This is a genomic window from Aquirufa sp. (assembly GCF_964796385.1).
Genome location: NZ_CBAUBA010000002.1, coordinates 57,672 through 115,342 on the forward strand (window position 1 = coordinate 57,672; position 57,671 = coordinate 115,342).

Below are 57,671 nucleotides of genomic sequence, written 5' to 3' on the forward strand. Positions count from 1 at the left end.
GCCACCTCAGGCAAGTAACGGAGGGATTTAATATTTGAGCGGAGAATGGTTAAATCCCCCAAAGCTTCATTTTGAACCTGTATTTGATTCGTGGATAAATCACGCAACGCAGCGATTATGCTCCGATTATCATGTAGTTGAATTTCAACCCGGATGGAATTTCCTAATTCTGATTGCGTTTGAATTTGATTTTTAAGCACTTGCATCGAGCCTAGGTTCAATTCTAGTAACCGAATTACGTCTGTATCTTCCGACTCAAATTGCCCAACAAGCTCATTGGTGGGTAGCTGAATACGCACAAAGCGTTTTTGCGCGAGCAGGCTGCTCGGCAAAATCAGCATAAAAATAAAAACTAGGGTACGCATAGGCATCAAATTTAAATAAAGATGCAATTATTTTTTATAAGTGATGCGATAGATACTTCCACCTAAGTCGTCACTAACATATAAAGAACCATCGGGGCCTTGCGCCAAACCACACGGGCGGTGCTGAATCGGGCCTGTAGGTTTCACTAAATCCGTTCCTGCAAAATTATCTGCAAAGATTTCCCATTTGCCGCTTGGCTTTCCGTTTTTGAAGGGCACAAAGCCAACTAGATAGCCTTTTTTGAATTCAGCAGATTGACCATGGAAGGCAATGAACGCACCATTTTTATATTTGGCGGGGAATTGATTTCCGGTGTAGAATAACAAATCGTTTGGTCCCATGTGGGCTGGGAAAGTAACGGTTGGATCCAAGGCTGTTTCGCCACCCGTTTTCTTTCCGTCACCGCCGTATTCGGGGGTAACGATCTTTTTATTTTGTTTTTGGTCGTAGTAGATATAGGGCCAGCCGGCATCATCGCCCGCTTTTTTGAATTCGTACATGGCCTCAGCAGGTAATTCCTGCGACATTTGAGGCGTATAATATTGGGGATAAAAATCGTGGAATTGACCACGTCCGTGCGCCATGGCGAATAGCGAATTTGTTTGCGTGTTCCAGGTAATCCCTACGGCATTCTTTAATCCGGTTGCATAGCGAACGCCATCTTGGAATTTTTGATTTAGTTTATTGGCATCAAACTGCCAAATCCCTCCTGCTGAATCCAGAATCGCGCAGGGGCTCATGCCTTTGCCGGTTCCGGGCACGCGGCATGGATCGTTCCAGGAGCCGATGGTCACATAAATATGTTTTTTGTCTTTATCAAAAACGAAAGGTTTCGCGTTATCGCGTCCGTGATCAGGCAACCCATCCACGATCGATTCGTAGGCATTTACGTCGGCAATTTCACCTTGGGCATTCAGCGCATAGCGATGCACACCTTTGTTGGACGCCGCATAAAAATACTCCCCATCGATCCCAATCCCGGTTCCCGTATAATTGCCAAACCAATTCTGATCTTCATACACCCCGTCTTTATCTTTGTCTTTTAACAAAACGATGCCGTTCCCCTCTTTTAGTTTGGAGAGTTTGGCATACACATGTCCTTGTTTGGAAACGGTGATATGGCGCGTGGCGCCTAGATCTTTACCGATTTCCGAGATGGAAAATCCGATGGGTAATTTGATGTCTTGGGCAAAAAGAAGTGTGGGCGCTAAAAGTCCTAGGGTAAGCCATTGTTTCATAGGTCGATAGGTAAATTTCCGACAAGGTAAGAAATTTTGGAAAAAGAGCTAGGGGGTGGTGGGGTTAATTGTTTTATCAAGAAGCTGAAGAGCTAAAAAAGCAAATGAGGATACAATTAAGCGGGAATTAAGATTTGGATTTTCCTATTCGACGCACATTTGCGTAGATTAATAAGCTTATTCGACGCAAATCTGCGTAGAATAAAGGTTCGATTCGACGCACAATAAAGTATGCTAGTAAAAAAATAACTCAAATCATTGAATATCGACCACTTGCCGAATATCAAAAAACCCTCCTAATTCACATTAGGAGGGTTTTTAATTTAATCCAGTGGTCGCGTAGGGATTCGAACCCCAAACCTTCTCATCCGTAGTGAGATGCTCTATCCAGTTGAGCTACGCAACCATTCCCTTGTTTGGACTGCAAAGGTAGAATTTCTTTGGTAATTTGGAAAGTCTTCCCTCGAAAAAAATTAAAATAATCACTACTCGCCTTGGAATGAAGCACTTCACTTCGCCCAAATGGTCACATTCCCCCACCCAAATATTCCTCATAGGGAATACTTTAGCAAAAATATAGCTACTACCTGGGCCAGCACAGATTCCCTTCGTGCCATGTTCACATTATCAGTTTTTAGAGTTGGATATCAATTATTTGCTCCTAGGTTAGGCGATTATAACCTAACCCAACTCACATGAAAAATCAACATCACCAAGTGGCGAAAATCTTCTTTTTCGCAATCACCATTTCCGCCATGCTAAGCTCATGTACCAAGGATAAAACATTAGCTACCAAAACCAGCTATCCGGAAAACTCCTCCGTATTTAAATCCGTCACCAAAGAAGAATACCTGAATGCCACGCCACTCGAAAGGCGATTCATTGATCAAATCGACGGCGCCGTACATACATTGGATTTATTGAAAAAAAATAATCCCCAACAAGAATATGAGGCGATACTGACCATCGACAAAGATCCCAACAATAAATTCCATAACTCCATCCTCATTGGAATCGTCGAAAAGAAATCAAGTGGAATGCAGACAGACGCTGAACCAGACCCCGTACCCGATGGAAAATGCCACGTGTGCGGATTAAGCTCTGCCTACAGCTGCATCAAAGAGGTCGAGAAATTCATGGATGCCAAAAACAAAGATTCCATCTCCGCCACCATCAACCGAACGGCTGATAATTGCATAGATATCATCTATCATTAATAAACAAGGGTCAACGATAGCTAACGCTAGGGTTGACCCTTTAAATTCAACCAATTGGCAGCATTCAAAAAATCTAGTTGATTGAAATGAAATGCATCTAATTTGAACTTATAAGTATTATATTTGATTTCAATAGTTAAAACTAGTCCAATGAAGAGCAACAAGGTATTTAGAAAGGACTCAGATCAAACCAATCTATTAGTAAGAGTTGGGAAAATCAGTGGCCAGAATGCAGTCCGACGTTCTAAGGAGATGAATTTAGCTGTTACCTACATCGAAAAAGGGGTTGTTTATCAAGAACAACCCGATGGTTCAAAAATTCAAATTGATATTGTAGATTCAAAGCCAACAAAGATTTCCTTCAAAAAAGGAATGATTTTACGTGTCAAATAAAAAGCGCGTTCGGATCTTTGCCGGCCCAAATGGTTCAGGAAAAAGCAGCCTTTTTCGTGGATTTCAACAAGAAATTAAAGATAAAACCGGCTATTTTGTCAATGCAGACGAAATTGAGCTAAAATTAAATCAGTCATCTTCAATTGATTTAAACTTACTTGGACTTGCCGCTACCCAGGTCACACTAAATGAATTTATTAAATCGCCAATCTCTCAATCATTAATAGCTAAGGCAAAAAATGCAGGTCAAATTATTGACTTACTTATCAAAAATAATTGCCTAATTGATAATTCCATTGGTTCTCATAGTTACGAAGGTTCTTTCGTAGCTTCATTCATTCGCCATTTATTAGTTGAACAAAATAAATCGTTCAGTTTCGAAACGGTTATGAGTCACCCTTCAAAGGTTGATGAAATAATTGACATGAAAGAAAAAGGTTATGCACCTTATCTATACTTTGTTTGTATTGACAAACCTGAAGTAAATATCTTGAGGATATCCAACCGAGTTGTTCTAGGAGAACATGATGTACCAAAAGATAAGGTTATCGAGCGCTATACCAAAAGTTTGGAACTATTGCACCTCGTTTTGCCATTGTGCTTTCGTGCCTATTTGTTTGACAATTCAGGTAAAGAATATCAGCTAATAGCCGAATTATATCAAGGAGATTTAGAATTAAAAACAGATCATTTACCCCAATGGTTTATTCAATATGTCTTACCATATTATGAATAATACTACCGATAAATTCATAACAATTAGGTTAAACCAACGGGCTTAAAAACTCCTCCCGCAAGATTTCCCCCGGGTGAATGTTAGCTAATGTTTTCATGAACTAGTGGTTATTAAAAATTTACAATTCCCTCCGCAAGCGCGCCACGGCAATCCCCAACTGCTCCCGGTACTTTGCCACGGTACGGCGCTTCACAATAAAACCGCGCTCCGATAAGATCCCCTCCAAATCCTCATCCGAATACGGCGCATCATGCGGCTCTCCCGCAATAATCTCCCGCAAAATATTCTTGACCTCCCGGGTCGAGAAATCCTCCCCCGACTCGTGGGTGATGCCCTCCGAGAAGAAATACTTTAAAGGAAACATCCCAAAATCGGTCTGCACCGACTTCGCCGAGACCACCCGCGACACCGTCGAAATGTCCATCGCAATATCCGCCGCAATCTCCTTCATCTTCAACGGCCGTAAACGCGCATCATCCCCCGTCAAAAAGAAATCATACTGTTTCGTCACAATACTCTCCATCGTTTTCATCAAGGTTCCTTGACGCTGTTGGATTGCCTGTATGAACCAGGATGCGGCGTCCAACTTATGTTTGATGAACGTCACCGCCTCCTTAATATCTTTCTGCTGCTTATTCCCCTTCTCATAGGTTTGCAACATCTCCTGAAACGACTTGCTCACCCGCAATTCGGGAGCGTTTTTGCCATTTAATTTGATGTCCAATTTCCCATCCACCTGCGTCACAATAAAATCCGGCTGTAAAAATTGAGCCACCTCACCCGCCTCCGTGCCACCCGGCTTGGGATTCAAACGCGTAATAACTGCAATAGCTTGTTTCAAGGCCACTTCATCTACACCTAATTTTTGCTGCAAGGCAGCATAATGACGTTTGGAGAAATCATCGAAATAGGTGTCAATTAACTGAATCGCGAGCGCATGCGCGGCATCCTCTCCCACCGACTTCCGATGCAACTGCAAAGACAAACACTCCTTCAAATCCCGTGCCCCAATGCCCGCCGGATCTAATTGCTGGACCTTCATCAGCACCGCTTCCACCTCCGCATAATTCGTTTCAAACCCAATCGTAAATGCCAAATCATTAACAATACTCTCAATATTCCTCCGCAAATACCCATCATCCTCCAAAGACCCAATAACCTGCTCCGCTATCAACTGCTCCCGCTCACCCGACACCACAAAGCCAACCTGCATCAATAAAAACTCTTCCGCACTCGGCACCGTCGCCATCGGCCGCTCCCGGATCTCCTCATTCGGATCATAGGAATCCCCCGCCATCTTATATCCCGCATAATCATCTTGTAAATAATCCCCGATCTCCAATTCCTCACGCTCCAAATCCTCCACGGTCTCCCGTTCTCCCTCCTCCTCAAATCGCTCCGAATCTACGCCCTCCTCTAAGGCTGGATTTTGCTCCAATTCCTCCTCCACACGCGCTGCCAATTCCGCCGTCGGAATTTGCAATAACTTGATCAACTGGATCTGCTGCGGTGAAAGTTTCTGCTGCTGCGACAGCTTGATGGATAATCCCTGCATATAACGCTGTATTTAAAAACAAAAATAAATGAAATAATTCGGTAATTGTGCGTATTTTTGAGGCTCATTGTGACCAAATAAACGGCACTACGAGATTCTATCGCATGCAAATTAAAGAAATACTTTCATTATCCCCGAGTAATCAAACCATAACCGTCAAAGGTTGGGTACGTACCAAACGCGTTTCTTCCAACGTTGCCTTCGTCGCCCTAAACGACGGATCAACCATCCATAATATTCAAGGTGTAATTGCCGACGGGACCGTAGCCGAAGAAACCCTTCGCCTCGTAACCACCGGCGCCTGCATCGCCCTCACCGGAATCCTCATCCCCTCACAAGGACAAGGACAATCTGTTGAAATTCAAGTAACCGATATTCAGGTATACGGCACCGCCGACCCAGAGAAATATCCACTCCAACCGAAAAAACACTCACTCGAGTTCTTACGTGAGATTGCGCACCTAAGACCGCGTACCAACACGTTTTCGGCCATTTTACGCGTCCGACATGCCTTAGCATTCGCCGTACATTCGTATTTCAACGATAAAGGTTTCTTCTATTTACATACGCCCATCATTACGGGATCGGATGCAGAAGGCGCTGGCGAGATGTTCCGCGTGACGACTTTGCCTACCACCAATCCACCCATGACCGAAGAGGGCAAAGTAGATTTTAAAGAAGATTTCTTTGGTAAGGAGACGAATTTGACGGTTTCGGGACAGCTAGAAGGAGAGCTTGGAGCCATGGCCTTATCGAAGGTATATACGTTCGGTCCTACGTTCCGTGCGGAAAACTCGAACACGACGCGTCACCTAGCGGAGTTCTGGATGATCGAGCCGGAAGTGGCGTTTAATGAATTAGAAGATAACATGAATTTGGCGGAGGACTTCACCAAATACTGCATCAAATACGCGCTAGACCACTGCGCAGACGACATCGCCTTCCTCGAAAAACGTTTACTAGAAGAAGAAAAAACCAAGAAAAAAGAGGAGCAATCTGAACTTAGCCTAACCGAAAAGTTACGTTTTGTGACGGAAAATGATTTTGAACGCTTAACCTATACGGAGGCAATCAACATCCTCTTGCAATCCAAAACCCACAAGCAAGGTAAGTTTCAATATCCTGTTGAATGGGGCATCGACTTGCAGTCTGAGCACGAGCGCTGGTTAGTCGAAAAACACTTCAAAAAGCCTGTTATCCTAACGAATTACCCGAAAGACATCAAGGCATTCTACATGAAATTGGACGAAGACGGCAAGACCGTGCGTGCGATGGACGTATTATTCCCAGGTATCGGGGAGATTATCGGTGGATCACAGCGGGAAGATGATTACGCGAAATTAGTGCAACGCACGAAGGATGTGGGCATTGAGGAAGAATCGATTTGGTGGTATTTAGAAACACGCCAATTTGGCTCTGCGCCGCATGCGGGCTTCGGCTTAGGCTTCGAGCGTTTAGTTTTATTTGTAACTGGCATGTCGAACATTCGCGACGTGATTCCGTTCCCTCGTACGCCTAAATCAGCTGAATTTTAAGATGTTTAAACAAGCATTCAAAAGTATTGGGCATGCCTTCGATGGAATTGTAGATCTCATCAAGCAGGAAAATAATGCCAAAATCCACTTGATTTCAACGATTTTAGTCATTTTCGTGGGCATCAAACTCGACTTCATTGTCCTGGAATGGGTATGGATTAGCTTAGCGATTGCCGGGGTTTGGGTCATGGAATTGATCAATACGGCCTTAGAAAGATTAACAGATTTAGTGTCGCCGGGAGAAAATCCTTTGGCGAAAAAAATAAAAGATTACGCGGCAGGCGCCGTTTTGGTTATGGCTATTTGGGCTGTATTTATTTTCGCGCTGATTGCCGTTCCACACCTTTGGGTTTGGCTTACATTTTCCAGATAGTTTATGAAAGAATACGGATCAAGCGTACAGAAATTAGTGGATTACATCATGACGATCGAAGACCGTGAACAACGGACGAAATACGCGTTTATCATGGTGGAGCTGATGAAGCAAATTCACCCCAACATGAAGGATACGCAGCAAGATTACTCCAAGAAGCTGTGGGATGATTTGTATATCATGTCCAATTTCGCATTGGATGTACAAGGACCCTTCCCTCCTCCTTCGCCAGAATCAGTCGGCAAAGCGCCGCGTAAGGTAGCGTATAACCAGCACCATTTGAAGTTCAAACACTATGGCCGCAATGTGGAATTGTTAATTCTGCGCGCCATTGCTGAGGAAAAATTAGAAGACAAAAAGATTTTAGTGGCCTATATCGCACGTTTGATGAAAGGTTTCTATGTGACTTGGAATAAAGATTCAGTGGACGATTCGGTTATTTGGCAGAACATCAAAGACATGTCGGAAAACCTGTTAGGTACAATCGTAGACGAACTTTCGCAAGAAACCTTAGGTCATGCCAAAGTGGCAAATAATGCGCGCAATACTTATAACGCCCCGGAATATCCGAACAATAATAATAACAACAGGAACAATAACTTCCGAAAGAATAACAACTTCAGAAACAATAATAATAACCGAAATAATAACTTTCGTAAAAAATAAGTAAGCGCTATGGCATCATTTAAGGTAACCGGTGGCCGCCGGATGAAGGGGGAAATCACTCCGCAAGGAGCGAAGAACGAAGCATTGCAGATTTTGTGTGCCGTGGTATTAACAGCTGAGCCTGTCACTATCCACAACATTCCAAACATTCGCGACGTAAATCAATTAATTGATTTACTAGGCGATATGGGTGTGAGCATGCGTCGTTTGTCTGAATCTAGTATTGAATTCGATGCATCTCAAGTGAACATCGATTGTTTAGATTCCGAAAATTACAAGAAAAAAGCGGCTGGGTTACGTGGGTCAGTAATGCTATTGGGGCCAACCTTGGCTCGCTTCAAAAAAGGGCGTATTCCTTCCCCAGGTGGAGATAAAATTGGCCGGCGGCGTTTAGACACCCACTTTTTCGGCTTCATGAAATTAGGTGCCAAATTCAATTATAGCCCTGAAGATGGGGGTATTTACGAAGTAGATGCTTCCCAATTGCAAGGTGCGTACATGTTATTGGACGAAGCTTCGGTAACAGGAACCGCGAATATTTTGATGGCTGCCGTGTTAGCCAAAGGTAAAACAACGATCTACAACGCTGCTTGTGAGCCGTATTTACAGCAATTGAGCAAGATGTTGAACCGGATGGGTGCGAAAATCACTGGTATCGGTTCGAACATGTTGGTGATCGAAGGCGTAGACGTCCTTCACGGCACCGAGCACACGATGTTACCAGATATGATTGAGATCGGCTCGTTCATCGGCATGGCCGTGATGACGCAATCGGAAATCACGATCAAGAACTGCCAAATCCCAGAATTAGGTATCATTCCTGAGGTATTCAAGAAATTAGGTATCAAAATGGAATTCCGTGGCGATGATATTTTCATCCCATCACAGGAACATTACGAATTGGAAAACTTCATCGACGGATCGATGTTGACCATTTCCGATCATCCATGGCCAGGTTTCACGCCTGACTTGTTGTCCATCATTTTAGTGACAGCGATCCAAGCGAAAGGAACTGTCTTGATTCACCAAAAAATGTTTGAATCCCGTTTATTCTTCGTCGATCGTTTGATCGAGATGGGTGCGCAGATTATCCTGTGTGATCCACACCGCGCAACGGTCGTGGGCTTTGATCGCAAGCAAACCTTGAAAGGTATTCGCATGTCCTCTCCGGATATCCGTGCGGGCGTTTCGTTGTTAATTGCGGCGATGTCGGCAAACGGCACTTCCATCATTGACAACATCGAGCAGATTGACCGGGGTTACCAAAACATCGATACGCGCTTAAATGCGATCGGTGCGGAAATCGTCCGTATTTAACATGGCGTTTCAGGCGAAGATTAAGCAGACGATCAAATTGGCCACACCGATAGTCGTGGGCCAGCTCGGCGTTATGCTCATGGGTTTAGCCGATACGATTCAGGTAGGACGAATGTCGACCGGCGCTGCGGAAAGTCTTGGTGCTTCTGGCATGGCGGGTAGTATTTTTTTTACGATTGGGGTGGTTGGTTTAATCTGCATGCAGATTGTCGCGCCCATGATTTCCAAAGCGGAGGCGGAAGGTGATTTCACGGAATGTGGGAATTTATTACGCGCGAATATTCGGGTGGCTGTTTTCTTGGCGGTGATTACCATTTTGTTGATAGGCGTTGCCGGCATGAATTATGATTTGTTCCAACAGACGGCGGCCAATAAAGCCTTAACCCTTCCCTATTTAGCATTAATAGCCATTTCGGTCATTCCGATCTTTTTATTTTCGGCCTTAAAAAGCTTTACGGATGGTTTACAGAAAACCTCGGTGGCAATGTACATTACATTGGGAGCTCTGATTTTTAATGTCATCTTCAATCACATGTTCATTAATGGCCTCGGCCCAATTCCTGCGATGGGATTATTTGGGGCTGGGATCGCAACCTTGTTGGCCCGCATCTTAATGGTCGGTTCGCTAGCCATTTACGTATTCAAAATCGCTGATTTCAGCAAGTATCTGATGAAAAAGCACGTACCTGCTAAGGCCAATGTCCTAGAAAAAACGATCTTGAAAATCGGCATTCCATCCGGCATGCAGGGTTTCTTTGAGATTGCGACGTTTGGTATGGCGGTGGTGATGATGGGTTGGATTTCAGTCACGGCGCAGGCGGCACATATTGTGGCCATCAACATGGCCTCATTGACCTACATGATGGCCACCGGCATCGCGGCGGCGGGAGGAATTCTAGTGGGCGCGGACATCGGCGAGCGGAATCGTCCAGGCATTTTCACTTCGGGAAACGCGGCATTGGTACTATCCATTGTGTTTATGGGCGTATGCGCGTTGGTGTTTTTCTTTGGTAAAGATATTTTAGTACGTGGCTACACCCAAGAAGCTTCAGTAATCGCAATTGCGGTAACCCTTGTCGTTTGGGGCGCGATCTTTCAGTTATTTGATGGCATCCAAGCGGTTTCATTGGGTTTACTTCGTGGCCTTCAGGATGTCAACATCCCTACCGGAATCACCATTTTCTCCTATTGGGGAATCGGTATTCCACTCTCCTACTTCATCGGCATTTACCAAGGCGTAGGCGCCGTGGGCATCTGGATGGGCCTAACGGCTAGTTTGATTTGCTCCTCGGTCTTGCTTTCCTGGCGGTTTTATGCGCGAGCGAAAACGATCGATCTAGAGGCATTGACGGTGGATTAGACTGTAGAGGTAAGACGCTAGACGTTGGACCCTTGACGCTGGACGTCGGAAAATTCTAATCATAAAATTATAACCCCAGGTTTTAACCTGGGGAAACAAAAAAAGACGCGATTCCTAAGGTCTTTTTTACATATCGTCTAACGTCCAACGTCTAGAGTCTAGCTAGCGTCAGCTAGCTGTGAATCGACCTTTTCGCCGTTGCAGCCAAGCAAGCCTCTTTCAAAGCTTCCGTATACGTAGGATGCGCATGTGACATACGCGCTACATCTTCAGCCGAAGCGCGGTATTCCATAGCGACCACCGCTTCCGCGATGATGTCCGCCGCACGAGCGCCAATGATATGGACACCTAAAATTTCATCGGTTGTTGCATCCGCCAACACTTTCGCCAAACCATCCACATCTCCCGATGCAATCGATCGACCCAAAGCTTTGAATGGGAATGAACCTTCTTTGTAAGCGATACCTGCCGCTTTCAATTCTTGTTCCGTCTTGCCTACCGAAGCCACTTCTGGCCAAGTGTAAACAACGCCTGGAATTAAATTATAATTGATATGTGGCTTTTGGCCTGCAATAACTTCCGCTACTAAGGTTCCCTCTTCCTCTGCTTTGTGTGCAAGCATCGCTCCACGAACCACATCACCAATCGCATAGATACCCGGAACTGATGTTTGAAGCGTATGCTCATCTACCGCAATCCGACCACGCTCATCGGCCGTTAAACCCGCCGCAGCTAAGTTTAAACCATCCGTGTACGGTCGGCGACCGATACACACCAAGCAATAATCTCCTTTAATCTCGACTTCCTTACCCGACGCATCTTGTGCTTTCACCGTCACTTCTTTCCCCTTCACCGATGCACCCGTCACTTTGTGGGACAAGTAAAAATCAGCGCCTAATTTGGCAATCGACTTTTGCAATTCCTTGCCCATCGACTTGTCCATCGTGGCAATCATGCTATCCGCAAATTCCACAAAGGAAACTTTTGATCCTAAACGTGCGTAAACAGATCCTAATTCAGCGCCGATTACCCCTGCTCCGATCACGATTAAGTGCTTCGGAACTTCCTTCATTTTCAAGGCTTCGGTCGACGTGATAATACGCTCTTTGTCCACCGGAATGAACGGAAGGATCGTAGGCTTAGAACCTGTCGCTATCACAATATTCTTTCCAGCAATCACCTCCGAAGAACCATCTTCTTTGGTCACTTTAACCGTTTTTGCTGAATCAAATGATCCCAAACCATGGAAAGTCGTGATCTTATTTTTCTTCATCAAATACGCAATACCTGCATTCAAATTCGAAACCACACCCGCTTTGCGTTTGATCATTTGGTCCATATTGACCTTCGGTTTTGAAATATCAATTCCATGATCTTGGAAGGTATGCACCGCATTGTGGTAGTGCTCGGAGGAGTCCAACAATGCTTTCGAAGGAATACATCCTACGTTCAAACACGTTCCACCCATCACGGCATATTTCTCCACGATGGCCACTTTGAAACCCAATTGGGCCGAACGGATAGCCGAAACATATCCTCCAGGACCCGAACCAATTACGACAACATCAAATTCTTGCATAAGGCGATTGAAAGCGAATAGGCCCCGCAAGGCCTATTCTAGTCATTAAATATCTAATAATAAACGAGCTGGATCCTCTATTAGTTGCTTCAAGCGAACTAAGAAACTCACCGACTCCCGGCCATCGATGATGCGGTGATCATACGATAATGCTAAATACATAATTGGACGAACAACGATTTGACCGTCAACGACCACCGCGCGCTCTACGATATTGTGCATACCTAAAATCGCTACTTGTGGTGCATTGATGATTGGCGTGGAAAGCATCGAACCAAATACCCCACCATTCGTGATCGTAAATGTTCCGCCGCTCATTTCTTCCAAACTCAATTTATTCTCACGTGCTTTTCCGGCTAAACGAACCACTTCAGTTTCGATGCCCGCTAATGACAAGTTCTCTGCTGAACGAATCACCGGAACAACCAAACCTTTTGGTGCAGAAACCGCAATCGAAATATCGCAATAATCGTGGAACACGATTTCATCGCCATCGATCTTCGCATTTACCGAAGGGTATTCCTTCAAGGCCACGCAAACCGCTTTCGTAAAGAAAGACATAAAGCCTAAGCCCACGCCATGTTTCTCCTTGAATTTATCTTTGTATTTTCCACGTAAATCCATGATTGGCTTCATGTCCACCTCGTTGAAGGTTGTCAACATCGCCGTTTCATTTTTCACAGCCACCAAACGACGGGCCACTGTTTTACGCAATGAACTCATTTTCTCACGACGTGTTCCGCCTTGTGCTACGACTGGTGCAGAAGCCGATACCGGGGTAGCAGCAACTGGTTTCGAAGCTGCTACGGCATCTTCTTTGGTAATACGTCCACCCACACCTGAACCCGAAACCGATGCTGCCGCAATTCCTTTTTCATCTAATATTTTTGCTGCTGCTGGAGATGGATGACCTGCTGCATACGTTGCATCTGAAACAGCCGCTGCTGCTGGAGCCGCTGCCGCTGGAGCTGGTGCCGCCGCTGGTGCTGCTGCTACGGAACCACCTACGGTGATTTTGGCCAACAAGCCTCCAATCGGAACAACAGAACCTGGTTGGGCAATTACCTCTAAAATACCCGATGATTCAGCTGGTAATTCGAAGGTCGCTTTGTCCGACTCTAATTCACAAATTACTTCATCCAAGCTAACAACATCTCCTGTTTTCTTATTCCAAACCGAAACGGTTACTTCGGCAATCGACTCACCTACTGCGGGAACTTTAACTTCCAAAACGGTCGTAGGTCCTGCTGCCGGAGCCGGCGCTGCTGCTGGCGCTGGTACAGCTACTACTGCTGGAGCTGCGTCAGCTACGGTAACCGATGCTGTCGCACCGCCCGCCTCAATCGTGCAAATTACTGCACCGATCGGCAAAACATCGCCTTCTTTTGCCACAATGTGCAAAATACCTTCAGCCTCAGCTGGCAATTCAAACGTAGCTTTGTCCGACTCGAGTTCGCACAATACCTCATCCAATTTCACGTGATCGCCTTCTTTTTTGTTCCAAGTGGCAACCGTTACTTCCGTGATTGACTCGCCCACCGCGGGCACTTTCATTTCTATAGCCATAATATTCGATTATTCAAATGCTCTGTTTATCAATGCTGCCTGCTCCTCGCCATGCACCTTCAAGAATCCTGTCGCCGGTGAGGCCGATTTCTTACGTGCGACTAATTTGGCAAAACGTGCCCAACCAAACTCGCGGATCACATACGACCAATAGCCCATGTTTTCCGGTTCTTCTTGCACGTAGAAAATTTCAGCCGATTTATATTTTGCCAATTCCGCTTCCACTTGCTTCGTTGGGAATGGATGCAATTGCTCCAAACGGATAATCGCCACATCCTTACGCTTATCTTTTTCTTGACGATCCATCAAGTCAAAATATACTTTACCTGAGCAGATCAACACGCGTTTTACTTTCGCTTTATCTGCATAGTCATCCCCAATCACCTCTTGGAACGAACCTTTCGTAAAGGCTTCCAATTTCGAAACTACTTTCGGATGACGGAAAATTGACTTAGGCGACATCACCACGAGTGGCTTACGGAACTCCCAAGTTAATTGGCGGCGCAACGCATGGAAAATATTCGCCGGCGTTGTCAAATTCGCAATGACCATGTTATTCTCCGCGGCCAACTGCAAGAAACGCTCTGGACGGGCATTCGAGTGCTCCGGTCCTTGACCTTCATAGCCATGTGGCAACAACATAACCAACCCGTTTTGTGTCCCCCACTTTGATTCGTGTGAACATATAAATTGGTCAATCATCGTCTGCGCACCATTGGCGAAATCACCAAACTGCGCTTCCCAGATAACCAAGGCATTCGGATTCGCTAAGGCATAACCAAATTCATAGCCTAGAACGCCGTATTCCGACAATAATGAATTATAGATTTGTGCCTCCTCCTCTTGTTTATCTGAAATATGATTTAACGAACTGTAATTTTCATTGGTATTGGCATCGTGCAATACCGCATGGCGGTGCGAGAATGTACCACGTTGGACATCTTGTCCCGACAAACGTACCGCTTTGCCTTCGACTAATAAAGAACCATAGGCTAACAACTCAGCCGTAGCCCAGTTTAATTCGCCTTTTTCGAAGAATACCTTGCGGTCGGCAATTACTTTTTCAATTTGCTTCAAGGCAACAAAACCCTTTGGCAACGTCGTAATCGCTTTGGCTACTTGGTCTACTACTGCTTGAGAAATGGCCGTTTTAGGCGATTTTTCGAAGTCTTTTTCGGTTGAGTAGCGCAATGCCGACCACGCATTATCTAATTTCAAAGGAATGTATGGAGGGCGAACTTTTTGTTTGACCAAATCCAAGCGCGCTTGTAGTTCTGCCTTAAATGCAGCATCCATTTGCTCGGCTAATTTCGCCTCAATTTCACCCTGCTTGATTAATTTCTGAATGTAAATTTCGCGCGGATTTGGATGATTGGTGATATTGGCATACAACGTAGGCTGCGTGAAACGCGGCTCATCTGACTCATTATGACCATTCCGACGGTAACAAACCATATCCACAAATACATCCCGACCAAATTCCTGACGAAATTCTGCAGCGATACGCGACACGAAAACCACCGCTTCTGGATCATCTCCATTTACGTGAAATACCGGTGCATCGATAATCTTAGCGACATCCGTGCAATAAATCGAGGAACGCGCATCTTCAAAATCGGTGGTAAAACCTACTTGGTTATTAATCACAAAGTGGATTGTTCCACCGGTTGAATACCCTTTCAATTTCGCCATTTGCGTCACTTCGTACACGATACCTTGACCGGCAACCGCAGCATCTCCGTGAATCAAAATCGGCATTACTTTCGAATAATCGCCATTGTAATGGGCGTCAGCACTTGCCCGACAGAAACCTTCTACTAATGGATTTACCGCCTCAAGGTGGGATGGATTGGGTGCTAATTTCAATGAAATTTCGCTACCGTTTGGTGAAATATGCTTCGAAGAATAGCCTAAGTGATATTTTACGTCACCATCGCCATGAATTTCATTGGGCACATTTCCTTCGAAACCATCAAAAATTGATTCGTAGGATTTGTGCATGATGTTGGCCAACACGTTCAAACGACCGCGGTGCGCCATACCAATCATCGCTTCCTTCACGCCCAAATCCGCAGATTTGTTGATGATTGCATCCAAACCCGCAATGGTAGATTCACCACCTTCAAGTCCGAAGCGCTTTTGGCCTAAATATTTTGTACCAAGGAAATTCTCGAAAACGACTGCTTCGTTTAATTTCTCTAGGATATGTTTTTTCTTTTCAAGGGTTGGGTTGAAAGCCAAAGCTTCCTTTTCAATCTTATTGCGCAACCATTCCTTCGTATCCACCTCGCGGATGTATGAATATTCAAACCCGATGGTGCCTGCATAGATTTTATGTAAGGCGTCTTGAATTTGACGCAACGTAGATGGCCCGATTCCTAGGAAAGTACCTGCTTGGAAAACGGTATCTAAATCAGCATCTGACAGCGCATAATCGGTTAAAGCCAAACGAGGCTTGCGATCCACTCGCACGCGAACAGGATTTGTATTTGACAATAAATGTCCACGCGAGCGAAAAGCTTTGATTAATGAAATCACGGCCATTTCTTTGTGGACATGACCTGAATCTGCAGATGCAGCACCGAAAGGCGCACCTTCACCTAACCAGGTTTGTGAAAAATCGAATCCCTTGAAGAAATCTCTCCAAGAGTTGTCTACGGAATTAGGGTCTTGTTTGTAGTTTTCATACAGGTCGGCAATGACCTGTGTATCTGCATTCGCAACGTAGGAAAATGGATCCATAATGTAAAATTCTAGCCGGTGACTAGAAAAAGTTTCAAACGTTATTGATTTGGTTAAGCACGCGTGTTTATCTCTGAAAAAAATCCCCGCAATTTACTATACTCTTTTGTATTTATTTCTAAAAAATTGGGTTTTTTACCATATTAAGGCACGAATTTCTTTCGAAAAAACTCAATTATATCGTGATGAAAAAAAATCTTTATTTATTTCAATAATATCCTCTTAAAGTCAAAATAATTTCCTACTTCCTTAGGGCCTAAACTCGGCAATTTTTCCATTCCCGGTATCGATCTCATAGCGAAGAAAAATTTGATGAAATCCTGAGGCTACGCCTGAGGGAGTAGGTATGCTGACTGCCATTTGTTTTCCCAGGAGATCATACGCATAACCGACCCGAAAATTTCGTCCAAGTGCTACTTCTGCGCTGACTAATAGGGCTGCATCACCGAATTCGGATCCGGTTCCTTGATACCATAAGCCGGCGCCCACTTTCTCATGCCACCACACTGTTGCGTGCGCGTCTACTTTTGTTTCACCCGATGCGAATCGAATCACGGATCCGAATTTGGTGGTAAAAGAATCATCTAAATTCATGGTATAGGTAGCACGAACATAGGTGGGTGCCTCGCGGGTGGGTTTACTGACCCCTAAAATAAGTTGCTCGTGCGTATAAATTAATCCAAGTCCAAAGCTGCTTCGCAAAACAGCGGTACCGGTTTTATCTAAAATAGGATATTGATCTATCCCTACTTGTCCTCCGAAACGCAGAGTATTCCCCCTTCCCCAATCGAGAGCATACGATCCGACGGCCGATAAACCGAGGTTGGCCGCCAGTCTACCTTGTGGCAACAAATAGGATTGGTCGGTATTATAAGCCAAAAACCCAATCCCGCCTTTTCCTTGTGCGATGGGCATGTCGAAGCTAAAATATTGTTGGGATGATCCCCCGAAATTTTGTTGGAACAGTGGTTTTTTGCGATAAATACCGGTTATTGACGCCACACCCCGTAGGCCGGCTTCCGCAGGATTAATCCCCATGGGAATAAATGGATACACCATTCGCAGGGATTCTTGTTGGCCTAACGCCACCTGCACCATCAATACGAGGAAAATAATTTTTTTCATAAAATCTGACAATATGACATTTCCAATTGGCTTGGAATATCATTTGATAACTAGCAGTTCAAATTTATGATTTTTAATCTCAATTAAACATGAAAGAAACAGGTAACATCTCCATTCACACCGAGAATATTTTTCCAATCATCAAAAAATTTCTCTATTCGGACCACGAGATTTTCCTTCGTGAGTTGGTTTCCAACGCAGTAGACGCCACCCAAAAAATCAAACGCTTGAGTTCTATTGGTGAATTCAATGGTGATTTGGGTGAGTTAAAAGTTAAGGTAAGCTTCGACAAAGACAAGAAGACAATCACGATTTCAGATAATGGAATCGGTATGACGGCCGAAGAAATTAAAAAATACATCAATCAAATTGCGTTCTCTGGCGCCACAGAATTTGTGGAGAAATACAAGGACCAGGGCGATGACAAAGGAATCATCGGTCATTTTGGCTTAGGCTTTTATTCCGCATTTATGGTTTCAAAAGAAGTTGAAATCATATCAAAATCGTATCAAGATGGCGCCGAGGCGGCACGTTGGATTTGCGACGGTTCCACTGAATATTCCATCGCATCTGCGAAAAAGAAGACGCGCGGAACGGACATCATCTTGCACATTGCGGAAGATTCAGAGGAGTTTTTAGAGGAGTACCGATTGAAATCAATTTTAGATAAGTATGGTAAGTTTTTACCCATGCCGATTGAGTTTCAAGAGAAAATCATCAACAACCCAAGTCCGATTTGGACCAAATCCCCTGCTGATTTAACGGATGAAGATTACTTGCAATTCTATGACGAATTGTACCCAATGCAAGAAAAACCGTTGTTTTGGATTCACTTGAACGTTGATTATCCATTTAATTTAACGGGTATTTTGTATTTCCCGAAAGTGAAGAATGAGATGCAATTGCAGCGTGAGAAGATTCAGTTGTACAGTCGGCAAGTATTCATCACCGACGAAGTCAAAGACATCGTTCCTGAATTCTTAATGTTGTTGCACGGGGTCATCGATTCACCCGATATTCCTTTGAACGTATCGCGTTCATTCTTGCAGGCGGATTCGAATGTAAAGAAAATCAACTCGTACATCACAAAGAAAGTAGCCGATAAATTGGCCGAATTATTCAAGTCGGATCGTGCGGCGTTTGAGGAGAAATTTACCAACATTGGCCTATTCATCAAATACGGTATGATTTCCGACGAGAAATTCATGGAGAAAGCCAAAGATTTCTGTTTGGTGCAAGATATCGCTGGCAAGTATTTCACGCTAGATGAATATGCGGAGGAAGTTCAGGCGGCACAGACCGACAAAGACGGCAATAAAGTGTATTTATATACGACGGATGTTCAGCAACAAGATGCTTTTATTCAGTCCGCCACTCAAAAAGGCTATTCAATAATCCGTTTAGATTCGTTGATTGACAGCCATTTTATTCAAGGGATGGAAGCCAAATTGGAAAAAACACAGTGGAAACGTGTGGATGCGGATCGCATTGAAAAGTTGATCGACACTGGTATCAATCTGGAAGCAATTCTGAGTGATGCGCAAAAAGAATCCGTAAAAAAGGTTTTCGAAGAAACCTTAAATGACAAACAAAAAGTCGTGGCGGTGGAAGCGATGTCTCCAGACGAATTGCCCGCAATTGTAACGCAAAATGAATTCATGCGCCGCATGAGTGAAATGTCGAAGAATGGCGGTGGCGGTATGAGCATGTTTGGTGCGATGCCTACGACCTATAACATCACGGTCAATGCGAATCACCCCTTGATCAGCAAATTAGCTGAGCTTACTTCGGAGGAAGAGCAAAAAGCGTTAGCGAAGCAAATCTCGGATTTGGCGCTCTTGTCGCAGAATTTGTTGACAGGTGCTGATTTGACGGCGTTTATTAAACGAACCATTGCGAAGCAATAAATTAGACGCTGGACGTTAGACGTTAGACGCTAGACGTTGGACGTTGGGAATTAGACGCTGGACATTAGACGCTGGACGTCAGACATTGGACGTTAGAAAAATTGTCAGGTCTAATGTCCGACGTCTAATGTCTGAAGTCTAATAAAAAATCCCTGGCCGAAAGACCAGGGATTTTTTATTTACATACCCTTACGAACAATTAATTTCTTGGTGGCGACGGATCGACCATCGATCGTCAATTGGTACATATACATACCGTTATTAAAATCACGCATCGGAATTCGTGCGGAACGCTGATCACGTTCTAAGGTAATTTCTTTTATTTCTTGACCTAAAATGTTGTAGAAGGTAAGCTTAACATCTTGGACACCCGCGTTGATCTGAAAATCAATTTCCGCATAATCAACGGCCGGATTGGGATATAAATGAGAAACTTGAACACGATCATTGACAAATAAATAATTCTCACCTGACTTTGCTGCTTGCGCCTGTGCAGGCTTAGCTGCGATCAAAAGACCTAGCACCAATAACCCTAAAAGTAAAAAGCGTTTGTTCATCGTAGAATTTCTAAAACGAAAATAGGGATACTTTATTGCAATGCAAAAAAGGAAAAGGCTAAACAGGCCATTTACAGGATAAAAGGACAAATTTTAAGGTTTTTTAACAGTACGCACCCGGTCTAGGAGTATCGGCAAGGTGATAATTTCCTTTTCGCGCCAATTAAACCCATCTAAATATTCGAGTTCCTCTTTCCACTCTTTAGGAGGCGCAAATTTGGCTTCAGGCTTGGTAATAAAGGCAATACGCTTCACTTTATTATCATCGAAAAAAATGTTCATCCGGCTGCATTCAACGCGATTTAGTCCCGTAGTGACTTGTTTGTCGTCCATCACATAATAAACACTTTCTCCATTTCCATCCACTTGCACGCGCTTTAATTTAGAATCATCTGCAAAATGAACCCAGACTTTTCGGCCTTTAATTTGATTATAATGAGCAACAGAGTCTTTGGTAATAATAAATGAATGACCTCTTAAGCGCATCTCGCGCAGCTTTTGATTCATCATAAATAATGACATGGAATCCGCTTGCATCTGCGAGCCATTGGCCCAAAGAATCGGCTTTTGGTAAAAATGAATGGTCGAATCCTTCACATCATATCCGAGCGAATCACATTTACCCGAAAGGTCCGATTTATAAATCAGCACATTTTTATACGCAAATAGTTTCCGGATCGAATCTTTCTCAATACTGACGGACACCAAGGTATCCGCCGTCAAAAACAAGGTGTCATTCTCCAAAATATTCTTCATTAGCGCGTGGCCAAACACACGGGTCACACCCGACTTCCCCGCATAACGCCCATGATCCCCCGTCAAAATCACCTTTTCTTTTTGGCTCAAAAACTCCACATTTCCGCGTGCCACCCCAATCTGCGTGGGACTATCATAGAAAAGTGTATCAGCCGATAAAATATATTCGGCAGTACGCGCGGTAGACCGACCGGTAAAATTGGAGACTTTAGTTTGCATATTATAAAAGCCCGCGGTCGTCGTAACTGTATCTTTTTTGGTAATTATCTCTGTAGGACAAATAAAATAAGCCTCTTTGGACGCCGTATTATAGCGCAAAGAATCAGCCCGAACAAGCCCGCCTTCTTTGTCAACGACACGGACCTTTTCCTTAAATAAAAAGTTTTTCGTCACCGTATTGTAGAAGCCTTCGCGGCTTGTCAACGTAGATTTCTTGTCAATAATCTTCGCCCCCGTATGGTAAATGGCCATGCGCGAATTCATGTCATAATCCAGTTTGTTGGTCGTTAAAATTATGGTATGATCATCCAACTTCACGCGCCCAGTCATAAAGGCTTGTCGGCTATCGCCATTATAAATCGCCGTATCGCCAAGTATCGTCACCGTATCCGCTTGCACAATTTTAACGTGTCCATACGCCTCAACATTATTGGTTGTGCTATTTAAAACCGCTTGATCACAACTTAATAAGGTCGTTCCTTGACGCAATTGCACATGTCCAATCAACGTTTTGCGCATGATTAATTCTTGTTGGACCCCATTCAAACTATCCGCCCGAATGACTTCCAATTGACTTTGCGCCTGCAGGATTGCAGGGAACATCAACAAGAAAAGCAGGAATATTCGGTATCTTTGCCGCATAGTAAAGTTTGAACGCGCAATTTACCAATTTTATGCTGGAAGATTTCATCCAATTTATCCAAAAAGAGAATTTATTTAAACCGGAAGATAAAATCCTTGTGGCCGTAAGTGGCGGGATTGATTCGGTGGTTTTGGCTAAATTATTTGCCCAAGCCAAATTTAATTTTGGCATTGCTCACGTGAATTTCAGCTTGCGTGGCGAGGAGTCGATTGCGGATGAGGTGTTCGTCAAAAAGTTTGCCAAAACCCTGAAAGTCTCCTATCATTCCATCGTTTTTGATACAAAAGCCTTCGCAGAAAAAGAAAAGATTTCGACCCAAATGGCCGCGCGCTTATTGCGTTACAATTGGTTCGAAGAAATTAGACATCAAGAAGGATACGCATACATCGCTACGGCGCACCACCTGATGGATAGCGCGGAAACGGTACTCATAAACCTGACACGCGGCAGTGGATTAGCTGGTTTTCACGGCATACCTCTTAAAAATGGGCACGTGATTCGTCCTTTGGCCTTTGCTACACAAGAGCAAATTTTTGATTTGGTAGTTGCGAATCGGATGGCTTGGCGGGAAGATTCATCCAACGAATCCACGAAGTACCAACGCAATTTCATTCGCCACGAAATTGTTCCCAAGTTTCAGGAAATGAATCCATCATTCGATCGGACCTTGGCCCAAACGAGTGCGCGCATTCGAGCTGTCGAAGATTGGATTTCAGATGAATTTGACGCCTGGAAATCTACTAATTGTACCACAGATACTTCAAGTAATCAGTTCGTCAAATTAGCCGAATTAACGTCCAAGGAGAAAGTCATGCAACAACGCTGGTTGCAGGAATTACATTTTCATCCGGATCAAATCGAACAAATTATTCAGCACCCTGCCGACAAAGTAGGCAAGATTTTCGAATCACCTTTGTTTACCTTGAACATAGATCGGGCGCAATGGGTGATCAGTCCGAAAGATCAATCCGAGTTTAAGCCGATTCTTATTCAAGAAGAGGACGAAGATATTCAAGTAGGGAATAAAATGCTGCACATTTATGTGGAAGAAAAAACACCTGATTTCAAAGTGCCTACCGATCCGAATATTGCGTGTTTAGACGCAGATAGCCTTACTTTTCCGTTGGAGATTCGCAAAGCACAGGAAGGCGATTGGTTCTGCCCACTGGGTATGAATAGCAAAAAATTGATTTCAGATTTTTTAACGGACAAAAAGGTACCGGTGAATTTGAAAAAGACGACAAACTTATTGCTTAGTAAAGGTTCAGTTGCCTGGATAGTTGGGCAGCGAATTGACAACCGATTTAAAGTAAGTGAAAAGACCGAAACGGTCATAATTTTCGAAATCAAATAACTTATAACCACCTACCTTTGGCAAACCTTGGAGGATTGCCAAAGGTAAGGGGGAAAAAGATCTTTTGGGAGTAAAAAACTGATATTCTATCGAATCAGTTTCCGATACATTTCCGTGCGAATCGGATCCAATAAACTCAAATAAGCAAAGGCCTGCTGCCGTTCAGAAGGCGACGCCTCATCCATAATAGAAAAAATCTCATCCGATTTGGAATCGAAAAACACGCGGATGGACGCAGCACCCGGCCGAACTTGATTGATCTGACGAATCTGCGTCAGCAACTCCAATATCCCTTTCCGCGCATCATCGGGCTTATCCTTAAACGCATCTAAATGAATGCGATGGTACGTATAATAAACCTCACGCAACCCTTGCATTTGTTGGTTCAGCAAACCTTCCGCAATCGCAACCCGCGATCGTATGTCATTCATAGTTCCCCAGCCAGAACCTGAATTTTGGGCGAGGTTAGTTAAATTCGTCAACTTCTGAACAAAAAAATCACCGCCACGTAAACCCATCGAATCGTAATGATACGCTAGGGATAGGTTCGCGTAATAGGCCAACATCGAACTAAAATTATCCATATAACTATTATCGTTATAGGTGATTGGCGTTCCAGTCAGGTATTTGAAATTAAAATTCTTGTCGATGACATTTAAAATCACCGTCTCATACGAAGTGCCAAAAACAGGCCGCAAAACTTGCAAACGCGCATTGGCCTCAAAGTCTCCTTGTGAGCTGGCTTTCGTCAACAATAAATTAAGATTCACCTTAACTTTTTCCTCAGGAGAAAAAACGTCATTAGACCAACGTCTACTCGATAAAAATTCTTGGATGGTACGCTGCAACTCCGCATAAATCTGGGACGTGCCGCGTTGCTGGTCGAGCTGAATTTGCTCCGTGTTAATTGTCACAGAAACTTCAAGTTCTTGGGCACTTAGCACCCAAGAACCAAAGCATAAAATACTTACTAGAAAAGCGCGGAAAGATTTCATATTGAAATCAAACGAAGAAAAATTAGTTTCCGTCTGTAGATTCCTCGCGTGATCTGTAATCAATCTTGTCAGCCAAAAACTCATCAATCGCTAAAGCGCTTGGTTTAGGCATACGCTCATAATATTTTGAAATTTCGATCTGCTCACGGTTCTCAAAAATCTCTTCCAAGTTATCAACCGAAGAAGCAAACTCCGACAATTTGCCAGACAATTCCTCTTTCATTTTGCTTGAAATTTGACGCGCACGCTGGCCAATAATCGAAATTGACTCATACGTATTCCCCGTCTTAATAGCAATTTTATCTACATCACGCGTAATGATGGATGGATTTGTTTGGATCTTAGACATCTCGTTAATTTTAAATTAAGGTTGCAAAAATAAAGTATTTTTTCGAATAAAACTATTGTGGACTCGTCGTCACTTTCGACGTATTCGACTGCTTTTTCTCTTGCAAAGCTTTCTGCTCCGCCTCCAAAGCTGTCAAACGAGCCACTTCCTTCAAACTAGTCGTGTACATCTTTTCAGATAACTTCAAATAAGCACTACTAGGATATTTGTCAATTAATTCTAAATAGAATTTAATTGCATCTCCATAACGTTCCCGCTGCCTCGACTCAATCGTACTCTCCGCCAAATCAAATTGCGAAATGACCTTTAAATACGCGATTTCTTCACTGTAATCTGAATCCGGAAAATCACGTTGGAAATTCGTAATCTCAATCACCGAAGACTTCAACGACAAAATATTAAACGGCGATGTCTTATAGTACAATTTCGCCTTCTCATACGCTTTGCGCTCCAGCTTCTTACGCAAATCCTTAATCATCTGCGTACACTCATCCTTATACTTGGTCTCCGGATAATTATTTAAATAACCCTGCAACTCATTAATGGCTGCCAAAGTCCCCGTTTGGTCCAAATTGAAATTCGGAGAGTCTTTGTAGAGGGAAAATGCCGACATATATATCGCCTCCTCCGCAAATTCGCTACGAGAAAAAACTTCGGCAAATTTCTTAAAATGAGAATTTGCAACCGCGTAATTACTCAAATTAAAGTCACAATAAGCTTGATAAAATGTAGCCAATTCCTGCGTCGAATCCCCTTTTAATACAGGTAGAATCTCATCAAATAAAATTCCAGCCTTATCAAATTCCTTCTTCTTATAGTACTCCATCGCAGCCTTATACTTCACAGGAACACTGGCACTTTTTCTGAATTTCTCAAACTTACCGCATGAACTCAACCCGATCACTGCGATTAAAACAACCAATAAATAATTTTTTAACTTCATAAGCGCGCAAATATAAGGATTAATTACGACTAAATTGTAAATGATACAACGTCGAATATAAGCCTCCCTGATTCAATAACTCTTCATGATTTCCCCGTTCTTTAATTTCCCCTTTATCCATCACCAATATCTGATTCGAATTCCGAATCGTCGACAATCGATGTGCAATAACCACCGCTGTGCGCCCCTTCATCAAGGTCGCAATGGCTCGTTGGATCATCACCTCCGACTCCGAATCAACGGATGACGTCGCTTCATCCAACACAATAATCTTCGGATTGCGTACCATCGCTCGCACAAACGAAATCAATTGACGCTGCCCCACACTTAACGTTGCCCCACGCTCCATTACCTCATAGGCATAGCCACCAGGTAAACTCATGATAAAATCATGTACACCCACTGCCTTAGCCGCCTCTTCCATCTTTTCCTGCGTTATCCGCACATCACCCAAATGAATATTATAAGCAATCGATGAACTAAATAAAAATACATCCTGCAACACAACCGCAATATTCTCCCGCAAACTTTCAATCTCATAATCCGGTAAAGCAACCCCATCAATCTCAATGACGCCCTGTTGGCAATCATACATACGGGCCAACAACCCTATTATGGACGATTTTCCAGCGCCAGTAGCGCCCACAATCGCAATGGTTTTTCCAGCCGGAACAGTAAAATCAACGTGCTTAACAACCCATTCAGGCTCTTGGTACGCAAAACTTACCTCGGTAAATTTAATTTCACCACGTACTTCATCAGCCAATACAGACCCATTATTTTGGATGTAATCCGTCGAGTCCAACAAAGTCAAAATCCGCTCCGTTGACACAATCCCCATCTGAAGCGTATTAAACCGATCCGCTAGCATCCGAATCGGACGGAAAAATAAATTTATGAACATCACAAACGCCGTAAGCGTCCCTAAAGTTATCTCCTCACGTAAAATATACGTTGACGCCATCCAAACCACAAACCCTGAACCCACCGCCGAAATCACATCCGCCACGGGAAAATAAACCGAATAAGCCAAAATCCCCTTAATATTTGCATCGCGATGCGCTTGATTAATCACATTGAATTTAGCCAGCTCTCGCTTCTCCGCATGAAACAACTGCACAACCATCATCCCAGAAATATGCTCCTGTACAAAGGAATTCAAATTAGCAACCGCTAAACGAACCTCATTAAATGACTTTTTGATATACTCCTTAAAGACATACGTCGAGAAAAACATGAAGGGCAAGGTGGCTAAAATCACGCATGTCAACCGCCAATCTGTGTAAAACATGACCCCAATAATCAAAAATAATTGAAGCAAATCTCCAGCAATCGAAGCTAAACCCTCTGAAAACACATCGTTCAAAGTTTCTATGTCCGATACCGTACGAGTTACCAAACGACCAATCGGAGTGGCGTCAAAAAAAGCTAAACGCAAATGGACAATTTTAGCGTATAACTGAACACGGATATCACGAATGACCGTTTGGCCTAAAAAGCCCGCTAAATAACTCGTTGAAAATTGAAGGGAAGTTTGTACCAATAACACAAGAATCATCAGCATAAATTGCTGCAACAACTCCGCCATGTGCCCCAAACTCACATAGTTGTCTAATGTGAATCGAATCATCAACGGAATCACAGGCGAAACACAAGCTGTCCCTAAAATCAATAATACCAAAAACCAAAAACGTAATTTATACGGCTGGATAAAGCCATAGATCCTGCGAATGATATGCCAGTCAATAATCTTGCCAATCTCCTTTTCGTTCATTTAGTTTCAGTTGGCATCGCTGCACACGTCCCACAGCCTTTGGCACATTGACCAGCCGACTTACCCCAAAACTGTTGATAAACTAGTCGGCCTAAATACACCAAAGCTCCCAAAAAAATCAGCGCAATAATTACGGTTTCCATTTTGATTGTAGTATGCGTAAAAATTCATCAAAAATGGGCCCAGCCCCAATAATCTCCCCACTAAAAATCACCTCATCCCCACCCGAAAAATTCGTCACAGATCCACCCGCCTCTTCGATAATAATTTTTCCTGCCGCCACATCCCATGGTTTTAGATTTGCCTCAAAAAAGCCCTCAAAACGACCACATGCGGTGTACGCCAAGTCGATTGCCGCAGCACCCATCCGACGTAAACCATGACTTTTTTGCATAAGTTCCTTTAGCAAAGTTAAATATTGATCCTGATAAGAAAAATCATAATACGGAAAACCTGTTGCTAACAAGCTCCGACTTACCTGATTTTGATCTGAAACATGAATAGGTCGATCATTCAAAAAAGCCCCAATCCCCTTCGCAGCGTAAAATAATTCATCCCGATTAGGCTCATAAATCAACCCCAATATCGGCTGTTTCTGATAAATCAAACCCACCGAAACCGCATAAATAGGCAGTCGATGCAAGAAATTTGTCGTACCATCTAACGGATCAATCACCCAATAGTAGCCATCACCCACCTCACTATAATCTGAGGCCGACTCCTCTGCCACAAATCCAGCTTCCGGAAAAACCCTTCCCAAGCCCTCTTTTAGCCGTTTTTCAGCCGTCTGGTCCACATAGGAAACCAAATCGTTCGTTCCCTTATATTGAATATCCTCCTGCCCGATGTCATTCACCACCGACTGAATCCAGCGCCCCGTTTCCAAGACTACCGGCTTCGATAAGTTTAGCAAGTTGGCCAGATCCAACATATCTACTTAGGTTGCAAGGCCAACCAATCCGCAAGGATTTGTTGGGTTTCTTTTAGGTATGCATCTTTGGCATGTTTATCTGCCGCGTTCTCCTTCTTGTCTTTGTCGGCAGTCGACTCCTCCGCTCCACCCAGCGCATCCATCACCGCCTGAGACTCATCCGGTTTTTTCTTTTGCTCATCCAATTCCTTCTTCCGCTTTTCCATATTCAATGAAATGGAATTGGTCTCTTTGATTTTTTTCCAACGCTCAAAATCGGCCCGCAACTTGATCAAGTCCGGCTTCGTTTTTAACCGTGTCGCATATGCCGCTTGCATTTTACCTAATACAGTAGGCACAACATTGTTCGTAGGCTGATAGCTCGTTGATGCAATCATATCCCAAGGCAATGCACTTGGCTGGGAACTTTCGCCAAACTCCTCCGCAGAGAAAGCTGATGGTAACGCAAAATCCGGACTCACTCCTTTATGCTGCGTCGAACTACCATTTACACGGTAAAACTTCTCCAACGTTATTTTCAGTTGGCCCGCAGGCTCCTTCCCATCCCCTAAATAATTATCTAAGTCCACCACGGATTGAACCGTACCTTTTCCATAAGACTGTTCTCCCACAATAATTCCACGTTTGTAATCTTGTATGGCAGCGGCAAAAATCTCGGAGGCAGAAGCTGAAAAGCGATTAATCATGATAACTAATGGACCGGCATACACTTGTTCGATATCGCGATCTACTTCTTGCGAAATCTTACCGTCGGCCTGCTTGCGCTGAACAACTGGCCCTTTGGTAATAAATAAACCCGTCAAATCGACGGCTTCAATTAAGGAGCCACCCCCATTATTTCGCAAATCAATCACTACGCCGTCGACGCCCGATTGCTTAAAAGCCGTTAAAAACTTACGGACATCCGAGGTAGTTGAATTAAAATCAGCCTCACGCTTACGCGCTCCCTCGAAATCCCGGTAGAACATGGGAATGGTAATCAAACCAACCTTCACATTTTTATCTCCCTGTTTGAAATTCAATACCTCTTGTTTCGCTTTTTGCTCTTCAATTTTGATTTTCTCACGCACGATGCGTACCTCCGAAGTTGGGGAACCCGTTACTCCATTCGCTGCTAAAATTTTCAACCGCACAACGGTACCCTTGGTGCCACGAATTAACTTGACGGCATCGTCGGTAAACCAACCGATTACATCGACAAACGCGCCTTCATCACCTTGAGCTACACCTACAATGCGGTCTTTGGGATTGATTAATTTACTACGGAACGCTGGACCACCAGGTATTAAATCCTGAATCGTTACATAATCACCTTCTAGACGAAGTGTGGCTCCGATTCCCTCAAAACTTTGGGACATGTCCTTGTTAAATTCTTGCGCCGCTTTCGGAATCATATACGACGTGTGTGGGTCGATACTTTCCGTGTAGGCGTTCATAAATACTTGAAAAACATCTTCCGACCGGGTACGAGCCATGTATTTGGCAGAACGCGCATACCGCTCTTTCAATTCCCGGATGGCAGTTGTGTCTGCTTTGCCCCCAATTTTCCAGTCTAGCAATTGACGCTTTAAGTCTTTGCGCCAATAATTATTTAGCTCCTCAGCCGTTTCTGCCCATTGCGCTTTTTCACGATCAGGCTGATAAGTCTCATCCGAGGTAAATTCAACCGGTTGCTTCATTAGTTGGTCGATGTAAGCATAGCGCTCTAACATGCGCTTTTGATACCGATTGTACATCTGAAAAGCAGATGTCAAATCCCCCATATTCAATTGCTCATCGATTGTGAGCCTATATTTCTCCATTTCCGCGACATCAGCTGCTAAAAAGAAGACTTTATTAGGATCTAGGTTTTTGATATAGGCATCAAAAATCTTGGATGATAAGGAATCATTCACAGGAATCTTCCGATAATGGTAATTGCTTAAAATACCAAACACTAAACGCTCTACCTTCTTTTGCGTTTCCGTTGGCTGTAAATCACCTTGCTCATACGTTGCCTTTACCTGGGTATCCTGCGTTTTCCCGTGTAGGAAAACAACTACCAATAAAGACAAAGGAATTAAAATCGGAAGTATCCTTTTCATGTTATTCTTTTTCGATCGCTAATAGTTCCACATCAAAAATAAGGGCTGCATAAGGCTTGATCGTTTGACCACCTCCTCGAATGCCGTAAGCTAATTCTTGAGGAATGTATAATTTAAATTTAGACCCAACGGGCATTAATTGCAGCGCTTCAACCCAGCCAGGAATCACGCCTGACACAGGGAAAGAAATCGGTTCGCCGCGATTCACTGAAGAATCAAAAATTTCTCCATTGATTAATGTTCCATGATAATGTACTTTCACCTTATCAGCTGCAGAGGGCTTGGGACCATCCCCCATTTTAAGAACTTTATATTGTAAACCAGAAGCCGTCGTGATCACAGAATCTTTCAATTTATTCGCTGCCAAGAACTTCTCTCCTTCAACACGATTGGGCTCATATTGTTTTGCTTGCTCAGCCGCTTGGGCTTGTTGGTTCTTCATCATGAAATTATTCATGACACTCTGACATTCTTGCTCGCTGATTAATAGTTTCCCACCTGATGTCACAGAAGCAAAGCCTTTGGCAACCATTTCTGGATTCAACGTTACTTTTTGAGATTTAAAATTTTGAGCTACTAAAACACCTACGGCATAGGAAACCGAATCAATAGCGGAGTTAAATGGCTTAACCGGAACTTTCGTTACGGAAACGGTCAATTTAGGTTTGGTTTTAAGTGGAGCCTTAGGCTTGGTTTGTGCAAACGAAGAAAAAGTAAGTAAAGAGGCGGCTGTTAGGTATGCCAATGGTTTTAAAAAGTTCATAAAAATCTGATTTGATTCAAAAATAAAGTTCCTAAGATACACGAAAATTGCGGCTCGCTCAATAAAATTAACGGCATTTAACAGGCGTCATTTTTGCGCTAAAAAAACAATCTAAAAAAAGTCTTATAAATAGGCTGATTTTTTACCAAAGTTATGGGAATATTGAAATTTCCTAGCTAATTTTGCACTCGAAATTTTATAATAAAAAACATAAAACTTTAGTATGTCATCAGTAAGACCAGATGAGGTTTCGGCAATTTTAAGAGAGCAGTTATCTCAGGCGAAAACTCAAACAGAATTAGAAGAAATAGGCACTGTACTCCAAGTGGGTGATGGTGTGGCTCGTATTTATGGCCTTTCCAATGTACAAGCGGGTGAATTGATCGTTTTTGAAAACGGTTTAAAAGCTTTAGCCTTGAACTTAGAGGAGGACAATGTAGGAGCTGTACTTTTGGGCGATTCTAGCCAGATTAAAGAAGGTGATACGGTAAAGCGTACTAACTTAATTGCGTCTGTACAAGTAGGAGACGGAATTTTAGGTCGCGTTGTGAATACATTAGGTGAGCCTATCGATGGAAATGGTCCTATCACTGGAAAGTTATATGAGATGCCATTGGAGCGTAAAGCACCGGGTGTAATCTTCCGTCAACCGGTAACAGAACCATTACAATCAGGTATCAAGGCAATCGATGCGATGATTCCAGTAGGTCGTGGCCAGCGTGAGTTGGTAATCGGTGACCGTCAGACTGGTAAAACAGCTGTTTGTATCGATACGATCATCAATCAAAGAGAATTTTACGACAAAGGTGAGCCGGTATTTTGTATCTATGTAGCCATTGGTCAAAAAGCATCCACTGTTAAGCAAATCGAGCAAACGCTTCGTAAAGCTGGCGCGATGGATTATACAGTTATCGTTTCTGCATCTGCGGGTGATCCTGCACCGATGCAATTTTACGCACCATTTACAGGAGCTGCGATCGGAGAATTCTTCCGGGATACCGGTCGGCCTGCCTTAGTCGTTTACGATGATTTATCGAAGCAAGCGGTAGCGTACCGTGAAGTGTCTTTATTACTACGTCGTCCACCAGGACGTGAGGCATATCCAGGAGACGTTTTCTACTTACACTCCCGTTTATTGGAGCGTGCGGCGAAAATCAACAACTCGGATGAGATTGCGCGTAGCATGAATGATTTGCCTGATTCCATCAAAGGAATTGTTAAAGGTGGCGGTAGCTTAACGGCTCTTCCAATTATTGAAACACAGGCAGGTGACGTTTCGGCATATATTCCAACCAACGTAATTTCGATTACGGATGGCCAAATCTTCTTAGAAACTAACTTGTTTAATGCGGGTATTCGTCCAGCGATTAACGTAGGTATCTCGGTATCTCGTGTAGGTGGTAACGCGCAAATCAAGTCGATGAAGAAAGTAGCTGGTACATTGAAATTAGATCAAGCACAATTCCGTGAATTAGAAGCATTCTCGAAGTTTGGCTCCGATTTAGATGCATCTACAAAGTTAACGATTGACCGTGGTCGTCGTAACTTAGAAATGTTAAAGCAACCTCAATTTGCACCACAGCGTGTAGAAGAGCAGGTAGCTATGATTTATTTAGCAACTACAGGTAACTTGGATAACGTTCCGGTAGAAAAAGTTCGCGAATTCGAACAAGATTTCATTCAAGTATTGCGTGCGACGGAAAAAGCTACTTTAGAGGCTTTAGGTCAAGGAAAATACGATGATACCCTAACTGCTACATTGAAGCGTGTGGGTAATGAAGTTGCAGCTAAGTACAAAGCATAAAATTTAGACTACTATGGCTTCCTTAAAAGAAGTAAGAAATAGAATTGTATCTGTCAATTCAACGCAGCAAATCACGAAAGCCATGAAAATGGTTTCGGCAGCTAAGTTGCGTCGTGCACAGGATGCCATTCAACAAATGCGCCCTTACGCAAGTAAATTAGCTGAAATGATTTCCACAGTATCGGCTCGGACAGATGCTGGTGCGGAAAATCCATTCACAGAAGTACGCGAGGTAAAACGAGTTATGATTATCGTAGTAACTTCCGACCGTGGTCTTTGTGGTGCTTTCAATGCCAACGTAGGTAAAGCAGCCATGGCTTTGGTGCAGGAGAAATATGCGAGTTTACATGCAGCGGGCCAAGTAGAAGTTTTATCCCTAGGTAAAAAAGGGGGTGAATATCTATCAAGACGTGGATATAAAGTCAATGATGCCCATGCGGATATCTTTTCTCGTTTGAATTTCTCAAACGTGCGGGAAATCGGTGAATTCATGTTGAATGCGTTTATGGAAAAGCAATTCGATGTGGTTGAAATACTTTTCAATTACTCGAAAAACGTAGCAACGCAAATCATTCAAACGGAGCAATTACTACCCTTGGTCGCGGCTGAAACGGGCGCAAAATCAAGTGCCGTTGATTATATCTTTGAACCTTCGGAGGAGCAAATCATTTCGGAATTAATTCCAAAGTCAATTAAATTGTCTATTTTCAGAGCTTTATTAGAGTCCAATTCATCTGAACATGGCGCTCGAATGACTGCCATGGACAAGGCAACTGAAAACGCGGGTGAATTAATCAAAGCGTTAAAATTAGAATATAACCGCTCACGTCAAGCTGCGATTACCAAGGAAATCCTTGAGATCGTAGGTGGAGCCGAAGCACTTTCAGCCTAAATTATGAAGCAAATATTCGTTTTTATTTTCGTTTTAATCTCGTTGCAAACATTTGCACAGGGCATTAAAATGCCAGCACCAAGTCCTGGCCAAACCATCAAACAAGATTTTTCGCAGTCCTTCATCGAAGTAGCCTATTCGCGTCCGATTATTAAAGGACGTACGATCTTTGGCGACATTGTTCCATTTGGAAAATTATGGAGAGCAGGGGCGAATAACCCAACCAAAGTGACTTTTGGCGAAGATGTGAAGGTTGCTGGAAAAGATTTGAAAGCGGGTTCATACCAATTAATGATCATTCCTTCAGCTAAAAGCTGGGAAATCATTTTCAATAAAGGAACAAATGGTGTTTTCAATTACCATCCAGAGGAAGATATTTTAAAAGTGTCAGTGCCTACAGTGATGTTACCATCAAGCTTAGAATCATTTACGATTCAGTTTGGTCAGGTGATTGCCAACAAATGTGAGATTCAGATCCTTTGGGAAAAAACAAGTGTATCGATTCCAGTAGAAACGGAGATTGATGCTAAAATTGCAGCCTCGATTGACAAAGCGATGAGTGTGGATACTAAACCATATTTTGAGTCGGCATCATACTATTTCGAAACGGGTCGTGACTTAAAAAAAGCATTGGAGTGGGCAACGAAAGCGTCGGAAGCAAATCCATCAGCTTATTGGGTGATGCATTTAAAAGCGAAGATTCAAGCGAAGATGGGAGATAAAGTTGGCGCGAAAGCGACTGCATTGAAATCCATCGAATTAGCAAAAGCTGGAAAAAATGAAGATTACGTGAGCTTAAATCAAAAATTAATTGATGGCTTATAATTGGAACTAAACAGAGCAAGAAAGCCTTTCTTAATCGGAAAGGCTTTTTTTAGCTTAAAATTATGAAGGAAGAAAACGGGTATAGTACGGGAGAGGAAAAAGAAACGGCAGTACTTGTGGCTGTAACTACGCAGAAACAAAATGCGGTACAAACATCGGAGTATTTAACGGAGTTGGCCTTTTTAGCCTCAACATCAGGTGTATTGACCTTAGCAAGTTTCACACAAAACTTAGCTAAACCTGATAACCGCACCTACGTGGGCAAGGGGAAATTAGAAGAGATTATTGCTTATCTAATCGCGAAAGATGTGGATATGCTTATTTTTGATGATGATTTAAGCCCCTCACAAGTCCGGAATATCGAATATGAAATCTCACTCTTGGGTAGAGAGATGAAGGTATTAGATCGTAGTTTATTAATTCTCAATATTTTTGCCCAGCGTGCTAAAACAATTCAGGCCAAAACCCAGGTTGAACTAGCCCAATATCAATACATGTTGCCCCGATTAACGCGCATGTGGTCTCACCTTTCAAAGCAGCGCGGTGGCGTGGGAATGCGTGGTCCAGGAGAAAAAGAATTGGAGACGGATCGTCGGATTGCCAATGACCGCATATCCTTTTTAAAAGATAAATTAGAAAACATCGATAAACAGTCTTCGACGCAGCGCAAGAACCGGGACCGCATGGTTCGTATTTCGCTCGTGGGATATACCAACGTGGGTAAATCGACACTCATGCAGAAATTAGCAAAAGTGGATGTTTTCGCTGAGAATAAATTATTTGCAACGGTGGACTCTACGGTTCGTAAGGTAGTTTGGGATAACATTCCATTTTTATTAACAGATACGGTAGGCTTCATTCGTAAACTCCCTACCCTATTGATTGAATCCTTTAAATCTACGTTGGACGAGGTTCGAGAGGCGGATATCTTACTCCATGTCGTTGACATTTCACACCCAAATTTTGAAGAACAAATAGAAGTAGTACAAGGAATTTTGAATGAGATGGGCGCGGGTGATAAGCCAACTATCCTCGTGTTCAACAAAATTGACCTATATAACGTCGAAGATGTTTTCTTTGAGGGGGCAGCGGTCGATGAAGATGGCAATCCGGAATTAACAAAAATGGAGCGGGTGACGCGCTTCTTGAAGCAATCGCATTGGCAGACGAATACGCCCAAAACCGTATTTATTTCCGCAGAACAACGCTCAAATTTGGGTGAATTACGCGGTATGGTGATGGAAATTATTAAGGAAAAACATTTTCAGATATTCCCTAACTGGTTGGATACCAATCACTTGATGGGGTATAATGATGGGGTTGTACCCGGGGAAGAGTAGAGAGTAGAGAGTAGAGAGTAGTGAGTAGAGAGTAGAGTATTGGCGCTGTAGTTCAACGGATAGAATAGGCGTTTCCTAAACGCTAGATGCGGGTTCGATTCCCGCCGGGGCCACAAAATTAGACGCTGGACGCTGGACATTAGACCATTTCCTAAACGCTTGATACGGCCGGGGTCGCGCCCGACTCGATTCCCGCCGGGGCCACAAAATTAGACGCTGGACGCTGGACATTGGACGTTGGACATTAGACGTTGGACATAAGACCTTAAAAATCTATAACAGACTTTGAAAATATACTTATATCTAACGTCTAACGTCCAATGTCCAGCGTCTAAAGTCTATCCTTGTGGAACAAAAAGACCGCTTGAGCGGTTTTACATCTGAAAGAACATTTTTTGAACTACCAATACCGCATTTTCGAGTCGACTTCCGCCCTTCCAACAGACTGGGATCAAGTAGCCGCACAAAGTATATTTTTACAATCAACTTACCTGCGCATTTTAGAAAATTCGATACCCACTAATATTACCTGTCAATTCATCGGTATTTATCAAGCAAACGAATTAATCGCAACAGCCATGTTGCAGCATCTCGATCTTGGAAAATTAGACGGCTTCGGCAATCGAGATCATGGCGCTTTAACCCTTCTCCGAAACTTTCTATTTAAACGCTATTCATCGAAACTTGCGATTATTGGGAATAATATGTTGACAGGCCAACACGCCATTTCGTTTAGTCCAAGCGCCAACAAACCCGAAATCCTCGCAGGCTTAAAAACCTTCGTAACTGAACTAACTCCAACGCCCCACTTGAACATATTCAAGGATTTTGAGTCCACAGATTGTGCGCATTTTGACCAGGCACCCTTCCAAAAAAGCCTTCAATTCAGCTCCCAACCTAATATGTTCATCGACCTTCGCCCCGAGTGGACGAAAGAAACTGATTACGTACAAGCGCTAACCAAAAAATACCGAGATCAATACAAACGAGCGCGTAAAAAGGCCAATGGTATTGAAAAGCGCCAATTAACATTAGAAGAAATTAAACAGCTCGAAAACGAAATTTATACGCTGTACCGTCACGTCGCCGACCACGCGCCTTTCAACACCTTTTTCCTAGCGAAAAACCACTTCTACTCGCTGAAAAAAGAATTGGGTGCCGACTTCCGATTTTTTGCCTATTTTGAGAACGGAGAATTAATCGGGTTTAATACACTCATCCATCACGACGAAATTCTAGAAACATATTTCCTCGGTTACGACGAAAAAATCCAAAAGGAAAAAATGCTCTACCTGAATATGCTCTATGATATGGTTGGATGCAGTATTCATAATGGATTTAAACGCATCAACTTCGGACGAACTGCGATGGAAATCAAAAGTTCCATAGGCGCTAAACCCGAACAATTATTCGGATGGATGCAACATAAAAATACCTTAGTCAATCGAAACCTAGGATTCTTTTTCAACTTACTTGAACCCGAAGCCCAATGGATTGAACGAAATCCATTTAAATCTTGACAGTTCCTTAATCTACTATAGCATCGAATTAATTACCTTTCGTGAAATATCTTATTTCATGAAAAAACTGATTCTACTTTTTGCTTGCTTTTCAAGTCTATATACATCAAAAGCCCAACAAATCCTCGAAGTTCCCGGCCTACATGAATTTGCAAAAATTGACACCAACGCATATTCAGTCCTTCCTAGCGGACGCTATGTGACACCAGCTGGAAAAACCTTACGAATCACAGATGACCCCTTTGGCTTATCCATCAGCCCAGACAAAAAATGGGCAGTAACCATTCATAATGCCGCATTTACGCGCATAGATTTAGGAAATCAAACATCAAAAAGATTCCCGGAATTTGGCACATCGGATAAAAATTCCCCCTACGGAAAAAGCTCTTTTTTAGGAATTGTGTTTGCCTCAAATAGCCAAAGTTTTTACCTCAGTGGAGGAGATGCAGGTAACGTATACCACGTAGATATTCAATCCGGAAATGTGCTAAGAACCATTTCACTCGATGGGAAAATTGGCGAAAAAACATTTAATGATAGTTTCGCATCCGATATGGCCATCATGCCAGAAAAAAATGAACTCCTCGTTTTGGATCAAGCAAATTACCGCATGGTGCGCTTGGATTTAACATCCGGAAATATCAAATCGAGCACGCCCACAGGCCGTCTGCCCTTTGGTATTAGCCTTAGTCCTGATCATCAATATGCATTCGTGGCGAATGTGGGCATGTATGCTTATCCGCTAGTCAACGGAACGACACCTGAGAATATTCAATCTCAATATATTCCCCACCACCCTTATGGAAATGACACGAAAGAATCGCGCGAGGGCACCACGGTAGCAGGTAAATCCGTACCCGGAGTGGGAGATCCACGCGTTAACGAAGCCATGAGTGTGTACCAGATTGATCTGCGAACTAACCAAACAATCGAAATCTACAAACCCGGTTTTCAAATCGGTGAAATGGTTGAAGAAATGGAAGTTGTCGGTGGATCAAGTCCTAATTCCATCGCCGTTGGCTCGCAATATATCTTCGTAAGCAATGCGACCAATGACAACATCGCCGTCATTGACTACAAAACAAAAAAGATTAAAGCGCATATTCCGATTCAATTCTCCCCATTATTAGATAAACGCAGAGGCTATTTACCTTTTGGTTTAACACTTAGTAAAGACGAAAAGAAACTATATGTTACGCTGTTAGGTCTAAATGCCGTCGCGGTCATCGATGTGCCTTCTCAAAAAACAAGCGGATTTATTCCAACCGGTTGGGGCCCTACGCGCGTAAAATTAGCAGCCGACGAAAAATTACTTTACGTCACCACGTGTCGAGGATACGGTGCCGGACCCAATGGTGGCGTCGGCTACAAAGCTCCGAAACAAGGAACATACATTGGGGATGTCCAATTAGGCACATTCCAAACGATTTCCATGCCGTCAAAAACAGAATTAGCTCAATTTACCACCCAAGTTAAAAACAATACCTTTGTCATTAAAGATGGTTCTAAGCGAGGAAACAGCACCTTCTCCATTACGAAACCAGGTCAAACACCCATTAAACACATCGTCTACATCACCAAAGAAAACCGTACGTATGACGAATTTTTTGGTCAATTTAAAGGTGCTAATGGCGATTCAACCATTGCACGCTACGGATTAAATCGGACGGTCTACGAGAAAAACAAAACCTTTAGAAACGTTGACGTAACGCCTAATCACCACCAAATTGCGAAAGCATTTTCGATGAGCGATAATTTCTACTGCGATAGCGACGCATCCATCCATGGACACCACTGGATGATGGGCGTGATTCCCAATGAATGGGTAGAAACCAACTCTAGCGTGAGCAAGACCGCTAAATTATTCTCCGAAGCGCCGGGTCGCCGATTTCCAGGATCTACCGGAAGTATGGATCCTGAAGACTATGCGGAAATTGGGGGAATTTGGGAGGCACTCGAACGCCAAAACATATCGTTTTACAATTTTGGGGAGGCAAACGAAACAGGACACGTACGCGAAGATTGGTTTGATACCCTAACCGGTGCTGGGCACATCGTGATGGTTCCCATGCAAAAAGCCCTATTTAAAAATACCAGCCATAACTATGCAGGATTTAACATGAGCATTCCTGATCAATTCCGCGTGCACCAATTTGAAACTGAATTCACCGAAAAATGGCTCAGCGGTAAAGAAAAAATGCCCTCATTGATTACGATACAATTACCGAATGATCATGGTGGAGATTTGGATTCTACTGCAGGATTTCCATACAAGGCCTCATTTATGGCCGATAATGACCTAGCATTAGGTCGTATGATGCAATTTCTCTCACACACACCTTATTGGAAAAATATGCTTGTCATCGTGACCGAAGACGATCCACAAGGTGGTGTGGATCACATCGACGCACACCGAAGTATTTTGATGATGGCTGGCCCGTATGTGAAACGCGATTATGTATCTCACCGACACGCTAATTTTGGGTCAATATTGCGTGTCATCTATACCTTACTCGGAATTCCGGCAGTCAACCACTACGACCAAACAGCCAGTGTTTTAGATGATTTCTTTACGGAAACACCCAACTTCGCGCCTTACCAATTTAGCTTCCCGGACAAACGGATTTTTGATGCAGACAAAACCATGATTCGCTATAACCGAACGATTGATTGGAGAAAAATAAAGAAGACAGTTGAAATGGATGACGAGGCTGACCAGCGGAAAAACCATTAATTACCACTGATAGCCGATTTGTACATGTAAGCTGCGTCCCATGCCATCAATCCCTGAACCATGCATGCGGTATAAGACATGGCCTAGATTTTCTCCCTGCATGGCAACGCGCAAGTGAGCATTTAGCTGATAAGCTAGGTGTAAACTTACGATGCCCCAACCGGGTGTTCCTTTCGGATTCATTCGATTATCGGCGCGATCACCGGCACTTAAACGGTCCTGGCGCGCTGCTCCCTGCCAGAGCATGCTGGTTTGTGCTTTCTTTACCTGGTATGTCACGGAAACATGGCCAAATAATGGTGGAATGCGCCGCATCGGTTCATTTTGACTTACATTTTGCCCATAAACATAAGATACTTGATTTGCCATTGACCAGCGCTCCCCCAATTGAAGCTGTTGGCCCCACTCGAATCCCCACATGTATGCCCCTACCGTATTTTCCTTCTGATACACCGGGTAATTCTGAATGATATCTTTTGTTTTTATACGCGTAATTAAATTGGTCAAATCGGAGTGAAACAATACAAGCTCCGACTTCCACACAGGCGTATGCACACGAATTCCCACATTCTTATTCCAGGAAATTTCTGGTTTCAAATCGTAGGCTGGTAATTCATACCGAAAATCCACAATCCCTAAACTGCCCAAATCATCTAAATTAGGAGCGCGAAATCCAGAGGCAACGGATGCGAACATGGTCATATTCCGACCCACCGCATAGGACAATCCCGCATCATACACCAAAGCACCCATGGAAATTTTCGATTGACCTACCGTCGAATCCGGCAAATCAGCCATTATGTGCTGGTAACGTAAACCCATGTGCACCTGCACATCTTTAAGTGACCATTCATGTAAACTGAAGGCCGATAAGGTTGAATAGCGCGAATTGTTGGGATATAAACCGCGTAAATTAATCCGCTGGGCGCCTTTTTGATCCACGCGTGTACTTTGTACGCCATCCATATACGACTCGAGTCCGGTAGAACTCGTCCAAGTAGATGAAAGCCTGCTTTTCACCTGGCCAATCAAAGCCAAGGTTTGCACTGCATCATTTTCCGTACGCAAAGTGGCACTCCCAATTTTTTGAAGGGAGCGCTTTTCAACACTCTCCTGTACCGAGGCCGTAAATTCGACTTGATCCAACAGCGCATTGGTCCCCTGATATGTTAAGCGACTAAATACCCGACGATAAATTTGGGCAGTCATTTCGTTCAACGCAAAATTTTCCAAACGCACTTTATGAAACACAGGAACGTTCGCTTGACTATTTTGTTGGACCAAATTCTCCCAAATAATCCGTTGGCCTAATTTCTGCCGCGCATGAACCAATATATTTTGCTCCTCAAAGCCGGTTGGCCTTTGAAATCCCCCTCCACCCCGCGTAATATCTCCGAATTTTTTAGCCGCGGCCAAGACTGAAATACTGAATTTAGTAGCTTCATAACTTAATTTCCCTAAGGCACTGGTCTCCATTCCTTGGCTGATGGCCCGGGTTAATACGTGTCCTGCCCAGCGGGATTCTTGACTAAACTGAGGCTTGCTAGTGGACAAATGAACAACACCACTCAGTGCATCAGAGCCATATTGGACAGCACCTGAACCACGCATTACCTCCACCTGATCTAAGGAAAATGGATCAATTGTATTTAAATATTGATTAGGGCCGAAACGAAAGGTTGAATTATTGAATCGAATGCCGTCCAACACCAACAAAGTTTGATTTCCAGTTAAACCGCGAACAAACGCTGAACCACCACCATGATTTGTCCGTTGTAAAAAAACACCTGGAACGGTTCGAAATAATTCAGGGGTATTTGGCAACTGACTACTTAGGACTTTTGCCTGAAAAATTGGGAAAGCCACCCGATTTCGCTCGATGGGTTGTCGGCTTGCGCTCACCACCACATTAACTAACGTGTCCGAAAGGCTCGCAAAAGCCAATCGGACACCTAATAAACTGACTAATAAAAACTGCATGTTAATCGATATCTGTACCAGAAACAGCTAAAATGGCTGCTCTGCGCGGTGCTGGCATCACCGAATTTTCGCCTTTAACAGCCTTCCAAATCACTTCACTAAATTCCAAATCGGGAACGGAATCCTCTTTACTAAAATCAAATCGAGCACTTTTTTGCGCACTTGGAGTATCCAATGCGTTTAACTCAAACAAATTTGTTCGAGGTAATTCATGCATAAAAGGAGTCAAATTCGATTCTGAAGTAAAACAACGATACATCGGGGTTGCCGCAGCGTCATATTGGCTCATTGGAGGCAAGCCCAAAATCAGTTCCATGGTTCGTAGCATCGAAGAAGTAGAATAAGGCGTATGGTCGACAAATCCACGTTTCACAAAGCCACCGGCTATGTAAGCAGTCGTACGGTGTGCATCCACGTGGTCTGGACCATTTTGCGCATCATCTTCTACAATAAATACAGCTGTCTCTTTCCAAATAGGGGACTTAGATAAATGCTCAACGAACAAACCAATCGCGTAATCATTATCGGCAACGTAAGCAAAGGGAGTCTTTTTCCCTAATTTTTGACCCTCTGTATGGTCATTAGGAAATTGCATCGAATTGAAACGAGGTACTTGATTCAAGGCAAGCAAGCGATCAAAATCTCTCTTCCAAGCATGAAAACGCGTAGTGTCCATCACATCTTGATTAAACGATGCATAGTCTGGACAAAAATGATCCGCAATGGCTGGAATATTTGGTTTGAAATCGGTCGCAAATTCTCCATATGTACGGTATGAAATCCCTGCTCTTTTAGCGTAATCCCAAATAAATCCATTCTTCGGATTCGCAATCGCGCGGTGACCTTCCCCGTCATAATTTCCGCCACGTCCACCATAAGAAGTTGGCCATGTCTTTTCCAAATAATCCGTCGCATGTGCCGAAGTAGACCAATTATGTCCATCCGAACTTACTTCACCATCTACATAAAAATTATCTAATAAGACAAAATCCTTTACCAGTTTGTGCTGATTAGGCGTATATTTTTCACCAAACAATAATAACGTCGTATCTCCATTACCTCCAACTACATCGGATAAAACTTGGTCGTATGTACGGTTTTCTTTTAATATATAGTACACATATTTAATCGGTGAAGGGTCCCCTACTTTCATTGGGATTGGATTCCCTTTCTCTCCTGCCGCATGCATCTCGCTTTCCTTCGTGTAAGGCGTATTTTGATAGACGGCAGCTGAAAGTATGGCTAATTGTTGGGCATTGGGTTCCTGAAAAATGGACATCGTCCCTTTCATTAATCCACCAATGTAACCTGTACGAACCTTTTTATTATTATCTGACTTTTGGTAAGTAACTGTTTGTTTTTTCTCAACGGGATTTGGACCATCTGGATTAGCAAAAGAAGAAAAACCTTTTCCGTTGGCAACAAACAATTTACCCTTTACAACCTGTAAGGATGTTGGGTACCAACCTACCGGAATAAAACCTAAAGATTTGGATTGACCTGGTTTTTCAACTTCAAAAACTGCTAAGCAATTATTGTCTGCATTGGCTATATACAGGCGCTCTTCATTTGCCGACAAAGCCAAGCCATTTGTAGAACTACCCGCTAGGGCGTTAGGAACCAAAGCCGCATTCAGTACTTCTATTTCTTTTGCCGTGCGCGTATCGATAACTGAAACTGAATTATCATTCGCATTGGCAACATATAGTGTTTGGCCATTTTTTGTCAAGACCATTTCATTGGGGTGATCACCAACTGCGATAGCAGGTAGGAATTTATTCGTTGAAATTTGAAATGGAAGAACTTGACGAGCTCCCCAAATCGAGATATATAACATGTCTTTTTTCTTGTTAAACAAACAAGTAAATGCCTCCGCGGGTAATTTATGAACGGATAGTATCGTTTTTGTTTTGGCTTGAATTACATATAAGGAATTGTTTTCCTTTGTAACTACATAAAGAATATCCGTTGCATCATCGTATTCGATACCTGATGGCGAAATCACCGCTTTCTTTTCTGTTGTTAAAGCAATTTTATCCTTTTCAACCAGCTTGCCTACTTCAATTTCAAATACCAAAATGACATTGTCATTCCCACCCGAAACAAAAATGGTTTTGTTATTCGCCGCTACCTTCAAACCATACCAAGATTTAGGCAATTCCTTTGAATCTAAAATTTGATTCGAAGCGACATCGATCAATTGTAAACTTTGAACGCTTTGGCCGTTGTTGGTCACCAACAAATACTTTTGATTAGGCGAAACAGCCACGTGCAAAGGTAAATCCCCTAAAGGAATCGATTCTCCGTGAGGAGATAACTTCCATCCGTTTGGAAGTGTGACACGCTTTGACGTTAATTGAGACTGTAAATCGGATTGTGCATGTAATTGTAACGTCAATAAAACAGCACAAAAAATTAGTAGATAGCGCATATGTTTTTTTTCTTGAAATTAATCCAAATGTGTGAGCAAAGTAAGGCTCAACAGTTGATTTAACAATTTGTTATTACCGCTTTTCGATCACAAATTCATCCCCCACTACTCCGTCCGATTGAATCCATTTTAAATTAAATGTTCGCTTGTCAACATCCAAGATAACGGATCCACCGATTTTATTGTTGGTGTACACCGACGACTTCATGGGAAAACCCGGACGCTGACCGCCCACTTTTCCACCCGAACCATTGACGACATAAATTACTCCTTGGCCCTTTGGTCCTACATTATAATGATTAGGTGAGGTAGACTCAGCCACCACGTGCGTTGCCGCATCAAATGTCTCATTTATGCCAAAATGCCCGCGCATTGGGTAACTACGTTCGTAGACGTGACTATGTCCGGCAATGACTAGGTCAACTTTATACTGCTCGAAAAGTGGATTTACGTTTTCGCGTAAATGCTTCATGTTCAATTCAGTATCCGAATCATGCGAGCCTTTGGAATAAGGAGGTTTATGAAAATAGACAACCACCCAAGGTAATTTATTAGCCGCTAAATCGGCCTTTAACCAATCGTATTGCAAACCTTTACCATCCATTAATTGCAATCCATTCACATCGCGCATTTCCGTGTCTAAGGCAACTAAATGTACTTGCCCGTAATTAACAGAATAATAAGATTCCGATTGCGAAGGAACTCCGCCTGCTTGGCCTGCTACGGGCATATTGAATATCTTAAAATAAGGAGGCAAACTAGGATCGTGTTTACCCGCATAATCGTGATTTCCAGGAGAAGGATAGATGGGAAGATTTTGCAAAAATGCTGTTTGATAAACATCAAATACATATTTTTGATATTCTTCATCCTTTCCATTCGAGTACGCATTATCCCCCAACCAAATCCATGCATCGGGGCGATTTCCTTGCGTATACGATTCAATCGATTTCATGACAGCCTTCTGGCTTGCTGAGCCATCGCCAAAATCACCCAAAGCCCAAATCCGTACGGACTCTTTCGACCCAAATGCAGGAGCGGTAACGACATAGCGATTGGAATCAAAAGATTGAGAATCAATTTGATAGGCGTACTTCGTCGCTGGTTTTAATTTGGTTAAAGCGAGCACGTGATCGACTACATGGGCTGTATCCTGAGCAACTAAAACTTTTCCTTTTGCCTGATAAAATACTCGGCTAGGAGCTGGAATATCAGTCCGCCAATGTACTAAAACAGAGTTGGGTGTGACAGACTGCAAATATGGTCCACGAACAATTTGTGCTTTTTGGCCAAGGCAAATAGTCGCTTGAAGTAAGAATAAAAAGACGATTTTTTTCATAAGAGGTCAAAAAAAAGGCGCCAAAAAATATTGGCGCCTTAAAGATAAAAAAAATTAGTAACCTGCGTTTTGTTTTAAATAACCTGTTAAGTTAGACGCTCCATCAATCGCCGTTTGCGGGATTGGGAAAACACGCCTATTCTTATTTTTATCTGTTTTCTCTGTCCAGCTGTCCTCATACTTTTCGAAACGAATTAAATCTATACGGCGTTGTAATTCCCTTAGTATCTTAAAGTGCCATTTCGGCTAATAAAAAAACTTTGTGCATGAAGTTGGATTTAATTAACCATCGTAAAACACTCCACATTCGGATGCAACCATAAGAATGACGCTGGACAATCCGTGGTAATTTGCTTCGTCATAATCTGTTTAAAAGCAGCTTCCTTCCCGTTTCCGGTCACCAAGAAAATAATCTTTTTCGATTGCAAGATTTCCTCCATACCTACACATAAACCAAATGCCGGTTCAGCACCTTGTGAAAGCGCAGGGTCATGTTGGATCGTCGATTCTGCCAAGGAAGCCTTATGAAATTTGGCATTTAAAAATGCCGCTGGCTCATTAAAAGCGATATGCCCATTTTTACCTAAACCCAAAATACAAATATCAAAAGGACCTTCTTGCGCTATAACTCCTTGCATCCGAAGGCATTCTGAATCCGTATCCGACATATTCGTATCAAATCCGAAATACCTAGTTTCAGGTATGGCCAAAGGTCCTAATAAATGCTTATGTAAATACGATTCGCATGAATCCGGATGCTCCGAAGGAATAATTCCCCACTCATCCATTTTCATGACGCGCATTTGTGTAAAATCCGCTGCATGTTTCGCCATTTCCGCATACATGCCTGTGGGCGATCCACCGGTGGCAGCACAAAAAAATAAAGATGGATTTTCGCGCACAGAACTTAAAATACTCGCGCTGGCCAGTTGGCTTAATTCCGTATAATCAATAGCAGTCGTAATTTTCATAGCAATTATCAGTTTTTGTCTCTTTTACGGGATAAAATTCGCTAATTTCGAGCAAGCAACCTAGTTCTAAAAAACACATTAATGAATTTATCCTCCCCAGCCGCATGGACTCATGTAGTCTATGTAGGCATTTTTTGGCTAGTAGCCATTTCTTCCCCCCTTCACGCGCAAAATTGGTCCATTCGCTTAGGTACTAATGTGTCAACGTATCAATTTACGAATTCGGTTGGTGGCTCTTTGGAATCTTTGCGGCCGTCATCTGGTCGGCATCTAGAAATCAGCTATCAAAAAATTCTACTTGATACGTCCAAATTACTCCTTAAAACCAATCGGTCCGCTGTTTATTTTACCAATCACAGCACCCAAGCCAAATTGATTAGTATGCTTCGTGTAGGGGTCCAACTTTCCGCTGATCAATTCAACACCTCAGGTAATGTTAATAGTAGTCAAATTGCCTATCAAACGGATTTTATTGGCGTCGGTCTGCATGGAGGTATGCAAATTCCGTTCAGTAAAAAAACATCGCTAGAAGTACAGGGTAAGCTACAGGGCCAACTACTTATAGATGGGGTACAAACTATTGATACCCAATTTTTGGATTTACAAAATGATTCCCAATTTAATGGCTTACAGACATTGGCGGGATACGTTGTCCAACTAAACCATCGCATAAATTCGTATACTGGAATTCTACTTGGATTTCAATCCATGAAAAGTATCGGGGTTTCTGCCGTAAACAACACCACCTTAGCATTCCAGCCTAATACGTTTTTTGTAGGAATTCGCTTATTTACTAACTAACCTAACCCATGAAAAATATACTAAGCACGCTCATTGCACTACTTCTAGGATGGAACAGCTGGGCGCAAAATACGGGTATCAATTACCAAGCGGTAATCTTGAATCCCAAACCCGTTGAAATTCCCGGAACATTTATTCAAAATCAAGTCATGGCAAAGGCCAATGTAACGATTCGATTTACGATTAAGACAGGGAATGTCGCCGACTTCGAGGAGATACATGAAACGAAAACGGATGATTTTGGCTTGGTCAATTTGACGATTGGTACAGGAAATACGCAGTCAAGTACCGCGATAAATCGCCAGTGGAGTGCATTAGTATGGGATTCAAAAGTTAAGTCGCTCGTCGTGGCTGTTAAATTTGAAAATACATCCAGCTTCGTTGAGGTTAGTAATCAGACATTTAACTACTCCCCATATGCCTTGTATGCCGCATCTGTAGAATACGCGAATGTGCAAAATGCTCCTAAAAAATTATCCCATTTTGAAAATGATCCTGGGTATTTACTTAAGCAAGATTTAAAACCCTTAGAGGATAAGTTACTTGCTAATGCGACTCAAACGAATAATCAATTTGCTACGGTGGAAGCACAACGAATTAGCTTGGAAAAGCGTGTTGATTTGCACGAATCACGCTTAGAATCTCAGGAAACCGGTCTGATTTCAGTTAACAAAACGAATACGACTATCCAAAATCAAGTGAATCAAAATTTCAATACCTTGAGTGCTCAGTTAAATGATCAGCGGGCGCAGACAATAAATCAATTCAATAGTTTAGGTGGTTCGTATGAGTCGTTAAGTAATAAATCGACTGCCACAGATTTAGGGAGTGGGAGTCCGAGTAATCAGGCCTATCCGAGCCAACAAGCCGTTAAGACGTATGTGGATCAGGCGATTAGTCAAGTGGTGGTTTCCGGCGCACCGGATGCAACAACGCTTGCTCCCGGTAAAGTTCAGCTTTCTGGGGATCTCGCTGGAACAGCGACAAATCCAACCGTGCCTGGGCTTGCTCAAAAAGAAGTATCGAGTAATAAAACTTTGGATTTGACAGCAGATGGCGCTTCGGACACGAAATACCCATCGGCGAAAGCGGTAAAAATCTATGTGGATCAGGCCACGTTGGGTACGGCGCTAGCAGCGGATTTGAATGCCAAAGCAGACAAAAACTCCCCTATTTTCACGGGCATCCCCCAATTACCCAGCACAACCATCGCGATTACCCAAAGCAATGGAACAAATTCAACTCAAGTGGCAACCACAGCCTTTGTTCAAAATTCAATATCCTCCTTATCCGTAAATGATGCGAGTTCGAGTGCAAAAGGCATCATTCAATTAGGAGGAGATTTGGGAGGGACGGCTTCCGCACCCTTAGTTCCCGGCTTAGCTAGTAAAGAGATTTCAAGCAACAAATCAAATAATATCGTTGCAGATGCACTTTCCACGACCAAGTACCCCTCAGTCAAAATGATTAAAGATTATGTGGATGGTCAAATTAGTAGTGGTGGCGTGTCAGATGCCAGCACATCAGTCAAAGGTATTCTCCAATTAGCAGGTGATTTAGGAGGAACTTCGGCCTCGCCGTCGATTGCAAGCAATGCCATCACGACCATTAAAATCCTAAATGGCGCGGTAACAGATGCAAAAATTGACCAAGTAAGTGGATCGAAAATTTTGGGAAACATACCCGGAAATGCGGCGAATGTTACCGGAACTATCACCGCCTCACATGGTGGAAGTGGAGCAGCTGGGACATTGTCAGGTTTTTTATATGGAAATGGAACCTCAGCCTATACGGCCTCCTCCAGCATACCAGTCGCACAAATTACCGGGGCAGAATTAATAGCCAATAAATCCACAGCGACTGACCTAGGAAATTCAACACCAAGTGACACCTTTTATGCCAGCCAAAAAGCAGTAAAAACCTATGTGGATTTAGCAGTAAGTGGTTCGGTAGGTGGGGCAACACTAACAGCACTGGACCTAAAAGAAAATACTTCAAATAAATCAGATGCGTCTTTAGGGACAAGTACGACCTTATTCCCGACACAAAATGCGGTTAAAACTTATGTGGATGCGAAATTTGGTGTGGCGAATTACATTACATTAGGCAACTTACCATTACTAGCAAATGGTACGGTGCTAGGAAATTTCAGTGGTGCGACGGCGAGCCCTTCGGCATTAAATACGTCTGGTAGCGGAAATTTAGTGAGGGCTTCCAATCCAACGATTACTAGTCCCGTCCTGAATGGGACCATTTCAGGATCTTCCGTTTTGGGTATTGCCAATGGCGGCTTAGGCACAAACACGATGAGTGCTGGCTATGTGAAAGCAGGCAATCCATTCTTTTCGATTAGTGCGATACCGGTAAGTGATGTGACAGGCGCAGTTCAAAAGGTCAATGGCATTACGCCAGATGGTAGTGGAAATGTAGCTATTCTATATGGAAGAACGTACACTGGAATTTATAATGGTGGCGTTTTTACAGCTGTAGAATCACCCACGAATAGTGATATTTACATTGTTTCAGCGGATCCGACTTCCTCGAATAACGGTCGGACTTTCATTTTCGATGGGGCAATTTGGAATGAAATAAGTACGGATCAGGCGGCATTAGATGCGCGATATTTGAGGTTGTCGGGTGGAAATATGGGTGGCAATTTAAGTTTTGGAACGGGTAAAAAAGTGATTTTACAGGATGCCCCATCGGCCGATACGGATGCAGTTAATAAGGCTTATGTAGATAATACGGTTAGCACGGGTGGAACACCAGATGCTTCATCATCAACCTCCGGAAAAATTAGATTAGCTGGCGATATCACGGGAACAGCAACAAGTCCAAGTATCGCAGCGAGTGCCATTAGTACCTTAAAAATAGCGGATGGAGCTGTGACAGATGCTAAAATATCGGGTATTTTATCACCAGCCAAAGGTGGTACAGGTGTGGACAATACAGGTAAAACGATAACACTAGGTGGTAATTTGGTAATGAATGGAGCTTTTGCAACGAACCTGACTGTGGCTGCTGCTACTTCATTGAATTTGCCAACTGCCGGAACGTTGAGTACGTTGGCAGGAGCCGAAGATTTAACTAATAAATCCGTGAATGGTGTCCGGCCAAGTAGCTTAGGAACAGGATTTAATCTAGTTGGCGGAACGATTTCAAAAACATTAACGGTCGGAAATGATGCCTCCATTATCGGATCAAATACTGGGGATCAAACCATCACGTTAAGTGGCGATATGACGGGTTCTGGCACAGGTGCGATTAGTGCGACGTTAGCGAATAGCGGCGTAGTAGCCGGAGACTTTGGAAGTGCAAGTGCTATTCCAATTATTACTGTGGATACAAAGGGGCGAATTACCTCAATTACTACGCAAACAGTTTCATCTACTAGTCCAGCAGGAACCGCATTAACAGATGGTAAAATTTGGATTGGGAATGGGTCTAATGTCGCATCAGCACAGTCCATTACGGGTGATATTAGTTTATCCAATACGGGTGTTGCAGCTGTAGGTACGGGCAAAATAACGAATGGTATGTTGGCCGGCGCCATCGACCTAACTTCTAAAGTAAGCAATGTATTACCTGTTGCTAACGGGGGAACGGGACTAAATACACTTACCAGCCAAGGAATACTTATTGGCAATGGAATGAGTAGTATCAACAGTTTATCGGGTACTACGGCTGGGGATATAATTACGTATTCGGGAACTGCTTGGGTGGCCGGTCAGCCTGTGGCAGCGGATGCGACAAATCCGGGCATTATGACCACGGGAACGCAAAAATTGGCTGGTGCGAAAACCTTTGCTAGTCTTGCATCGAGCGGTAATATGGCCGTTGGCGGAAACCTCGAGCTAACCGGTTCACAAACAAATAGTGCACTAACCGCGTCAAAAGCAATCTTTACGGATGCTTCTAAGGTAATGACATCCACTGGAACTGTAGGTGTTGCCCAAGGAGGAACAGGTGCTACCACCCTAACAAGTGCTGCTTTACTCGTGGGAGCTGGAACATCTGCTGTCATAGCCATTAGTCCAGGCACGGATGGACAAGTATTAATCTCGCGCTCAGGAGTCTGGGGGGCGGAAAATGCATCGCCGGCGGTAACGCTTGGACTTGTCAATAGTGTTTCAACAGCTAAAGCATTGACGATTACGGCTGGGGGTGAAATTAGCTTAAGTCCAGCGGATGCAACAAATCCCGGAATTATGACCACGGGAACACAAACATTGGCTGGTACTAAAACATTCGCTAGTCTTACATCGAGCGGTAATATGTCGGTTGGCGGAAACCTCGAGCTAACCGGATCACAAACAAATAGTGCATTAGCAGCCTCTAAAGTGATCTTTACGGATGCCTCGAAGGTGCTTACGTCCAGCGGAACTGTGGGTGTTGCCCAAGGGGGAACAGGAGTAGCAACGCTAACTGCTGGAAGCTTGTTGGTCGGAAATGGTACAGGGGCAGTGACAAGTCTAGCTCCAAGCACGGCTGGCTATGTACTTAAAGTGGTGGGATCTACGTGGACAGTTTCTGCACCAGAAGCAGACGTGAATGACCAATTTACGGCAACTGTGGGTAGGCTTACATTTACACTCTCGCAAACTCCCGCTGCGAATTCAAAAGTGCAAATGTTCATTAATGGCATACGCATAGATAAGACAGCCTATAGTTTATCGACTAATGTAATTACTTATGAACCTGCGAACAATAGCAGTTTCACGTTGGTTGCCGGCGACCGAATCCAATTCGACTATGCATATTAGACTATTCATTTTATTGGTTTTAACAACCAGCAACCTATTCGGCCAGGCTGTAACCGTCCAAGGTAAAATCACAAATTCACGATCTGAATTTGTTAATAAAGCGGGTAAGCGATTTACGTTAGATGGGGTATTGCCTACGGGTAAATTGGACGCACTCCCACCTTGTACAAATATTCGGATAGAACACGTCACAAGTCGCGGTGTTGCACCTGTAGCTAAAACAATCACCTATGAACTTGCCTATTCAAGTATCACTGGTGCAAATAAATGCTGGCTCTTACAAAACTTAGGTTCCACAAATCCACCTTTAAGCGCAACAGATAATACGGAAAATGCAGCTGGTTGGTACTGGCAGTTTGGAAGCAAAATAGGCTACAGGTATATAACAAGTCGTACACCTTCCTCCACCTGGCCTAATCGTACATTGGCCAATACCGATTGGGCTACAAACCAAGATCCATGCACCATTGAATTGGGGACGGGTTGGCGTTTACCCACCTACCAAGAATGGAGAACGATTGCATTAAATTACAATTATGAAGCCCAACTTTTTGCTTCAGACATCAAATTGCATAATGCTGGTTGGCTACGACAATCAGATGGTTTAATTCAAGAACGCGGAATCACAACGCATTATTGGAGCGGGGAAAGCGATACAGAAGTGAATGCCAGAGGTTTTGTTATTCCATCTGTAGGTGCCAAATCTACCTCATCCACAAACGATAAAGACGCCGGATTTAGCGTTCGTTGCATTCGCGACTAATATCATTTTTTCTATTGAATGAAAAGCTTAATTTAGCGAGATGAAATCAAACATGACACTCATTTTTATTGGACTTTGGCTACTAATGGCCTGTTCCAAAAAAGAAGAAAGCATTTCACCTACCAAAGGTAACATCACCGAATCCATTTATGCGTCCGGTACAATCAAGTCGGCAGACCAATACCAAGCATTCGTTTCCATAAGTGGTATCATTGAAGAAATTTATGTCCACGAAGGACAAGAGGTCAACGTAGGTACTCCACTCCTTCGTATATCCAATGAAACGCAGCAATACAATTTGGAAAACGCGAAACTGACCGCGAATTTTAATGACCAAGCAAACAATCAAGGTAAATTAGTCGAGGCGGAAGCCATTGCACAAACTTCCAAAGCAAAACTTAAATTAGACTCCAGTTTATATGCGCGCCAAAAAGCCCTTTGGGCACAGCAAGTAGGAACGCGCATTGCTTATGAACAAGCAGAATTGAACTTCCAAAGTTCACGAGCGAATTATATTTCGGCCCAACAGCGCTTAACGGATTTGCGCCGACAAATCAATTTCAGTTCGGCACAGACGAAAAAAAATGTACAAATTTCCGCGCGTCAAACAGCGGATTTTATACTTAAGAGTCAAGTAAAAGGTACTGTATTTAACCTGTTGAAAGAAAAAGGAGAACTTGTAAGTCCACAGACACCTATTGCAGTCGTAGGAAATACGCAAAATTTCATACTTGAAATGCAAGTGGACGAAAATGATATTTTTCAAGTACAACTAGGACAAAAAGTTGCCGTGACTTTCGATGCCTATAAAAATAAGGTATTCGAAGCACAAGTGAATAAAATTGCCTCCATCATGAACGAGCGGAATAAAACATTTTTAGTGGAAGCGAGCTTCACAAAAGCCCCGGAGAAACTGTATCCAAACGTTACATTTGAAGCGAATATCATGCTGCGCACCAAACAGAACGCCTTAATTCTTCCGCGCAACTATCTGAAAAATGACTCGATTATTACTCTGGCAGACGGTACCACGCGCATTGTTAAAGTTGGACTAACAGATTTCCAAAAAGTTGAAATTCTAAGCGGTCTCAGTAGCCAAGACCAAGTGATAAAGCCGAAGTAATGAACTTAAAATTAATTGTTCAAGTATCGATTTCATTATTGCTCGCCAGATGGAAACAAACGCTTGTTGCCGCTGTAGGTGTTACCTTCTCCATTGCGATGTTCATCACCTTGCTTGGTTTCATGAATGGCTTGAATGATTTACTGGACGGGTTAATCTTAAACCGGACTGCGCACATCCGCCTGTATCACGATATCAATGTGTCAAAAAACCAACCGATCGATTTATTAAGTCCCAACACATCCAATTTTGTAAATTCAGTTAAGCCTAAAAACCAACGGCTCGAATTGTACAATAGTGCACAAATCATGGAAGCCATCAAACAAGATGCGCGTGTATTAGGCGTTGCACCTAAAATCAATGCGCAAGTTTTTTATAACGTAGGCACCATCGACCTAACCGGCGTTATCAATGGCATTGACCCCGTTGAAGAAAATCGCTTGTTTATGTTCAGCGATTATGTGACGCGTGGCAACTACCTTGACCTGAAAAACATACCAAATAGTATCATTTTAGGCAAGGGAGTAGCAGATAAAATGGCTGCCAAAATCGGCGATGTTGTACAAGTGACAACAAGTAAAGGCGAGCGCTTGCAACTCAAGGTCGTCGGCTACTTCCAATCAGGCCTTCAAGATTTAGACAAAGTTCAAAGCTATTGTTCCATCAGCACCACCCAAAAACTGTTAGGGGTTTCCAGTAATTACATTACCGATGTGCAAGTCAAGCTGAAGGACATATTACAAGCACCAGCCATGGCAAAAGAATACCAGCGTTATTATGAGACTGATGCCATTGATATCCAACAAGCAAACTCTCAATTCGAAACGGGAAGTTCGGTTCGAACTATTATCTCCTATGCAGTAGGTGTAACCCTATTAATCGTTGCTGGCTTCGGAATTTACAACATCCTTAACATGATGATTTACGAAAAAATGGATTCCATCGCCATCATGAAAGCCATTGGTTTTTCTGGAAAAGATGTGAATTTAATCTTTATTTTTATTGCATTGAGCATTGGGTTTTTTGGTGGAATCTTGGGATTATTGGTAGGCTTGGGCATGTCGAACATCATTGATAATATTCCCTTTAATACGGAATCGCTGCCTACGGTTAAAACCTATCCCATCAACTATAATCCTTCATTTTACATTATTGGAGCTATATTTTCATTGGTCACCACCTATTTCGCTGGTTATTTCCCATCTAGAAAAGCAAGTAAAATAGACCCAGTTATTATCATCCGCGGTAAATAAACATGACACATATTCACAAAGAAGTTTTACGTGCTACCAACATCACCAAATACTTTCATGATCCCATGACGGTTAAGGTTTTGGACAACATCAACTTCAGTTTAAATCAAAGTGAATTCGTATCGGTTATCGGTAAATCTGGTTGTGGAAAGTCGACGCTTTTGTATATACTTTCGACGATGGACACCGACTATGAGGGAGAATTATTCATTGACTCAGTTGCGATGGTCAACAATTCCGAAAAGGAGTTAGCGCGTGTTCGCAATGAAAAAATCGGATTTGTATTTCAGTTTCACTACTTACTGAACGAGTTCAACGTACTTAAAAACGTGATGCTACCTGGGCTCAAATTAGGAAAATACAGTGAATCCGAGGTGGAGCACCGGGCCTATGAAAAGTTGAAGGTTTTAGGAATTTCAGACGAAGCACTTAAAATGCCTAATCAATTATCAGGTGGCCAAAAACAGCGTGTGGCCATTGCTCGAGCGTTAATTAATGACCCCTTGTTGATTATGGGTGATGAGCCAACTGGAAATTTGGATAAAAAAAACAGCGATATCGTGTTTCAAACCTTCCAACAATTGGCCGAAGAATTCCATCAAACACTGCTGATCGTTACACATGATAATGAATTTGCACACAAAACCTCACGCATCATTGAAATGCAGGATGGCAAAATCATTAACCAATAATTATTCCTTTACGATACTTGCCACAAAGGGCTTGCCCGTTGCCTGTACCAAATGCAGTACATACTTCGCAGGTCGAAAATTCTTAAAATCAGTCAGATTGATCTCGGTAATTCCCTCAGGATACGTAGCTTCCCACATGACACTACCTACGATATCGTAGATGACCAAGTAGGATTTAGATGTGCTTTTCTCTGAGAATTGAATGCGCAACTTATCAACAAATGGATTAGGAAAAACAGTGTATACAATCGAATTTTCAATAGCTGTTTGTACCTTCAACCCTGATTTCTGAATACTTCGCGCCAGTAGATTTGGCTGCTTGAAGCCTTGTCGGATCGTTATTCCCGACTTCACCGTTGTCCCAGTCACAACACTTGATTGACCTATCACGTGGGAATAATATCGGCCGTTCACCAACTTAGTTACTCCACCGGAAGAAATGGTTGAGTTTTGAGACCATGCACAATGGCCTACCAAAACAAATACAAATAATAATAGTCTCATATTTAGAACCAATAGCCGCGAAAGGTACAAAAAATCCTTAGCCTGCAAGGTATTTAATCCCAGGGATTTTACGTAAAACCCAAACAATTGCACCAGAAATCAATAAACAGATAAAGGCTGTCAGGGGAATCCCAATACTTGGATGCCACATAGCCCCATATATTTTGATTTTTACGAGGTAAAATAAAACGATGATGTGAATTAAATAGATGCCATAACTATACGAACTGATCCAATCCCGAAAGCGAGCTGTTCCCGGAATCGTACCCTCATACGACTTAAATAACATAAACAACCCGGCAGTTGACATCACCACACTCGGCGAAAAATTGGCATACAACAATCCATAAAATTTTCCGTCCTCGAGTGATTGCACATACGTTCCTTGCATGGTCCAAAGCGTACCAATCAAAAACAAAGCCCACGCAAAAATTCTCGAAAACGAATGTTTAGCCAAGTAAAAACCTAAGACCAAATACCCAATATAACCTGTGAAATAAGGTAATTTGACCGGCAGACTTAAACCCGGAAAATGCGAATTATCGAACAAAATGGTCACCAACCACATCCCTAAAAAGAATTGCAAATGACTTTCACGCGCCTGACGTACCCAAGCACCAATAATGGGTATAAATAGGTATACACCCACAATCATGTAGATGTACCAAAAATGATAGGATGCTCCGTCAAAAAATTGTTTAAAAATCCACGCAAAGTTTTGTGGCCGACCACTTTGACGAACTTGCCAATTGAAAATCGCGAAAATAGTATTGTAAAACAGAAAAGGGACGATGATTCTTAGAAAACTTTTTTTTAAAAAAGAGCCTATTTCTTCCTCGCGTGGTAATAGCAAAGCCCCCGAAAGCATGACAAAAATGGGGACAGCATAACGA

45 protein-coding genes and 2 tRNA genes (2 of these 47 cut by a window edge) are annotated in these 57,671 nt (G+C 43.0%); 23 read left to right on the forward strand and 24 right to left on the reverse strand.

All coding sequences use genetic code 11. The features are described from left to right. The 3 genes from AC1W6K_RS01265 to AC1W6K_RS01275 form a co-directional block, all read right to left on the reverse strand. Positions 1-365, reverse strand: the 5' end (the start) of a protein-coding gene (locus AC1W6K_RS01265) for a hypothetical protein (RefSeq protein WP_481946143.1). The gene continues 655 nt to the left of window position 1, outside the view; only the first 365 of its 1,020 coding nucleotides appear in the window; it begins with the start codon at positions 363-365; its stop codon lies beyond the left edge, outside the window. 27 nt (positions 366-392) lie between these two features. After that, positions 393-1,604, reverse strand: coding sequence for a PQQ-dependent sugar dehydrogenase (locus tag AC1W6K_RS01270; RefSeq protein WP_481946144.1), 1,212 nt, complete (start codon positions 1,602-1,604; stop codon positions 393-395). Positions 1,605-1,936: 332 nt separating this feature from the next. Then, positions 1,937-2,010: transfer RNA gene (locus AC1W6K_RS01275), tRNA-Arg, on the reverse strand. Between the two features lie 289 nt (positions 2,011-2,299). On the opposite strand from AC1W6K_RS01275, the gene AC1W6K_RS01280 reads away from it, so the two are divergent. The 3 genes from AC1W6K_RS01280 (at position 2,300) to AC1W6K_RS01290 (ending at position 3,950) form a co-directional block, all read left to right on the forward strand. Beyond that, complete coding sequence (locus tag AC1W6K_RS01280) at positions 2,300-2,821, forward strand: hypothetical protein (RefSeq protein ID WP_481946145.1); 522 nt, start codon at positions 2,300-2,302, stop codon at positions 2,819-2,821. Between the two features lie 150 nt (positions 2,822-2,971). Beyond that, positions 2,972-3,214, forward strand: a complete 243-nt coding sequence (locus AC1W6K_RS01285) for a hypothetical protein (protein ID WP_481946146.1) — start codon at positions 2,972-2,974, stop codon at positions 3,212-3,214. Continuing rightward, positions 3,204-3,950: an ATPase gene (locus tag AC1W6K_RS01290; protein WP_481946147.1), complete on the forward strand. Its 747-nt coding sequence runs from the start codon at positions 3,204-3,206 to the stop codon at positions 3,948-3,950. Before AC1W6K_RS01285 ends, AC1W6K_RS01290 begins: the two co-directional genes overlap by 11 nt. A gap of 118 nt (positions 3,951-4,068) precedes the next feature. On the opposite strand, the gene rpoN is transcribed toward AC1W6K_RS01290, so the two are convergent. Then, on the reverse strand, positions 4,069-5,505 hold the full coding sequence (gene rpoN / locus AC1W6K_RS01295; RefSeq protein ID WP_481946148.1) for an RNA polymerase factor sigma-54: 1,437 nt from the start codon (positions 5,503-5,505) through the stop codon (positions 4,069-4,071). Between the two features lie 104 nt (positions 5,506-5,609). On the opposite strand from rpoN, the gene asnS reads away from it, so the two are divergent. From asnS to AC1W6K_RS01320, 5 genes are read left to right on the forward strand one after another with little or no spacing between them, the layout of a single operon-like run. After that, positions 5,610-7,040, forward strand: a complete 1,431-nt coding sequence (gene asnS, locus AC1W6K_RS01300) for an asparagine--tRNA ligase (RefSeq protein WP_481946149.1) — start codon at positions 5,610-5,612, stop codon at positions 7,038-7,040. 1 nt (position 7,041) lies between these two features. Next, positions 7,042-7,413, forward strand: a complete 372-nt coding sequence (locus AC1W6K_RS01305; protein ID WP_481946150.1) for a diacylglycerol kinase family protein — start codon at positions 7,042-7,044, stop codon at positions 7,411-7,413. Between the two features lie 3 nt (positions 7,414-7,416). After that, entirely contained in the window at positions 7,417-8,079 is a 663-nt protein-coding gene (locus AC1W6K_RS01310) for a DUF4290 domain-containing protein (protein WP_481946151.1), read from the forward strand. 9 nt (positions 8,080-8,088) lie between these two features. Next, entirely contained in the window at positions 8,089-9,396 is a 1,308-nt protein-coding gene (gene murA, locus AC1W6K_RS01315) for a UDP-N-acetylglucosamine 1-carboxyvinyltransferase (RefSeq protein WP_395786216.1), read from the forward strand. Further along, complete coding sequence (locus tag AC1W6K_RS01320) at positions 9,374-10,756, forward strand: MATE family efflux transporter (protein ID WP_481946152.1); 1,383 nt, start codon at positions 9,374-9,376, stop codon at positions 10,754-10,756. Before murA ends, AC1W6K_RS01320 begins: the two co-directional genes overlap by 23 nt. A gap of 172 nt (positions 10,757-10,928) precedes the next feature. On the opposite strand, the gene lpdA is transcribed toward AC1W6K_RS01320, so the two are convergent. The 4 genes from lpdA to AC1W6K_RS01340 form a co-directional block, all read right to left on the reverse strand. Continuing rightward, positions 10,929-12,335, reverse strand: a complete 1,407-nt coding sequence (gene lpdA, locus AC1W6K_RS01325) for a dihydrolipoyl dehydrogenase (RefSeq protein WP_481946153.1) — start codon at positions 12,333-12,335, stop codon at positions 10,929-10,931. 45 nt (positions 12,336-12,380) lie between these two features. Next, entirely contained in the window at positions 12,381-13,901 is a 1,521-nt protein-coding gene (gene odhB / locus AC1W6K_RS01330; protein WP_481946154.1) for a 2-oxoglutarate dehydrogenase complex dihydrolipoyllysine-residue succinyltransferase, read from the reverse strand. A 9-nt stretch (positions 13,902-13,910) separates the two neighbouring features. Then, on the reverse strand, positions 13,911-16,643 hold the full coding sequence (locus tag AC1W6K_RS01335; RefSeq protein ID WP_481719206.1) for a 2-oxoglutarate dehydrogenase E1 component: 2,733 nt from the start codon (positions 16,641-16,643) through the stop codon (positions 13,911-13,913). 249 nt (positions 16,644-16,892) lie between these two features. Beyond that, the gene (locus tag AC1W6K_RS01340; protein WP_481946155.1) at positions 16,893-17,768 is read right to left on the reverse strand and encodes a type IX secretion system membrane protein PorP/SprF; all 876 of its coding nucleotides are present in this window, start codon (positions 17,766-17,768) and stop codon (positions 16,893-16,895) included. Positions 17,769-17,857: 89 nt separating this feature from the next. On the opposite strand from AC1W6K_RS01340, the gene htpG reads away from it, so the two are divergent. Next, positions 17,858-19,675 carry a molecular chaperone HtpG gene (gene htpG, locus AC1W6K_RS01345; RefSeq protein ID WP_481946156.1) on the forward strand — a complete coding sequence of 606 codons (1,818 nt, stop codon included), beginning with the start codon at positions 17,858-17,860 and terminating at the stop codon, positions 19,673-19,675. Between the two features lie 179 nt (positions 19,676-19,854). Here htpG and AC1W6K_RS01350 read toward each other — a convergent pair whose 3' ends face one another. Both AC1W6K_RS01350 and AC1W6K_RS01355 read right to left on the reverse strand, forming a co-directional pair. Beyond that, positions 19,855-20,232, reverse strand: a complete 378-nt coding sequence (locus tag AC1W6K_RS01350; protein WP_481946157.1) for a T9SS type A sorting domain-containing protein — start codon at positions 20,230-20,232, stop codon at positions 19,855-19,857. A gap of 93 nt (positions 20,233-20,325) precedes the next feature. Next, on the reverse strand, positions 20,326-21,849 hold the full coding sequence (locus tag AC1W6K_RS01355) for an OstA-like protein (RefSeq protein WP_481946158.1): 1,524 nt from the start codon (positions 21,847-21,849) through the stop codon (positions 20,326-20,328). 32 nt (positions 21,850-21,881) lie between these two features. Here AC1W6K_RS01355 and tilS point away from each other — a divergent pair, with 32 nt between their 5' ends. Further along, positions 21,882-23,204 carry a tRNA lysidine(34) synthetase TilS gene (gene tilS / locus AC1W6K_RS01360; RefSeq protein WP_481946159.1) on the forward strand — a complete coding sequence of 441 codons (1,323 nt, stop codon included), beginning with the start codon at positions 21,882-21,884 and terminating at the stop codon, positions 23,202-23,204. Positions 23,205-23,290: 86 nt separating this feature from the next. On the opposite strand, the gene porD is transcribed toward tilS, so the two are convergent. The 8 genes from porD to bamJ form a co-directional block, all read right to left on the reverse strand. After that, positions 23,291-24,199, reverse strand: coding sequence for a type IX secretion system protein PorD (gene porD / locus AC1W6K_RS01365; RefSeq protein WP_481719200.1), 909 nt, complete (start codon positions 24,197-24,199; stop codon positions 23,291-23,293). 22 nt (positions 24,200-24,221) lie between these two features. After that, a complete protein-coding gene (locus AC1W6K_RS01370) occupies positions 24,222-24,539 on the reverse strand; it encodes a DNA-directed RNA polymerase subunit omega (RefSeq protein ID WP_481719213.1) in 318 nt (105 codons plus the stop codon). Between the two features lie 61 nt (positions 24,540-24,600). After that, positions 24,601-25,491: an outer membrane protein assembly factor BamD gene (locus AC1W6K_RS01375; RefSeq protein WP_481946160.1), complete on the reverse strand. Its 891-nt coding sequence runs from the start codon at positions 25,489-25,491 to the stop codon at positions 24,601-24,603. Between the two features lie 19 nt (positions 25,492-25,510). After that, on the reverse strand, positions 25,511-27,265 hold the full coding sequence (locus tag AC1W6K_RS01380; RefSeq protein WP_481946161.1) for an ABC transporter ATP-binding protein: 1,755 nt from the start codon (positions 27,263-27,265) through the stop codon (positions 25,511-25,513). After that, on the reverse strand, positions 27,262-27,408 hold the full coding sequence (locus AC1W6K_RS01385; RefSeq protein WP_481719197.1) for a FeoB-associated Cys-rich membrane protein: 147 nt from the start codon (positions 27,406-27,408) through the stop codon (positions 27,262-27,264). The genes AC1W6K_RS01380 and AC1W6K_RS01385 overlap by 4 nt, the downstream gene beginning before the upstream one ends. Then, positions 27,396-28,196: an inositol monophosphatase family protein gene (locus AC1W6K_RS01390; protein WP_481946162.1), complete on the reverse strand. Its 801-nt coding sequence runs from the start codon at positions 28,194-28,196 to the stop codon at positions 27,396-27,398. The genes AC1W6K_RS01385 and AC1W6K_RS01390 overlap by 13 nt, the downstream gene beginning before the upstream one ends. A gap of 2 nt (positions 28,197-28,198) precedes the next feature. After that, entirely contained in the window at positions 28,199-30,280 is a 2,082-nt protein-coding gene (locus AC1W6K_RS01395; protein ID WP_481946163.1) for a carboxy terminal-processing peptidase, read from the reverse strand. Between the two features lies 1 nt (position 30,281). Further along, positions 30,282-31,043: a BamJ family beta-barrel-assembly machinery protein gene (bamJ, locus tag AC1W6K_RS01400; RefSeq protein ID WP_395767277.1), complete on the reverse strand. Its 762-nt coding sequence runs from the start codon at positions 31,041-31,043 to the stop codon at positions 30,282-30,284. Positions 31,044-31,266: 223 nt separating this feature from the next. Between bamJ and atpA the strand changes: the two genes are divergently transcribed. From atpA to AC1W6K_RS01435, 7 genes are all read left to right on the forward strand, one after another. Further along, positions 31,267-32,847, forward strand: a complete 1,581-nt coding sequence (gene atpA / locus AC1W6K_RS01405) for a F0F1 ATP synthase subunit alpha (protein ID WP_481719194.1) — start codon at positions 31,267-31,269, stop codon at positions 32,845-32,847. Between the two features lie 13 nt (positions 32,848-32,860). Continuing rightward, complete coding sequence (atpG, locus tag AC1W6K_RS01410) at positions 32,861-33,739, forward strand: ATP synthase F1 subunit gamma (protein ID WP_481719193.1); 879 nt, start codon at positions 32,861-32,863, stop codon at positions 33,737-33,739. Positions 33,740-33,742: 3 nt separating this feature from the next. Next, positions 33,743-34,564 (forward strand): DUF2911 domain-containing protein, encoded by an 822-nt coding sequence (locus AC1W6K_RS01415; protein WP_481719192.1) that lies wholly within the window; start codon positions 33,743-33,745, stop codon positions 34,562-34,564. Positions 34,565-34,626: 62 nt separating this feature from the next. After that, positions 34,627-35,904: a GTPase HflX gene (hflX, locus tag AC1W6K_RS01420; protein ID WP_481719191.1), complete on the forward strand. Its 1,278-nt coding sequence runs from the start codon at positions 34,627-34,629 to the stop codon at positions 35,902-35,904. A gap of 41 nt (positions 35,905-35,945) precedes the next feature. Beyond that, positions 35,946-36,017 (forward strand) — tRNA-Arg (locus AC1W6K_RS01425). Positions 36,018-36,299: 282 nt separating this feature from the next. Beyond that, on the forward strand, positions 36,300-37,424 hold the full coding sequence (locus AC1W6K_RS01430; RefSeq protein ID WP_481946164.1) for a GNAT family N-acetyltransferase: 1,125 nt from the start codon (positions 36,300-36,302) through the stop codon (positions 37,422-37,424). Between the two features lie 58 nt (positions 37,425-37,482). Next, the gene (locus AC1W6K_RS01435; protein WP_481946165.1) at positions 37,483-40,158 is read left to right on the forward strand and encodes a bifunctional YncE family protein/alkaline phosphatase family protein; all 2,676 of its coding nucleotides are present in this window, start codon (positions 37,483-37,485) and stop codon (positions 40,156-40,158) included. Here the strand turns inward: AC1W6K_RS01435 and AC1W6K_RS01440 are convergent, their stop codons facing one another. From AC1W6K_RS01440 to AC1W6K_RS01455, 4 genes are all read right to left on the reverse strand, one after another. Next, positions 40,159-42,138: a TonB-dependent receptor plug domain-containing protein gene (locus tag AC1W6K_RS01440; RefSeq protein ID WP_481946166.1), complete on the reverse strand. Its 1,980-nt coding sequence runs from the start codon at positions 42,136-42,138 to the stop codon at positions 40,159-40,161. A gap of 1 nt (position 42,139) precedes the next feature. Then, the gene (locus tag AC1W6K_RS01445) at positions 42,140-44,569 is read right to left on the reverse strand and encodes a bifunctional YncE family protein/alkaline phosphatase family protein (RefSeq protein ID WP_481946167.1); all 2,430 of its coding nucleotides are present in this window, start codon (positions 44,567-44,569) and stop codon (positions 42,140-42,142) included. A 73-nt stretch (positions 44,570-44,642) separates the two neighbouring features. Next, on the reverse strand, positions 44,643-45,908 hold the full coding sequence (locus tag AC1W6K_RS01450) for a metallophosphoesterase family protein (RefSeq protein WP_481946168.1): 1,266 nt from the start codon (positions 45,906-45,908) through the stop codon (positions 44,643-44,645). A 278-nt stretch (positions 45,909-46,186) separates the two neighbouring features. Further along, positions 46,187-46,879, reverse strand: coding sequence for a 6-phosphogluconolactonase (locus AC1W6K_RS01455; protein WP_481946169.1), 693 nt, complete (start codon positions 46,877-46,879; stop codon positions 46,187-46,189). Between the two features lie 81 nt (positions 46,880-46,960). Here AC1W6K_RS01455 and AC1W6K_RS01460 point away from each other — a divergent pair, with 81 nt between their 5' ends. Genes AC1W6K_RS01460 through AC1W6K_RS01485 form a run of 6 tightly spaced genes read left to right on the forward strand, consistent with a single transcriptional unit; the run spans position 46,961 to position 56,274 of the window. Next, complete coding sequence (locus AC1W6K_RS01460; RefSeq protein WP_481946170.1) at positions 46,961-47,680, forward strand: hypothetical protein; 720 nt, start codon at positions 46,961-46,963, stop codon at positions 47,678-47,680. 8 nt (positions 47,681-47,688) lie between these two features. Beyond that, the gene (locus tag AC1W6K_RS01465) at positions 47,689-52,443 is read left to right on the forward strand and encodes a beta strand repeat-containing protein (RefSeq protein ID WP_481946171.1); all 4,755 of its coding nucleotides are present in this window, start codon (positions 47,689-47,691) and stop codon (positions 52,441-52,443) included. Further along, positions 52,433-53,206 (forward strand): fibrobacter succinogenes major paralogous domain-containing protein, encoded by a 774-nt coding sequence (locus AC1W6K_RS01470; RefSeq protein WP_481946172.1) that lies wholly within the window; start codon positions 52,433-52,435, stop codon positions 53,204-53,206. The genes AC1W6K_RS01465 and AC1W6K_RS01470 overlap by 11 nt, the downstream gene beginning before the upstream one ends. Before the next feature lie 40 nt (positions 53,207-53,246). Continuing rightward, entirely contained in the window at positions 53,247-54,329 is a 1,083-nt protein-coding gene (locus AC1W6K_RS01475) for an efflux RND transporter periplasmic adaptor subunit (protein ID WP_481946173.1), read from the forward strand. Further along, on the forward strand, positions 54,329-55,582 hold the full coding sequence (locus AC1W6K_RS01480) for an ABC transporter permease (RefSeq protein WP_481719180.1): 1,254 nt from the start codon (positions 54,329-54,331) through the stop codon (positions 55,580-55,582). The genes AC1W6K_RS01475 and AC1W6K_RS01480 overlap by 1 nt, the downstream gene beginning before the upstream one ends. A 2-nt stretch (positions 55,583-55,584) precedes the next feature. After that, positions 55,585-56,274 (forward strand): ABC transporter ATP-binding protein, encoded by a 690-nt coding sequence (locus AC1W6K_RS01485; protein ID WP_481946174.1) that lies wholly within the window; start codon positions 55,585-55,587, stop codon positions 56,272-56,274. Here the strand turns inward: AC1W6K_RS01485 and AC1W6K_RS01490 are convergent, their stop codons facing one another. Beyond that, complete coding sequence (locus tag AC1W6K_RS01490) at positions 56,275-56,778, reverse strand: hypothetical protein (protein ID WP_481946175.1); 504 nt, start codon at positions 56,776-56,778, stop codon at positions 56,275-56,277. It abuts the gene before it with no gap. A gap of 37 nt (positions 56,779-56,815) precedes the next feature. Continuing rightward, on the reverse strand, positions 56,816-57,671 hold the 3' portion of the coding sequence (locus AC1W6K_RS01495; RefSeq protein WP_481946176.1) for an acyltransferase. 152 nt of this gene lie beyond the right edge of the window; the window shows 856 of its 1,008 coding nt (coding positions 153-1,008); its start codon lies off the right edge, out of view — the gene reads right to left on this strand; it ends in the stop codon at positions 56,816-56,818.

Excerpts from the sequence above, each read along its gene's own strand:
- asnS (WP_481946149.1), top strand. The coding sequence starts at position 5,610 with ATGCAAATTAAAGAAATACTTTCATTATCCCCGAGTAATCAAACCATA.
- lpdA (WP_481946153.1), bottom strand. The coding sequence starts at position 12,335 with ATGCAAGAATTTGATGTTGTCGTAATTGGTTCGGGTCCTGGAGGATAT.
- AC1W6K_RS01455 (WP_481946169.1), bottom strand. The coding sequence starts at position 46,879 with ATGAAAATTACGACTGCTATTGATTATACGGAATTAAGCCAACTGGCC.
- AC1W6K_RS01335 (WP_481719206.1), bottom strand. The coding sequence starts at position 16,643 with ATGGATCCATTTTCCTACGTTGCGAATGCAGATACACAGGTCATTGCC.
- porD (WP_481719200.1), bottom strand. The coding sequence starts at position 24,199 with ATGAAATCTTTCCGCGCTTTTCTAGTAAGTATTTTATGCTTTGGTTCT.
- atpG (WP_481719193.1), top strand. The coding sequence starts at position 32,861 with ATGGCTTCCTTAAAAGAAGTAAGAAATAGAATTGTATCTGTCAATTCA.
- AC1W6K_RS01310 (WP_481946151.1), top strand. The coding sequence starts at position 7,417 with ATGAAAGAATACGGATCAAGCGTACAGAAATTAGTGGATTACATCATG.
- htpG (WP_481946156.1), top strand. The coding sequence starts at position 17,858 with ATGAAAGAAACAGGTAACATCTCCATTCACACCGAGAATATTTTTCCA.
- AC1W6K_RS01440 (WP_481946166.1), bottom strand. The coding sequence starts at position 42,138 with ATGCAGTTTTTATTAGTCAGTTTATTAGGTGTCCGATTGGCTTTTGCG.
- AC1W6K_RS01480 (WP_481719180.1), top strand. The coding sequence starts at position 54,329 with ATGAACTTAAAATTAATTGTTCAAGTATCGATTTCATTATTGCTCGCC.
- AC1W6K_RS01460 (WP_481946170.1), top strand. The coding sequence starts at position 46,961 with ATGAATTTATCCTCCCCAGCCGCATGGACTCATGTAGTCTATGTAGGC.
- AC1W6K_RS01435 (WP_481946165.1), top strand. The coding sequence starts at position 37,483 with ATGAAAAAACTGATTCTACTTTTTGCTTGCTTTTCAAGTCTATATACA.
- hflX (WP_481719191.1), top strand. The coding sequence starts at position 34,627 with ATGAAGGAAGAAAACGGGTATAGTACGGGAGAGGAAAAAGAAACGGCA.
- AC1W6K_RS01380 (WP_481946161.1), bottom strand. The coding sequence starts at position 27,265 with ATGAACGAAAAGGAGATTGGCAAGATTATTGACTGGCATATCATTCGC.
- AC1W6K_RS01340 (WP_481946155.1), bottom strand. The coding sequence starts at position 17,768 with ATGAAAAAAATTATTTTCCTCGTATTGATGGTGCAGGTGGCGTTAGGC.
- AC1W6K_RS01385 (WP_481719197.1), bottom strand. The coding sequence starts at position 27,408 with ATGGAAACCGTAATTATTGCGCTGATTTTTTTGGGAGCTTTGGTGTAT.
- AC1W6K_RS01355 (WP_481946158.1), bottom strand. The coding sequence starts at position 21,849 with ATGCGGCAAAGATACCGAATATTCCTGCTTTTCTTGTTGATGTTCCCT.
- AC1W6K_RS01375 (WP_481946160.1), bottom strand. The coding sequence starts at position 25,491 with ATGAAGTTAAAAAATTATTTATTGGTTGTTTTAATCGCAGTGATCGGG.
- AC1W6K_RS01350 (WP_481946157.1), bottom strand. The coding sequence starts at position 20,232 with ATGAACAAACGCTTTTTACTTTTAGGGTTATTGGTGCTAGGTCTTTTG.
- atpA (WP_481719194.1), top strand. The coding sequence starts at position 31,267 with ATGTCATCAGTAAGACCAGATGAGGTTTCGGCAATTTTAAGAGAGCAG.
- murA (WP_395786216.1), top strand. The coding sequence starts at position 8,089 with ATGGCATCATTTAAGGTAACCGGTGGCCGCCGGATGAAGGGGGAAATC.
- AC1W6K_RS01395 (WP_481946163.1), bottom strand. The coding sequence starts at position 30,280 with ATGAAAAGGATACTTCCGATTTTAATTCCTTTGTCTTTATTGGTAGTT.
- AC1W6K_RS01450 (WP_481946168.1), bottom strand. The coding sequence starts at position 45,908 with ATGAAAAAAATCGTCTTTTTATTCTTACTTCAAGCGACTATTTGCCTT.
- AC1W6K_RS01415 (WP_481719192.1), top strand. The coding sequence starts at position 33,743 with ATGAAGCAAATATTCGTTTTTATTTTCGTTTTAATCTCGTTGCAAACA.
- bamJ (WP_395767277.1), bottom strand. The coding sequence starts at position 31,043 with ATGAACTTTTTAAAACCATTGGCATACCTAACAGCCGCCTCTTTACTT.
- AC1W6K_RS01475 (WP_481946173.1), top strand. The coding sequence starts at position 53,247 with ATGAAATCAAACATGACACTCATTTTTATTGGACTTTGGCTACTAATG.
- AC1W6K_RS01465 (WP_481946171.1), top strand. The coding sequence starts at position 47,689 with ATGAAAAATATACTAAGCACGCTCATTGCACTACTTCTAGGATGGAAC.
- AC1W6K_RS01485 (WP_481946174.1), top strand. The coding sequence starts at position 55,585 with ATGACACATATTCACAAAGAAGTTTTACGTGCTACCAACATCACCAAA.
- AC1W6K_RS01470 (WP_481946172.1), top strand. The coding sequence starts at position 52,433 with ATGCATATTAGACTATTCATTTTATTGGTTTTAACAACCAGCAACCTA.
- AC1W6K_RS01390 (WP_481946162.1), bottom strand. The coding sequence starts at position 28,196 with ATGTTGGATCTGGCCAACTTGCTAAACTTATCGAAGCCGGTAGTCTTG.
- AC1W6K_RS01270 (WP_481946144.1), bottom strand. The coding sequence starts at position 1,604 with ATGAAACAATGGCTTACCCTAGGACTTTTAGCGCCCACACTTCTTTTT.
- AC1W6K_RS01445 (WP_481946167.1), bottom strand. The coding sequence starts at position 44,569 with ATGCGCTATCTACTAATTTTTTGTGCTGTTTTATTGACGTTACAATTA.
- AC1W6K_RS01305 (WP_481946150.1), top strand. The coding sequence starts at position 7,042 with ATGTTTAAACAAGCATTCAAAAGTATTGGGCATGCCTTCGATGGAATT.
- tilS (WP_481946159.1), top strand. The coding sequence starts at position 21,882 with ATGCTGGAAGATTTCATCCAATTTATCCAAAAAGAGAATTTATTTAAA.
- rpoN (WP_481946148.1), bottom strand. The coding sequence starts at position 5,505 with ATGCAGGGATTATCCATCAAGCTGTCGCAGCAGCAGAAACTTTCACCG.
- AC1W6K_RS01280 (WP_481946145.1), top strand. The coding sequence starts at position 2,300 with ATGAAAAATCAACATCACCAAGTGGCGAAAATCTTCTTTTTCGCAATC.
- AC1W6K_RS01490 (WP_481946175.1), bottom strand. The coding sequence starts at position 56,778 with ATGAGACTATTATTATTTGTATTTGTTTTGGTAGGCCATTGTGCATGG.
- AC1W6K_RS01285 (WP_481946146.1), top strand. The coding sequence starts at position 2,972 with ATGAAGAGCAACAAGGTATTTAGAAAGGACTCAGATCAAACCAATCTA.
- odhB (WP_481946154.1), bottom strand. The coding sequence starts at position 13,901 with ATGGCTATAGAAATGAAAGTGCCCGCGGTGGGCGAGTCAATCACGGAA.